This window comes from Gracilibacillus pellucidus (assembly GCF_033949965.1).
Lineage (GTDB): Bacteria > Bacillota > Bacilli > Bacillales > Amphibacillaceae > Gracilibacillus > Gracilibacillus pellucidus.
The window spans coordinates 57,672-115,342 of record NZ_JAWZSR010000001.1 but is presented as its reverse complement, the minus strand read 5'-3'; the positions used below and the strand labels follow the sequence as shown (position 1 = coordinate 115,342).

Genomic DNA, 57,671 nt, shown 5'->3' with positions numbered 1-57,671 from the left:
CACTTACATCAGCATTAGGTTATATTTTCCCATGGGGAGCGCCAGTACTACTCGGTTGGTCAACTATCAGCATGATGCAGGAAACATATGAATGGCTTCCTGTTGTATCACCAACTGCTGTATTCCCATTCGTATTCCAAGGTTGGTTCCTTGTGATCGTTATGTTAGTCGCTGCACTGACTGGCTGGGGCATTCGCTATCAAGGAAAAAATGGTGAGGAATTAAAAGAACCACCAAAATGAAATATATCTTAAGAGAAAAAAATAAGAAGGTGACCTGATGCACACAATTTACACTATCCTAGTTATTATTCATATTTTCTCTGCTATCGTTGGAGTAGGACCTGGATTTGTACTAACAACCATCGTTAAATCAGCAAAAACGTTACCAGAGATTAGACACGCTTTTGCGATAAAACGAAAGGTGCACATCTTTGTCATGATTGGCGGGGTACTTGTTTTAATAACGGGACTATTGATGGGTGCAATCAATACCTTTCTCTTTCAACAAGGTTGGTACATTGTCAGTATGGTTCTTTTCTTTATCGCTCTATCGTTAGGGCCAACTATTTTAAAGAAATATTCTACACCGATCAAAGAATTACTTGCTGATGATAATCTTGATTACGTTCCTGACGAGTACCATTACTACGTAAAAAAATTATTACGCACAGAGTATGTTGAGAACACATTACTCTTGGCGATCATATTATTGATGATCACGAAGCCATTTTAACAACAGATCAATCATCAACTTGATGGTTGATCTGTTTCTATTGCGATCAGTTTTTGGGGATTTACTATCAACTTGAAAAAGGGCTGCACTCAACCTAATCGGTTGAGGCAGCCCTTCTTCACATTTAATCAATCACACTATCTTTCATAAAATCTCTTAGCTTATCAGATGTTGTTTTTAATTCTTCTACTTGCGTAATGAAATCCTGTACAAGATTCATTTCTTTTTGTGAAGAGTCTGCTATTGTATCGTACTCAGCTTGAAGAGCTACTAAAGAATTCGTAATACTTTTAAGCGTATCTTCTATTCTGCCTGTGGCTTCTTTAGAATTACTAGATAGCTTTCTAATTTCTTCTGCTACTACTCCAAATCCTGCACCTGCAGCTCCTACTCTTGCAGCTTCTATCGATGCATTTAACCCTAATAGGTTCGTCTGATCACTAATATTTTTGATCGTTGCAGCGATATCTTGAATATTAGAGGAATATTCTACGGTACTTTGTGTTTGGTTTTGCATGTGTGTTGATTTTTCTGTTAAACTCTCTGCATTTAATGCAATTTCTTCTACACGCCCCTGCAATTCATTGGCGATACCTTCAACAGATGAAATAATCTCTATCAATGCATCTTTTTTTCTTGTGCTGACAGCAGCGTTGATAGCCCCAATCATTTCACCATTATCATCTTTTATCGGAATAGAAATGCTGTCAAAAGGTACGCCAAATTCATCAGCAGGTACATGAACAACCGTTGTTCCTTGTTGATTCACCATTGCATAATTCAAATAATTGTTAGGCAATGGATCACCAGGCTTATGACCAAAATTAAGCTCTTCACTAGGTGAATAATAAAGATATTTTTCATGATCGAATACCGTGATCATCATATCCTCACGCATTAAAGCCTTCATAAGAGGAACAGATGTAATAAATGCTTCTACTTTATTCATAAAAATCTCCTTGCGACATCCATTATTTCGTATTTGTAAAGCCACCATCAATACGAATTACTTCGCCATTGATATAATTTGCATTAGAAGTTAATAAGAAGGTAACTAATTCTGCTACTTCTTCTGGTGTTCCAAGACGTTTTTGTGGAATACCACTTGTTGCATTTTCTTTCATTTTAGGGTTTGCTTCATAAAATTCTTTTACCATTGGTGTTTCTGTTGGACCTGGTGCAATAGCATTTACACGTAAGCCATCTTTCGCATATTCTGCCACCATACTTTTCGTAATACCTACAATAGCATGTTTCGTAGCTGAATATGTTACTACAGAGTCTTGTCCAGTAACACCAGCACTTGATGAAGTGTTAACAATAGCTCCTCCACCATTTTTAAGCATTACTTCTGCAACATAACGAACACCATATAACGCACCAAATAAGTTAATTTCTACAATTTTTTCAATTTCTTCTATATCTGTATCTAAAAAGAATTTTCCGCTACCAGAAATCCCAGCGTTGTTAAAGAAATAATCAATTGTTCCAAAATGTTCTACTGTTTTATCTACATAATTTTTTACATCTGCAGATTTCGAAACGTCCGCTTTAACAAAAATTGCGTCAACACCTTGACCTTTTAATTGTTCTACAGCTTTAGCTCCTGCTTCTTCATTGACGTCTACGACAGAAATATTCACGCCTTCTTGAGCTAATCTACTTGCTGTTGCCAATCCAAGACCACTTGCTCCACCTGTAATAATTGCTATTTTACTCATTTTTCATACCTCCATCGTATTAGGTTATATTTACTAACTATCTTACTTATTAATGATAACTCTATCTGCCATTGAATGAAAATAATTCGACTTCAAATCCAAAAAAATGTCGAAAATTCGCATGCAAACAATATTTACTCAATAGCATGAATAAATGTTACACTTTTATTGTCGAATATGATACAATCACAAAAAGTGAGTCGATCGCACTATTATATATTCATATGGCGCACCTATTGAACACTAAACTCTAGTGACTCAACTGTATACATAAGACGTTTTCAGCTAAATAGGTACATATATTTAAATATAACTCTTTATTAATACATAATATAATCACAGCAAACGAAAGGAGTTGCCATTATTGCAAGCAAAGAATAAAGTTGGACTCATATTCGCATTTTGCGTACTATTTGCTTCAGGTTGCATTCACTTATTACACCGGTTTTTTCATATTTCTGACAGGTGGCACATGCATCACGGTGCACTTGCGCCACAGTTAGCCCTTGTGCTGAACATCCTTCTTATTGTGCCAGTAATTCTCTTTTTTATAACCATTATGTTATATATTCGGCAAAAGGACCACCCATTCATACCCGTATTAGTTACTTTAACGATTACATTCAGTAGTATTTCGATGATTGCAGGTGGTGAAGGAATGGTCGAGTACCACTTCTCCATTTTTATGGTTGTAGCCATGATAGGCTATTATGAGCGAGTCAGTTTAATTGGCATTATGACGACTATCTTCGCATTACAACATATCTTAGGCTATTTTCTCTTTACTAACTATGTATTTGGAACAGAGACATATTCCTTTTCTATGTTATTGATCCATGCCTTATTCCTGCTCGCAACATCATCGGCAGTTGGTTGGCAGGTCATTCTGAGAAACCGTCTATCAGACAACTTGAATAAAAAAGAAGAGCATGAGCGTATGCTCCAAGAAATGCTAAATAAGCTAAGTAAAACAACAGAAAAGCTAACAGATACTTCTCAAAAAGTACAGAATGTTGACGAAAAAAATCAAATATTAATGTCACAAACTGTGGAACATACTAATAAGATTGCAGAAGATGCCACTAATCAACATGTTAAAATAAATGATAATGTACAAAATATGAATAGTATCACGAATAAGATGAAAGAGATTGATCAAGAATCCGTAAATGTCGCACAAATTACGATAAATGCTGAAAACGAAGTGCAACTAGGAAATGATACATTAGAGCAAACAATTGAACAAATGAATACGTTGCGCAGCTCTGTTAGTAACACAACAGACACATTCCAATCATTAACAAGTAGATCGAATGAAATCAGCAAAATTATTCAGCTAATAACAGACATCTCTGCTCAAACCAATTTATTAGCGTTAAATGCTGCAATTGAAGCCGCCAGAGCTGGTGAACATGGAAAAGGTTTTTCAGTAGTAGCAGAGCAAGTACGAAAATTATCAGAAGAAACAGCAGATGCTGCTAAACAAGTAACAACATTGATTACAGCCATACAACAGGATACATCATCCTCCGAAGCATCGTTACAAGAAACGATGAAAGAAGTAGAAGCAAGTGAACAAAGTATGCAACAAACAAATAAAGTTTTCCAGCGTATTTTCGAATCGGTTATAGAAACAAAAAATCGATTAGAATTAATATCTAAGTCTACTAATGAAGCAAACAACACAACAAACCAAGCGATGCAGTCGATGTATGAGATACAAGCAATTGCAACAGAAACCGCATCACATGCGCAAGTTTCTGTGAAAAACTCTGAAGAACAGAAAGCCGAAGTTGAATACCTATCGACATTTATTCATACATTAAATGAAATTACGATAGAATTGAAAGAACTTATGCAAAAAATTAAAGAAGCAAACTAATTAACAAGCATCTCAATGTTGAGATGCTTGTTGTTTATACAGAATATAAATGTGGTACTCTACTATCGAACACAGGAATATTTTTACGTATCTCAGCAACTTCAGCTAAATCAATGCTTGTTCTGACTGTCGATTCTTCCTCTTGTTTTCCTGCTACTAACAGTTCACCTGATGGATGGATGACAAGTGATTCACCAGCAAACGCTGTCCCGTTACATACTCCGCTACCATTAGCAGAAATAAGGTAACACTGATTTTCAATTGCTCGCGCATATTGCAACGCTGTCCAATGGTCTTTCCTCGAAGTTGGCCATTGTGCAACAACATGAATCACCTCAGCTCCTTGCAAAGCTAAATCTCTCATCAATTCTGGAAATCGAAGATCGTAACAAATAATAATTCCCATTTTTATCCTATCTAAGGCAAATACAGTCCCCTTCTCTTCCCCACCAATTAAATACTTCGGCTCATCAAGCATTGGCACAAGGTGGATTTTGTCATATTGATGGACAAGTTCACCATCACGATTAACTATATAACTAGTATTATAGATTCCCTTTGCTTTTTTATTTGCAATAGAGCCACCGATAATATTGATTTGATGTTGTTTAGCTAGTTCACTTAAGAAAGCAATGGTTATTTCCCCGTTACTATCTGCTAAATGGTCGAGTTGATCCAACGCGTAGCCCGCATTCCACATTTCCGGTAATACGATCGTATCTGGTTTATCTTCCTTTACTTGTTGTTCAATCCATCTTTTTATTTTATCTCTATTTGCTGCTGGATCTGCGACAATGACATCCATTTGATAAATAGCATATTTCATCTAATACACCTACTTTTATAAATTTCTAATCTGTTCTCTTTCCTTCAGCATCACTTGTTGCTTTTCAAATTTAGCAATATATCTCGCTATTGTTGCTATTCCTTGTTCTATCTGCTCCTTTATAAGCATCTACAGCCTGATTCATACAGTCTTGAAAGTCTTTATACGGCATTGCTTCATGATCAGGTCCAGCAGTTGAACTACCCCCACTTAATCTCCTTTCAGGATGTTTGAAGTGGGGGATTCTTGGGAACAGAGCGTACTTGTTAGTATATTTCTTAACTAGCAGAGGTTTCTCTTCTTTACCAAGCTATCCCCGTAGTCCCTACGGTTTAATCCTATCTACTCTAAGCAGAAGCGTGTATTCTCAGACCTTCTGCTAAGATATTTTTACTCGCATTGACATCTCGGTCATGATGCGTATGACAAGCTGGACAAGTCCATTCCCTTATATCTAGCGACTTCTTGCCATCGTAATGTCCACAAGCAGAACATAGTTGACTCGACGGAAACCATCTACTTATTTTCACGATCTTTTTGCCATACCATTTTGCTTTGTATGTTAGTTTGGATACAAAGCTAGACCATGATACATCAGAAATGGATTTTGCTAGTTTATGATTTCGTAACATTCCTTTTGTATTCAAGTCTTCGATACAGATCACATCGTGGTTTTGGATGATGTCTGTGCTTAACTTATTCAGGAAGTCGTCACGTTGATTCATGACTTGTTCATGTAATCTTGCAACTACACGTTTTTGTTTTTGATAGTTTTTGGCATCTAGTAGGTTGATTCCGTTGTTTTTCGCACAGAGAGCACGTCTGGATAGTTTGCGTTGTTCTCGTTTTAATTTCTTTTCCATCTTAGCAGTGAAGCGATGATTGCCTTTCTTTTGACCATCAGAAAGAATCGCAAAGTCTGTGATACCTAAGTCGATTCCGATAGCTGATGCTGTTTTTTCTAATGGTTGTACGTCTGTTTCTGCAAGAATAGAGATGAAATATTTGCCGCTTGGATTGCGTCTAATAGTGGTACTTAGTATCCGACCTTCAACTTCACGACTTCTCGCAAAGCGAACGAGCCCTAATTTAGGTAGTTTGATTTTGTTCCCTTCCATGGCGATATTTCCGTTTATCTGCTTCGTTGTATAGGATTGAACAGTATGTTTTTTGGACTTGAATCGTGGGACTTTGTTTTGCTTTTTAAAGAATCTAGAAAAGGCATCTGAGAGGTTTTTCAAAGAGGATTGAAGGGCAATGCTGTCTACTTCTTTTAGCCAGCTTAATTGCTTTTTCAACTTGGGTAGTTGAGCAGAACAAGCGTTATACGTCAGTCCTTTTTCTGTTTGTTTGTAGGTGTCGTTCCACTTAGCTAAAAAATGATTGAAGACAAAACGAGAACAGCCAATGGTTTTCGCAATCTGTCTTTTCTGTTCATTTGTTGGATAGATACGGAATTGATAGGCCTTTTTGATGAGCATTGCTTTCACCTCTTTCTGTATCATGATACATCTATTATACCATATTTTACATCGCGGATAGGTCATTTCAAAGAAGAATAGTCGAACCATCGAGTGGGCGATTCATCTCCCACCTACTATTTCTCATTCCTTAAGGTGGGAGATGAATCGCCTATTGATGATAAAAAACAACCATTATTCCCCAAAAATCATTTATTCTTTGGTATAATATAGAAAATCTTTTTGCAAAAGGGGGAATTTTTGCATGAAAGCCATCAGCGGTTATGTAAAATTTCAATTAGTTTTCTTTATCATCATCTTATTTACTGCTTTAGGGATAGTTTATTCTTCTGTCATGGACTCCGTTAACCTGCTACATTTGATAGTCGGAACTGGGCTCGTAGTCAGTAGTATTTTCCGTCTTTATCACCTAATCAATAATATAAAGAAAGCAACGAAAGAAGAAACAACACAACATTCTTTGTAAGATAATAAACCCCATGACAGAGGAGCGAAAAAATGAAAGCAATATGTATGGGAATTTTATCAGCGATGTTTTTCTCGGTTACCTTTATACTGAATCGCTCCATGGAACTTGATGGAGGAAGCTGGGCTTGGAGTGCATCACTTAGATTTCTCTTTATGTTGCCATTACTCCTTCTAATCGTTGGCTATCAACGAAAGGTAAAACCTGTCATACTACATATGAAGCAACATCCAACAGCATGGTTAACATGAAGTACTGTTGGATTCGGATTTTTTTATGCACCACTTGCTTTTGCGACTATTTATGGACCCGGTTGGCTCGTTGCTGCTACATTTCAATTAACCATTATTAATAAGCCAAAATGGCATAGAAGCAATCGTCATTCCTAAAATTCGTTGGAACGTATTCAATTCACTGTTTACTACTTGCATCATTTTGCGGTTTCCTAACGGATAGGCGATGGCTGATAGTAAAAGTGGTAGAATGCAAAGTAATACACTTGTAATTGGTACTGCATTGGCATGCTCTACTTGCGTGAGAAAAACCCCTGCTAAAATAATCAGAGAGATGAATATTGCTTGGATAGGGATGCGTTGCTGTTTACTTTTATCTAGAATAGGAACTAGAAATGATCCAGAACTCCCTAGCATCCTATCTTTTATTGGCATTTCACTCGTCATCATTGGCATGATCCTCCATAGTCTTGTCACTATTTGGAGTAATAGGAAACAACAAGCTCTGAGGAAAGCGCAATAACAAACTGTTAGCGTTCGTGTTCAAACAGTTTGTCCAATCATCTACCAATATTCTGTTCATCTAGTAAACAATGCACTATAATAGTTAGAATAGTCGAACTATTTAAAGGAGGATTTTAGATGACTACGACAAAAGAATTACGCCTCAAACGATCTGAGGTACCGACTGAACACACATGGGATTTAACAGACTTATTCCCGACTGACGAAGCTTGGGAACAAGAATTAGAAGCACTCCAAGAAGATGTTTCACAAGTAACAGCATTCAAAGGGAAGCTAGTAAATGATGCTACTACATTACTTAATGGATTAACTACATATGAGAACTTTATGAAACGTGTAATCAGTGCTGCTACTTATGCTAATTTGCGTAACAGTGCAGATGGTAGTGATCCTGCTAATCAACGAGACGCTTCCAAGGTCGATGCTACATTAGCAAGCATCCAAGCAAAACTATCTTTTATTCAATCAGAACTTTTAGCATTATCTGAAGAACAAGTGGAACAATTTTTGCAAAAAGAACCAAAGCTTACTCCCTTCCAAAAAACATTAACAGACACATTAGAAAAGAAAGAACATACACTTGCTCCTGAAATCGAAGAAACATTAGCTGCCTTAGGTCAAGTTCATGATGCGCCATACATGATTTATCAGCGAAGTAAATCGTCTGATATGACATTTGAATCGATTCAAGATGATGATGGTGCTCCATTGCCAATGTCTGCTGCATTGTATGAAGATCGTTATGAAGAGGAAACAAATACGAGAATTCGTCGAGAAGCATACCAATCATTTACGAAAACATTAAATCAATATAAGCATACATATTCTGCTACATATGCAACAGAAGTAACCAAACAAGTAACACTATCACGTCTACGAAACTATGAATCTGTAACAGATATGCTACTTGCGCCACAACAAGTAACGAAGGAAATGTATCATAATCAATTAGATGTAAGTCAAAAAGAACTCGCTCCACATATGCGTCGATACGCTAAATTATTGAAAGAAAAACTTGGATTAGACGAACTGCACTATGCTGATTTAAAAGCACCGTTAGACCCTGATTTTAATCCGCCTACTACCTACGAAGAGGCATCAGCTGTTATTCTTGATGCACTCAAAGTAATGGGACCTGAATATAGTGACATTATGAAACGAGGATTAAATGAACGTTGGGTAGATTTAGCCGATAACATCGGGAAGCAAACAGGGGCATTTTGCTCTACCCCTTATGGTGTGCACCCATATATTTTAATTACTTGGACAGATAAGATGCGTGGTGCGTTTGTGTTAGCACATGAGCTAGGTCATGCTGGACACTTCTATTTAGCAGGGCAAAATCAAAATCTGCTGAATACACGTACTTCCACTTATTTTGTAGAAGCGCCATCCACGATTAATGAATTATTATTAGCAAACCATTTATTAAGTAAAACAAATGATAAACGAATGAAACGTTGGGTTATTACCCAATTAATCGGAACCTATTATCATAATTTTGTTACACATCTGTTAGAAGGGGAATTTCAACGTCGTGTTTATGCACTTGCTGAAGCAGGTACACCATTAACAGCTGACGTGCTCTCACAACAAAAATTAGAAGCATTACAAAACTTCTGGGGTGATACGGTGAGCTTTGATGAAGGAGCTGGCTTAACATGGATGCGTCAACCACATTATTATATGGGATTATATCCATATACATATTCAGCGGGCTTAACAGTAGCAACAGCCGTCGCACAAAAAATCCAAACAGAAGGAAAACCTGCTGCTGACAACTGGCTAGAAGTACTAAAATCTGGTGGTTCACTAAAACCACTTGAGCTGATAAAGAAAGCTGGAGTTGATATGACAAAGCCAGATGCTATTAAAGATGCCGTTGCCTATGTAGGTTCACTAGTTGATGAACTAGAAAAAAGTTATGCATAATAAAGCTTAAAGAAACAAATATTCAACGATTAATCAAAAAGACCAAATCAACAACGATTTGGTCTTTTCATCACTTTTCTCTATTCCCTTTTGGCACGAACAATACATCAAACGAGTCTAGTGTATCCATACCTTCTGACTCCATTTTCTCTTTGGCTGCTGTTACGAGTATTCGCATCCCTTTTTCGACTGCTTCTTGTTCTTCTGGTTGCAATTGTTGCAAAGCCTCTCTAAGTAGTTTATTTAATGGCTCCAAGTCACCTTTATTTACCTGTTCCAAGAATGTATCTGTCACAGTAATATCAACAGACCGCTTATCATTTGGATTTGGTGTTTTCATTAGAATCCCTTTTGCTGTAAGTCGATCGACAATATCTGAAACAGTACTTTGTGTCATACGTAATCTTTCTGTTAATTGTTTAATACTGATCGGTTTATTTACCCACACTTCAAATATAACCCGAAGCTGTGGAGCCGTAACACCATAATTTTCTGCGTGTTTCTGAATACTTTTAATAATAAAATCGTGCAGAAATTCAATGGATTCTCGAACAAAATCTACTCTATCTAACATTCTTCCCCACCTTTTTTCTTTTACGTATTGATGTTAGGTTTTCTACAAATCGATATATCTACACCTTGAGTACGTAACATCTTCACTAGTTTTGTTAATTGTTCATAAAAAAGCTCTTTACTATTAGACAATAATTTCACCTCATACTACATCATTTTAGATCGACACGTCTTACTTAAGAAACGTCTTCAAATTGACTATTATACAAATCTGCATAGAAGCCTTGTTTGTCTAGCAATTCTTGGTGTGTCCCCGTTTCCATAACATCTCCATCCTTCATAACGAGAATTAGGTCTGCATTTTTAATCGTTGATAATCGATGTGCAATAACAAAGGATGTTTTATTTTCCGTCAATTTATCCATTGCTTGTTGGATCAATACTTCTGTTCTAGTATCAACAGAGCTTGTTGCTTCATCCAAAATAACTAATGGGGCAATTTTAATCATCGCTCGCGCAATTGTCATTAATTGTTTTTGTCCTGTTGAAAGGGTCACCGTATCATCAAGTACCGTATCATATCCTTCAGGCATTGCTTCAATAAAATGATGTAAACCGACTGCCTGACACACTTCTTTTACTCGCTCATCTGTAACCCCTTCTTGCGTATAAACAATATTATCACGCACAGTTCCTTCAAATAACCACGTATCTTGCAGGACCATGGAAAAAAGGTCATGAACTTGTTCTCTCGTTAATTTTCTTATTGGTACATCATCGATCAAAATGGCTCCACTACTCACTTCATAAAATCGCATAAGCAAGTTTATTAAGGTTGTTTTACCAGCTCCAGTTGGTCCAACAATTGCCACCTTTTGCCCAGCTTCTATCGATATATTAAAATCTTTTATGATGGTTTTTTCTTCTGTATAACCAAACGCAACATGTTGGAAGTCTACTTTCCCTTTTACCTGGTCCATATTGATTAATTTATCGTCTTCAGCTTCTAGTTCGTCTTCGGTTAAAAATTCAAATACCCGGCCACTAGCCGCTGCTGTTGATTGTAAACTTGTTGCCGCCTGTGCCATCTGCTGTAATGGTTGGGTAAATAGACGAACATATAACATAAAGGCAACAATAACACCGAAGGAAATCGAACCATTCATCGTCAGAACAGCACCGACAAGACAGACAACGACATAACCAAAGTTACCAATAAACATCATAAGTGGCATCATTAGCCCAGAGATAAATTGTGATTTCCATGCACTATCATATAACCTTGTATTAATTTCATCAAAATCTTTTTTAGCAATTTGCTCACCGTTATATGCTTTAACCACATCGTGACCTGTGTATATCTCTTCAATATGACCATTCAATTGCCCAAGTGAGCGCTGTTGTTCAGCAAAATAACCTTGTGATTTGGAAATAATGAAAGTCATTAAACCAAAACCGATAAACGTTGATAAAATAGCAGAAAGCGCCATAACCCAATTCGTATAAAACATCATAATTAACGAACCGATAAACATCGTCACAGCTGTCACTAACGTACTTAAACTTTGATTCAATGTTTGACCAAGTATATCGACATCATTCGTCACACGACTTAATACATCTCCTGTTGTCGTTGAATCAAAGTATCTTAGTGGTAATCGATTGATTTTCTTCGAGATATCTTTTCTTAACTTTTTCGAAACTCGTTGTGTGACAGTTGCCATGATAAAGCCTTCGACAAAGTTAAAAAGGAAACTTAATCCATATAGCAATACAAGGAGCAAGCCAATTCTTACTACTGCATCAAGATTAATGCTTGCCATTAATCCTTCTGTAATTAAATCGGTCATTTGACTAAGTAAATCAGGTGCCACAATACTAAATATCGCTCCAGCCATCGCAAGCACCAATGAAATAATAATCAATGGATAGTATGGCTTACAGAAAGCAAGCAAATCTTTTAAGCTACTAAAATCTGTCGCTGGACGTTCTGGTGCTAGCTGTTTATCTGTTTGTTTAGCCATTACTTAATTCCTCCTTCGATAACTGAGAATAAGCGATTTCCTGATATACTTCGCAGTCATTCATTAATTCAGCATGTGTACCGATACCAACAACTTCCCCTTTATCAAGCACGATAATTCGGTCTGCATCAATAATCGTACCAATTCGCTGTGCAACAATTAAGGTCGTTGCATCTTTAATTTGCTTTTTCAGTTCTGAGCGAAGCATTCGATCTGTTCGATAATCTAACGCTGAAAAAGAATCATCAAATAAATAAATTTCTGGATTTTTGTAAATCGCACGAGCAATCGATAATCGTTGCTTCTGTCCTCCAGAAAGATTCGTACCACTCTGCGCAACATCTGATTGATACGTTTCTTCCATCTTTTCAACAAATTCTGTACCTTGCGCAATCGAAACGGCTCGCTCCACCTCTTTATCTAACGCTTCTTCTTGCGCACCAAATTGAACATTAGAAGCAACGGTACCTTTAAACATCACAGGTTTTTGTGACACATAGCCAAGCTTATCTCGTAAAGTAGCTAAATTATAGTTACGAACATTGATACCATCTATTAGCACTTCACCTTCTGTTGCTTCCATAAAACGTGGAATTAGATTAAATAGTGTGCTTTTCCCACTACCTGTCGCGCCAATAATGGCAACCGTTTCTCCTTTAGTAGCAGTGAAGTTAATATCTTTCAAAAAGTATTCATCTGCACCAGGGTATTTAAAGCTGACATGACGAAATTCTACTTTACCAGTGACATTGGATTCTTGCCCATTACCATCTGTTATCTTCACCTCTGTATCCAATACTTCATTTACCCTTCTCGCTGAAACGAGCGCACGTGGAAGCATAATAAAGACAACAGAAATCATCATAAATGCCATGATGACTTGCATTGCATAGGAAGAAAATACAACCATATCAGAAAACAATGGTAAACGCGCTTCTTGTACACTATCATTAATTAAGAAAGCACCTATCCAATAGATTGCTAGAGTCATTCCTGACATAATAAGTGAAATGGCTGGCATTAAAATAGCCATTGTTCTCGATGTAAAGAGGTTTGTTCTCGTTAAATCATCATTTGCCTTTTCAAACTTCTGTTCATGATGACCTGTCGCATTATAGGCACGTACAACTCTAATCCCAGATAAATTCTCTCTCGTTACAAGATTTAAATTATCTGTTAAACGTTGAATAATTCTAAACTTAGGAAGTGTGATGGAAATAACAATCGCAATTAAAACAAGCAATATTACAACTGCAACACCTGTGGTAAACGTCCACTCCCAGCTTTTCCCCATGATTTTAAAGACTGCCCAAATAGCTAATATCGGTGCCTTCAGCACAATTTCCAACCCTAAAATAAGTAACATTTGAATTTGGATAATATCATTCGTAGAACGGGTGATAAGACTTGCCGTTGAAAAACCACTAATCTCTTCCATATTAAATGATAATGTTTTATCAAATACTTTTCCGCGCAACCGTTTAGAGAAACCGGCTGCTAATCTAGCTGCAAAGAACGCAACAAGCATAGCAGAAATCATACTGCCAATAGCACTTAATACCATGAAGGAACCTTGTTTTAATACTTCACTAATCTCACTTCCATCTGTCTGTACGAGGGTGGTGATATCATGCATAAAATCAGGTATTTTCAAATCAAACCATACTTGAATCACAATAAACAGCAAACCACAAGCAACTAATAGCCATTCTTTTTTCTGAAAATATTTAAGTATTTTTAGCATTCCCTACTTCCCTCTCCATCTATATCTAATTATATTAGAAGTATTTTCCGCCTATTTAGCAATCTCGTTATAATACATCGAATCCGATATATCGTATAAGATATATTTTATCTGATACATTTTATTTGTCAATTTTTTATACTTATCACGTTACTACGAATGATGCTTTCTTTTTAAATAAAAAACCTAAGTATAGAACTCTTTTATTAACCGATTTACGTGAGTACTATTACTTAGATTTCCTTCTTATCATTCTATATTTTTTATTTCTATTTTTATATATGCTCCACCTTCTGGTCGATTGCTTGCAATGATATACCCTCCATGTTTTTCAACGATCGTCTTCGCAATAAACAAGCCTAATCCAGAATGATCACTTTTACTTCTTGATGGATCCTCTTGATAAAATTTTTCAAAGATTCTTGTTGTGTTATTATCGGCGAATCCAGGACCATTATCTAATACTTCAAAAACAATATCCTCTTTTGTTATATTAATCTGCCAATTGATTTTTCCTTGCTTCGGTGTAAATCGCAGGCTGTTTATCAACACATTATCTAATACTTGATTAATACGAAATAGATCGATCAAGACGGTTTCTTTTTCCAAATTTTTTATATTATATTGGAAAGTAATTTGCTTCTCTTCACATAACAGCATGTATTCTGTCGCTTTTGACTCCAGCCACTCTTTTATGTTGACAGAAGTAAATTCTAATCGGAAATCCACTTGTTCAATTGTGGAGACTTCATTCAAGTCTTTCATTAATTGAATAGAGCGTTCAGCACTTGCTTGGATCGTTTTTAAATATCGTTCCATACGTTCAGGGTTCGTTTGTCTCGATTCAAGCAATCCCTCAACATGACCGAGAATAATCGTCAAAGGAGTTTTTAAATCATGGGCAATCGCTGCTATCATATCCTTACGTTCCTGTTCTAAATCCCATTGCTTATACAAAGATGCTTTTAGCGCTTCCTTCATTTTCTCAAAGGCATCTACTAAGTGATTTAACTCTACCGTACTGTCGATATGTGACAAGGAGAAATCCAAATCATTATGCTGGATCCTGTGAGCACCTTCAATAATATCGTTGAATGGCTTTTCAATATTCTTGCTAAAACGTTTTCCAAACAAATAAGAAAAAAGATAAAAATAGCCAAACGGTGATAAAAACATAAGTCCGCCAAATATCGCTATTAATAGAGTCATTTTAGGATTACTAGATTGTAATTTAACTTGATAGCGAAAGCCTACCGCACCGTTCATCACCTGCTCATCATTATAAATAGGATAATAATATATAATGCCCTGTTTATCGTATATATTCGTATTTATTTGATTCTCTAACCGTTCAGTAGTCGAGATATATTGCTCTGCCATACTACCATATACAACCTCTCCGTCTAAATTAACTATTTGATAATCTAGACCATCAAGAGGAATCATATCATCTAAGTCAACTTTATGTTCTTCAGAAAGTACATCTCCTTTTTCTTGTATCCATGCTGCTAATTCTGGAATCATCTCCTCATAATAATTAGCAGGATTTATTTTATCAGTATTAATTAACCATAAAAAGGCCACAAATGCTATTCCCCACGTAATCAACGTTGCAAGGATACTTAATAAAAGAGTAAGATGAAAATAGGAAATAAGCTGACCACGTAACGTCCGCTTTCTAAACCGGCTTAGCTTTCCCATTTGTATCCTACTCCCCAAACGGTTGAAATGTAGGTAGTATCAGGGTCAAATTGCTGCAACTTAGATCTGATTTTTTTAATATGTTCTGTAACCGTTGTAGAGTCGCCCATAGCGTCTATACCCCATACTTGTTCATAAATCTGTTCTCTTGATAACACCTGATTGGGATGCAAAACAAAATATTGCACGATCTCAAATTCACGATATGTGAAGGGAATTTGCACATCATTACAGTACAGCTCATATGCTTCCATATCGATAACAAGATTTTTTTGAAATAAGCGACGCTGTGTTTTGCCATGCATCCGCTGTTCCCTTCTTAAATGAGCATAGATCCTTATTTTTAATTCCTTCATGCTAAAAGGCTTTTCTATGTAGTCATCTCCACCGACCATTAAGCCTTTTATTCTATCTTGTTCCGTCTTTTTAGCACTAACAAAAATAATAGGAGCAGAAACGCTTTTTCTAATATGATCACACAGTTCAAAGCCATCCATTTCCGGCATCATTACATCAAGAATGATTAAATCTGGATGACAGGATAATGCTCGCAATGCTTCTGTACTACTATATGCACAATACACAAGATATCCTTCATCAGCTAAAGAATCTTGCATAAATGAGACAATATCTTTCTCATCATCCACTACCAATATCTTTTCATTCATTTCTTATCCCATCCAATCACGCTTTTTCCAAACAGTTATGTTTATTATAAAGCTAATTACCATAATAAGGAACACTAATATAAGCAATGAATGATTTTCTCCACCTAGTACGTCAAAAATAGAATCAGACAATGAAAAATAAAAAATAAAGTGATCTGACAAATAGATAGCCCCAACTAGCATTCCAATAATAGCTAAATAGGATATGATCGTATTCGGCATGATGGTACTAATTACACCGCCCAATGCAATAACAGACAAAAGTACTAACGCTGCAATTACGTAAAACAAGAGACTATACCCATATGCCTGAAGCACCTGCAAACCTTCTATTTGATAGAAAGGTGTCTCTGTAACGGTAGGAAATAATAGATTCCCAAATAACGTTGTGACCACCCATGTTACTGCTAATAAAGCTAAAATAATGACTGCTTGAACTGCCCATTTTACTATAAATAATTTCGCGCGATCTTGCGGCCGTGTTAAGATTAATTGATATGCTCCAGATGAACATTCCCCATTAAAACTATCTACCACAAACATCGGTATTAAAATAAAAATGAGAAAAATCCCAAGCTCTCTCAAAAAGAACGGTGCTGCATTCAGGTTATTTAGATATACCGCCTCTTCTGCATTATAGAAGCCAACACCAAAACTCCACAGAAACAAACATTGGAATCCAACTAACAAAAGATAGATGATAATACCAACAATCGTTTTCTTTCTTTTAAATACTCGTTCAAGCTCACTTATCCAAATATTTTTCACCTTTTCCCACCACCTATATAAAATAATCTTTCTTATTCATTGCAATAAATGTAGAGACAGTAAATAACGAAATGTATATAGCTATCACACTATAATTCCAGCCTGCTTCATTACCGCTTTCTCCTAGTATTCTAGTAATACCTTCAAACTGAATCATCGTAATAGAGGTAAAGTATAACTTGACAAATAGCTCATTCCCAAATAATTCATGAAAATAAGAAAGCATTGTAGGGTATCCTAACGTAAATATTATAAATCCAATACTAACTCCAATAGCCGCTGTTGTAGTTCGACATACAACAGCGATAAAAAACATAACGGAGATGATAGCTATTGCAGTTAAACATGCTATTCCATAAAATCTTACATTATACATAAGGCCTACTATTGGTGTAGCTAACTCTTGATGATAAAATAACGAGAACTTATCAACCATTGGAAAGAAAATAATGCCTACTATATGACTTCCAATAAAGTAAACCGTAAAAAATAATAATATAACACCAATGATAACTATATACTTAGCAAATAGGATTTCTGTATAGGAATAAGACCGTAACAATACCATTCGAATTTGCCCTGTTCTTATTTCTTCTGTTACACTAAACACAACAATCAGGATAATGATCCCTTGAAAAACTGTAATGAGCATTTCCGCAAGTCCCATTACAGGAAAGTTCCATGCTACGGTATACTGTGGTAACTTTGTAGAAACTACATTATTTTGGGAAACTAGGTACTTGGCAGCTGCAATTAAGATAAGCGGAATACTTAAAAATGCGATCCATGTTGTTTTGCGTTTCCATAATCTAATCCATTCACTTAGTAACAGCTGCTTCATTGTGATACCAGCTCCAAAAAAGCTTCCTCCAAGCTTTGATCTTCTCTTGCTAGTTGGTCTTTGCTACCAGTCCAAAGCAGTTTACCATCACGAATAACAACAATTTTATTACAAATTTTCTGCAATTCATCTAGTAAATGACTTGAAACTAATATAGTAATGCCATATTGCTGATTGAGCGTGCGAATAAGCTCCCTTAAATCTCTAATCCCCATAGGATCTAATCCGTTTACTGGTTCATCAAGGATCAAAAAAGACGGTTTTCCTAATAATGCTTGCGCTATTCCTAACCGTTGTTTCATCCCTAATGAATATGTTTTCACTTTATCATCTGCTCGATTTTCAAGACTGACAATGTGCAACACCTCTTCAATCCTTTGCTTTTGTTCTTCATTAGACAGGTTGGGATGTAGGCGTACTAAATTTCTCAAATTCTCCCTCCCTGACATATATGGAAAGAAGATAGGTGATTCTACTATCGCTCCTGTATGCAACATCACTTCTTTTCGATTTGTTTTCATACTATTTCCATCGATGTAAATATCCCCTTGTGTCGGTCGAATAAGTCCTGTTAATAGACGAATTAGCGTCGTTTTACCGGCACCATTCGGACCTAACAAACCACAAATCGCTCCTTTCTCTACATCAAAACTCACCGAATCTATTAAATGACGACCTCTTACTTTTTTTGAAACTCCTTTTACTGATAAAATATGTTTTTCCATTTTAATCCCTCCTCGTAACTATTGTAGGAGACAATTATAAAGAATTTATAAAGTGCATCGTTGAAACATTTTTTACTAAAAAGAAAATACCTTATGAAGAGTAACGGATGAATCCATTCTCCACATAAGGTATTGTTTCAAGATAGCCTCAGCTCATTAATGTTAGGTAACCTTAATGTTCAACAACTACTTCTAAATCAAATGCTAGACTAGCCATTTCTTCTAAGATTTTTCTAGCCTCATTGCTTTGTTCCGTTAATGGTTTCCCATCACAAAGCGGAACTTTGCTATATATTTTTCTGATATTAATTGGATAACCCTTTCCGTGATTAGCTTCCTGCACGCTAATTCTTTCAGGTTGATACAGAATGGTGTTTATTAGTTCTTTTGCTTTACTAGATGATGAATGCTGTAACATCCAGATGACATCCGCGTCAATAAGCCGAGCAAAATCTGATTTATTCATTGCATTTGTTTGCCAATGCTCTTTAATCGCTTCTGCTAGTAAACGATCAACCGCAACCATAAAAGGCGATAAAAAAAGACGATGGTCATCCTTGATTAACTTCATTAAATAATTACCTGTCTCTCTATCTGTCTCAATTCCAGCTGGTCCACATGTGAGTTTCGCAAGAACTTCGGCAGGAAGGAATTCTATATTACCAGACATATATGTATCTCTTAAAAAACTATCCAAATGGTCGATTCCTAAAATAGTATCTTTCCCCGTTATACTTGTAGGTTCATTTAATAGTTTAATAATTTGTTTAGGTTTGATATTAGCTTTCGCTAAAATAGTAGATATTTCGTCTTCTAATATATACTGTTCTGTTAATTGATGGTGATTAAAACCTAGCGTATCTTCTACTGCATGTGAAAATGGTAAGTGACCAACATCATGAAGTAATGCAGCAACTCGCAATTCAACATCTTCCGGGAAAAATAATGCGGTCAATTTCCATACACCTACTGTATGCTCAAAGCGACTATGTACAACCGGCGAAACGAATGAACCACCACCAAAATGTGCTAGTTGTTTTAGCCTTCGAAGAGGTTTACTGCTAAACAATTCTATCTCCCATGCAAATGGTTGAACAGATGGATATAATGGTTCAGATAAAGCTAGTTTCTGATTCATGTTATCACCTACCCTTTATCGTTTATCAAAGCTTGACTCACTGCTGCTTGTGCATGAATAAGAGCTGTATCAAATAGTGGGACATCTGCATCTGCTGGCTTGATTAATAAACCGATTTCTGTACAGCCTAAAATAATCCCCTCAGCCCCATCATCAACTAGTTTTTTTATCACTTGTTGATAGTATTCTTTCGAGGTACTATTGATTTTCCCAAGGCACAGCTCTTCAAAAATAATACTATTGATTTGTTCCCTCTCCGTTTCATTCGGGACCATTACTTGTAAGCCATTTGCTTCTAATCTCGCTTTATAAAAGTCTTGTTCCATTGTATATTTCGTGCCTAGCAAACCGATTTTTTGTATATTTGATCCATTGATTTTAGCTGCTGTTGCATCACCAATATGTAAAACAGGGATATTTACTTTTTCTTCAATATATGTGATGACTTTGTGCATCGTATTTGTGCAAAGAACAAGAAAATCAGCTCCAGCCCTTTCTAATGAGGAGGCAACTTCGGCTAACTGTTTTCCAGCACTATCCCAATCTCCCTCTGATTGATAACGTTCAATCTCTTCAAAATTGACGCTATACAATAAACATTTTGCAGAGTGTAAGCCTCCTAAATGATTTTTCACTTCTTCATTCATGATTCGATAGTATTCGACCGTCGACTCCCAGCTCATTCCACCAATTAACCCTATTGTTTTCATATATTTGTTCCCCTCAAAGTAAGTTTTTGAATCGCTTTAAAATGTGAAGAAAAATCTGTTCATTAACTGCTGTTGCCCATGCACCATCACTAAAACGCTACTGCTGTTATACATCAATTCTCATTGCTATGCTTCCTTTCCTCCAGCTTCTTAACCTATATATCTATCAACAAATCCCCAGACGGTTGACCAATATAAGTTTGGATCAACTTGGACTGCTTCACCATGTCCAGCGCCAGGAATAATTAATTTTTCTTTGTCTACATCTGCCGCATTATACACCGTATCTAACATCTCAAACGGCACGAAACTATCATCTTCTCCATGAATAAATAGCATCGGAACGTTATTTTTCTTTACTTGATTAACAGCAGATGCTTTGTTCAAATCGAATCCAGCACGCAACTTTGTCACCGCATTTGCTGCATTAAGCACTGGGAATTTGGGTAAATTGAATAGATCGGCTAATTGATAGGTAAATATAGCATCAACAGAACTATATCCACAATCCTCCACAATAACTTTCACATTATCAGGTAATTCTTCCCCTGAAGTCATCATCACAGTCGCAGCTCCCATTGAAATACCGAATAGCGCGATTTCTGCATGCGGATTTTTCTCTGTGATTTCATCTATCCAAGCTAGTACGTCTAAACGATCATCCCAGCCCATTCCTATGTAATTCCCTTCACTCTCTCCATGTCCTCGAAGGTCTGGTGCAAGTACATTATATCCCTTCTCATAGAAGCCACGAATCCAACGGACCATTTCTGATGCTTGTCCACCATAACCATGGACAACAATCGCCCACTTTTCTTCTTGTTCGGCCTGTTCATAAACATTAGCATGTAATTGTAATTGATCGGTAGATGTCATCCATACATCAGATGATGAAACATGTTCGCGGAATTCGTTATCACTATTTTTTTCTTGTTGCGCAATATCAGCCATCACCGCTTCACTTTTTTCTAGATGTGGATTGTCTGCAATAAAACTCTTTTCTTGCTTTGCATTCAATGCGAAGTTATAAAAATAGTTACCTACTCCAAAATAAGCGCCCCCTAAAATTAAAACAACGACAATCATTATGATAGTTACTTTCATTTTCTCTATTACTCCTTTTACTGCTTTTCCTAATTCAATATGAGTCAATTATATCATTTTTCTTTGGTCATTTCCGTATATCAAGTATTCGTTAGGGAATAATGGAGATGACCAATTTAGTAGGAGGTTGGATAATGGATAATAAGAACAAAGCGAATCATGGCAAAGAAAAAATGACGAATCAACAAGGTCACCCGGTTACAGATAATCAAAATGTTCGAACAGTTGGCGATCGTGGTCCAACAACATTGGAGAACTATGATTTTTTAGAAAAAATTAGCCACTTTGATCGAGAAAAGATTCCGGAACGAATTGTACATGCTCGCGGAGCCGGCGCACACGGTTATTTTCAATCATACGGTACGGTAAATGGAGAACCAATTTCCAAGTATACGCGTGCAAAAGTTTTTACGAACACAGAAGCACAAACACCGGTTTTCGTCCGCTTTTCAACTGTTGTACATGGAAAACACTCCCCAGAGACATTACGTGATCCACGTGGATTTGCCGTGAAGTTTTATACGGAAGATGGGAACTGGGATCTTGTTGGAAATAACTTAAAAATATTCTTTATTCGCGATCCATTAAAGTTTCCAGATATGATCCATGCTTTCCGTCCTGATCCTGTGACGAATTATCAAGATCTTGAGCGCATGTTTGATTTTGTTAGTCAATCACCTGAAGCATTACATATGGTGACATTCGTATTTTCTCCTTGGGGAATTCCTGCTACTTATCGTCATATGCAAGGATCAGGTGTCCACACGTACAAATGGGTTAATGAAGAAGGAAAAGCAGTACTCGTTAAATATCATTGGGAACCTGTGCAAGGAATAAAAAACTTAACACAAGATGAGGCAACAAAAATTCAAGGAAAAAACTTTAATCATGCTACACAGGACCTTTATGAAGCAATTGAAGACGGGGATTATCCAGAATGGGAGCTCTATGTGCAAATTATGGAGGATGGAGAACATCCTGAATTAGATTATGATCCTTTAGATGCCACAAAACTTTGGTACAAAGAGGATTATCCATGGCACAAAGTTGGGAAAATGGTGCTAAATCGCAATCCTGAAAACTTCCATGCTGAAGTAGAGCAAGCCGCTTTTGGAACTGGCGTATTAGTTGATGGATTAGACTTCTCCGATGATAAATTGTTACAAGGTAGAACCTATTCTTATTCTGATACACAGCGTTATCGTGTTGGGGCAAATTATTTACAATTACCAATTAATCGACCTAACCACCGAGTTGCAACAAATCAAACTGGTGGACAAATGGACTTTCGTCAAGATTACGGAGAGTTTAAAAATCCACACGTTGACTATGAACCATCGATTACTGGCGGTTTAAAGGAAGATAAAAATCCTGGTACTGAACATGAACCATATATAGAAGGAAAATTACAGCGAAAAGCTATTTCACGTCCAAATAATTACGGTCAAGCTGGTGAAACTTACCGTCGATTAAGTGATTGGGAAAAAGATGAGCTCATAAAAAACTTAGTCTCTGCTTTATCAGGTTGTCGCAAAGAAATTCAAGAGCAAATGGTAGAGCATTTTCACCAATGTGATAGCGACTATGGCAAGCGCGTTGAAGAAGGCTTGAAAATGTCGATGGAAAGCAATAAAGAAATGATGGAAGATGCCGCACAAGCAGCAGACAAAATGGGCCATCCATCTGATCCATATTAAGCAAGAAAAGCGCAAAGCGCCCGATAAGAAACGTAGCGAATTCAGAATCAACTGAGATAAAGGAATCACGTTGAGTTGGCGAACCGATGATGACTTTCACCTAAAGGTATAAGTACGACTAAGCCTCTGATTTCGCCAATCGGCAAGTCTTCTTTATCGTAGGGCGATTCGTGAAGTCGCCTAGTTCCTGGGCGCTCAGAACTAGACAAATACTACTTACTTTACTTAAAGCGATGGAAACAAATGATTCCATCGCTTTTTGTTTGATTACTATCAACCTCGGTGCTTTTACTATCAACTTTTCAATTTATTGACAATACTTCACTACATCTTGATAGGCTAAATCTCCTCCGAAAATGTCAAGTGCACTACCAATTGTTACGTGCAGCTTCCCTTTTGTTAATTGTTGAAAATTCTCCAAGTCTTCTATTGAGCGGACTCCACCTGCATAAGTTGTCGGAATCGTGACATAGTCTGCAAGTTTGGCAACGAGTTTTTCATCTATTCCTCCACGTTTACCTTCTACATCGGCAGCATGGATCAACAATTCATCACAGTAGCTTTCTATTTCAGCTATTGTTTCTGCATTAATCTCAATGTTACTAAATTTCGTCCATTTATTTGTTACTACATACCACTTATCATCTTTTTGCTTACAACTTAAATCAATCACTAATCGCTCTTTGCCTATTTTTTCAACTAAGCTTTTGAGCCGATCCATTTTCAACTCACCATCTTGAAAAATATAAGAAGTGACAATCACATGTGAAGCACCAGCTTGCAAATACTTTTCCGCATTATCCGCATTAATACCACCACCGACCTGTAGTCCACCTGGGTATGCTTGTAATGCTTCAATGGCAGCTTGTTCATTACCTTCACCTAGCATAATTACATGTCCACCCGTTAATTGATCCTTTTGAAACATATTTGCATAATAACTACTGTCATATGTAGAAACATAATTTTCAATAACATCTTTGTTCTCTTCATTAAGGCTAGCACCTACAATTTGCTTTACCCTTCCTTGATGTAAATCGATGCAAGGTCTAAATTGCAAAATATTCACGTCCCTTTCTCCCTATCTCTCCATTCAACATTTTATTATAAGAAAAAAATGGAGATGAATTCTTTTAACCTATTCTAGAACATTACACACTAAAAGAAAAGACGCCACCCTAAAGTGACGTCTCATTCCTTATTTGAATCCACGTTCATATTGAACAGGGATGTCAATATCTTCTCCTAGCTCATGAGCAGCATGTATTGCCCAATACGGATCACGAAGCATACCTCTACCTACAGCAACAAGGTCTGCATCCTCATTACCTACAACAGAATCTGCAACATGTGCATCTTCTAATATACCAACGGCAATAACAGGTGTATCCTTAAGTGCCTCACGTACAGCTCTTGCAAAAGGAACCATATATCCAGAATGTCTACCTGGATTACGTGATGGTGCAATCGCTCCTTCTCCACCAGCACTAATGTGGAACATATCAACACCAGCTTCTTTATATGCTTTTGCCAATTCTACACCATCTTGTAATTGATAGCCTTCCTCTACAAATTCAGTAGCGGAAAGTCGCATAATCAATGGCATATCAGCAGGCATTTCACTTTTCGCTGCTTTTACTACTTCTGTACCAAAACGTGTTAACTCTGCATATTCATCATCACGTTTATTTGTATAGTTTGAGTGGAACTGATGAATTAAGTAACCATGTGCACCATGTAATTCAATCGCATCAAAACCAGCTTCTACAGCACGCCGTACAGATTGACGGAATTTTTCTACCATCTCTTTGACTTCATCTGTAGAAAGAGCACGTGGCTCATTATATCTTTCATTAAAACGAATAGCAGACGGTGCAACTGGAGTTTCTGCATCTTCTGCTTTTCGACCTGCATGAGCAATTTGAATAGCAATTTTAGACCCTTGTGCATGTACAGCATCTACGATTTTCTTATAAGCAGGAATTTGCTCATCTGACCATAACCCTAAACAATTGTTTGTGATACGACCGTCAGGCTCAATATTAGTCATTTCTACAATAACAAGACCTGTTCCACCGATAGCACGACTTACATAGTGGTGATAATGCCAATCATTTGGTGTTCCATCTTCTTTCGTAACAGAATATTGACACATCGGTGGCATCACAACACGATTTTTCAAGGCTAAATTTTTTATTTGAAAAGAACTGAATAATTGATCCACTTCTGATTCCCCTTTACTTACTTTTTATTACCATAAATAAGTATAGCAAGATTTACTTACTAGGTCACATGATTGAACTTGTACCTTTTTCATTCTATTTTGTCACATGTTGAGCGATTAATACATATCATATGGGCAGATACCTATTCTTAAAAAAGGATGTGTGCACATGTTTTATCATATTAAAGAGTTACAGTATCCAGCTAAACCAGATCGTCCTGACCCGCTTTTTGCTAAACAACTACAAGAAGTATTAGGTGGACAGTTCGGTGAGATTTCCGTTACGATGCAGTATTTATTCCAAGGCTGGAATGTTCGAATGGATGGAAAATATAAAGATTTATTAATGGATGTTGGTACAGAAGAAATTGCTCACGTCGAAATGTTAGCAACGATGATTGCTAGATTGTTGGATGACGCACCTATTGGTGATTTAGAAGAGGCAGCAAAGGATCCTGTGCTTGGCGCTATTATTGGTGGTATGAACCCCCAGCATGCAATTGTATCTGGTTTAGGTGCAATGCCTGCTGACAGTGTTGGTAACCGTTGGACAGCTGATTATATTATTGCCAGTGGAAATTTACTTGCAGATTTTCGTGCTAATTTGAATGCTGAATCTCAAGGACGTTTACAAGTAGCAAGGTTATATGAAATGACCTCAGATCGTGGTGTAAAAGATATGCTTTCATTTTTAATTGCTCGTGATACAATGCACCAGAATATGTGGCTAGCTGCAATTCAAGAGTTAGAAGAAAAAGAAGGTGTTGTTGTACCTTCTACTTTCCCACGTAATCTTGAAAAACAACAAGTTGCTTATGATTTTTATAATTTCTCTCAAGGTGATGAAAGTGCAGAAGGAAGATGGGCGCACGGACCTTCCATTGACGGCTGTTCATATTTTCGCTATGTACAAAATCCACCTGCATATGGTGGCATTCCATCATTAAAACCAGCACCAGCCTATACATTTAACACAAACTTTCATATTCCACCATGTATATGTTAACAATGAAAAGCGTAGTTCTTTCTTGAATTACGCTTTTTTCCTTTTCAAAAAGCTATGACTTGTTTTCCAGTTTCAAATATGTTTGAATGAACAAATAACGAGCTTTTTGGAGGGTTTTACGTAATGAAAAAAATAATGATGCTTTTCGTAATGATTAGCTTGTCTATTGTTATTGTAGCGTGCGGAAATAATGCTAACGATGATGATGCAGAACAGCAACCACCTAAAGATATAGTAAGTGATGAAGAACGAGTAGATGAAAATGAAGCAGTTGCAACGATTAATGGCGAAGAAATTAGTGGTTCAGCTTATAACACGATGTATATGCTTGTAAAAACAACATTACAACAATATGAACAAGATATTGATGACACAGACACAGTAAAAGAACAAACATTACAAGAGTTAATTACACAAGAATTAATTCGCCAAGATGCACAAGCAGAAGGAATTACTGTAGATGAAACAGAGATTGATCAAGAATTGAATAATGTGAAAGAACATTATGGCGACAATTACACTACTATTTTAGAAAATAGTGGGTTTACTGAGGAGACATATAAAAAACAAGTTGAACAAGAACTGCTTTCTACTAAATATCTCCAAACCGTTTTTGATATTCATGTAACGGATGAAGAAATTGATGAATTTTATCAAGCATTATCAGAAGAAACAGAGGATTCAGAGGAAGAGCTTCCTGCTCTAGAAGATGTTAAAACAAATATTGAACAACAATTATTAGCAGAAAAGCAACAAGAGAAACAAGAAGATATCCAAGCAAAACTTGATGAACTTAGAGAAGATGCCGATATTGAAGAATTAATATAACACAAACGATCCCCAGCAAGGAAAGCTGGGGATTGTTTTATTTTCTCCATAAAATAATATTTGCTAAGATTAATAAAACAATAAAAATAGTATGATACATGTCTGAAAATATAATCAAGTAGTGAATAAGCGCAAACAATCCCATCCCAATCATCAGGATTATTGCTTTAACAGATTCTAGACTCTGACTACCTTTGTACTCCTCTGAAAAAGGGAACGCACCTTGAAAATACACGATACTACTTATCTTTATCCAGAAAAGGGTAGCAAGTAGAACTGCTACTAAAAACAATGCAATCCTCATAGAAAATATGTAACAAAAAGCTCCACCTACCAACAGATATACAGGCAAAAATAATCGAACAAAATATGCTTTCAACACAGATCGTTCTACGATTTTTTTATTTGTCATAGGTGATGCTCGAAAAATCCAAACCGCTCGATGATTTTCTGAGAATTTTAGCATTAACACACTTGTAGGAATCGAAAGCAAACTAAAATAAAACCAAAAATAGTTATTGCTTGCCCCTAATTCTCCTTCTGTCTGAAAAGAAACAGAATTCAACAAGAAAATAAACGGAAAAACAAAGGACATTGCAACTAAAGGATACACTTTCAATTTGAAATCACGTTCATTCTTCAACATACTTACGGCAAATCGATAGACAACCTTCTCCTCATGATTCCAAATAACTACTTTCTCCCATAAGCGACTCCACCAATAAGAAGCTCGTTTATTTTGCCCATTATTAGACATCAACTTTTCTAAATTACGTTCAAAAGTAGGAATTAATTGAATATAGATAAGTAACGCAATGATAGGTACAATCACGCCTAAACTAGCTAATAAGATAATCTGACTAGAAAACGGTCCATCCGCTAGTACTAATTGATAGATTGCACCATACCAAAACGGTGGGAGAAATAATTGCCACCACTCAAACGAAAATGTTGTACTAAATTCCACATGATTATATGAACGTATGACAAGTTGATAACCAACAATCATCGACACACTTAATAGAATCTGCATATAGTTAATGATATCTTTTAGCTTTTCCCCATCAAAATAGCGTAATATGAATATATAAGAGAAAGCTACCATAATTAAAATTAGTAAATTAACAAACACTAATATCAAAAGGCTTAACAAAAAGAAAACTATTCCGTGCTGAACAAGTCCTACTACTAATGAGATAGCAGTAAAAGCTATCGTTAATTGAACTAAATAAAAAGTAATATGTAATACTTTTGCACAATTAATGGTTCTTTCATTCACTGGTTTCGTATGTAAAATCATCTTATCTCTGACATCTAACAAGACGCTGGAAAAATCAGAGATAACAGATGTCATCAAAATAAACATCACTACTGCATAATAAATACTCATTTGCATCAAGTAGTTATCTCCAAAAATAAATAGGAGCAACATTAATCCCATTAACGCATAAACAGCAAGTGATTTTAAAAATTGATTACCCGATTTATTATTAGAGTCATTAAAAATCGTCGGAACTCTTCTTGTATCCATCGTTAATTTCAATTGGAGTATTTGCCGCATCACAGGGTAATCGATATCCATTTTGGTAAATAATGGCTGTAGTTTATCTAACACTTTCAACAACATAAACTCATTCATTCGTATCACCATTTTCGACTACTGAAACGATTGAGCAAGCAATTTCCTTATGTTTATCAAAACCTGTTAACTGATTAAAAATCTCTTCTAGCGTTCCCTCTTTATTTTGTTGCTGTAATTGCTCAAAAGTTCCATCCGCTACAATTTTCCCATTTGCCAACAACACAATACGGTTACTAATTTTCTCGACTACATCCATAATATGCGATGAATAAAATATCGTTTTGCCTTGGCTTGCTAATTGATCCATTACTTCTTTAACGATCATCACACTATTTGCATCAAGCCCACTTAATGGTTCATCTAAGAAAAGTAAATCTGGGTTGTGTATCATACTTGCGATCAACAGTAACTTTTGTTTCATTCCTTTAGAAAAAGCAGAAATTCTTGTATGTAACACACCGTCCAATTCGAATAAACGCATTAGTTCTTTTGCTTTCTTTTCAATTGTTACTTGTTCCATTCCATATAAGCCACCGACAAACGATAAATATTCCATTGGTGTTAAATTATCATAAATCTCACCATTCTCCGGAACATATCCGATACGCTTTTTAAATGCTGGCCCACTTTCCTTTATGTTTTCTCCAAATATTTCGATTTCACCTTCGAAGGATGAAATCAATCCTAGCATTAGTTTAACAGTCGTACTTTTTCCAGCACCATTCGGCCCTATGTATCCAATAATTTGTCCGCCATATACGTCTAAATTAATCGATTTTAGGACAGGAGTACCACCAAACGTCTTTTGTACATTCTTTAATGATAAAACGATTTCTTTTGTCATTTTTTCACCTCCCCATCACGATAACATAATTTTACTTTTATCGCAGTAAAAGCAAATATAAGCACGCAAAAATCCCCCTACGCTATAATAGCGAGGAGGATTTTGAAAAAAATATTATTCTACGCCTTCTGTCCACTCAGCAACTTTATCTGCGTTTTCTTCTACCCAGCTAGCTGCTGCATCTTCTGGATCTGCACCTTCATTAATTTCAAGCATCACACTTTCCATATCTGAGATATCCCAGTGGAAGTTGTCTAATACTTTATATGCATTTGGTAAATCTTCTTCTAGTCCTTCGCGAACCATTGTGTTAATTGTTTCTTCTTCACCGAATGCACCTTGTGGATCCTCTAAATATTTTAGGTCATATTCAGAGAATTTCCAGTGTGGAGACCAACCTGTTACAATCACATCTTCTTCGTTACCGATTGCTTCACCTAGTTGTGTCGTCATCGCACCACTTGAAGAAGTTGATAACGTCCAATCACTTAAGTTATCGTACTCTTCAAGCGCTGTTTCTGTTGCAGCTACAACACCAGCACCAGGTTCGATACCAGTAATTGTTTGACCTGCCTCATCAGCTAGGTCCTCAATTGAATCAACATCCATATAAGATGGAACGACAAGACCTGTTTTGGCACCTTCTAAGTTTGGACCTAGGTCCACTACTTGCTCTCCAAATTCATCAAATTGTGAAGCATGTGTGTTTGGTAACCATGCAGCTACCATACCATCCGCTTCATCGTTAGCTACTGCTTGCCACATTGCAGCATTTTCAAGAGATGTAAGTTTCACATCATAACCTAAATCTTCTAATACTTTACCGACAACATTTGTAGAGGCAATTTCTGAATCCCAGTTTACATATACTAACTCAATATCTTTACCATCGCCTACTGAAGCTGACTCACTATTTCCGGTATCTCCACTATCTTCGTTATCGCCTTCATCATTAGTACCACAAGCAGCAAGTACAGCTACAACTAAAGCTAATACTGCTACTAAACCAAACGACTTCCATGTTTTAAACATGAATAATTCTCCCCTTTTCTAACTTTTTATTTATTTAAACTGTCCAGAATAAACCTGGACAAGTTTATCACATTAAGCTTTATTGAATTTCTGAGAGACTCTATCGATAATAATAGCTAAAATGACAATCGCAAAACCGGAAACAAATCCAGGACCTTCTTGCGAGCGCTGTAGTGCTGTTAATACTTTATCACCAAGACCTGGCGCACCAATCATTGAGGCAATTACAACCATTGATAATGAAAGCATAATTGTCTGGTTTACACCTGCCATGATTGTCTTTCTTGCCATCGGTAATTCTACTTTAAATAATTTTTGTGGACCTGTTGTACCAAACGCATCAGCAGCTTCTACTAATTCATTTGATACTTGGCGAATACCAAGATTAGTAAAACGAACTACTGGTGGTGTCGCGAATACAACAGAAGCAAAAATACCTGGCACCATTCCGATACCGAAAAATACAACGGCCGGAATTAAATATACGAATGCTGGCATTGTCTGCATAAAATCTAATATTGGTGTAATAATGGTTTGTGCCCATTTACTCTTCGACATCCAAATACCTACAGGGACACCAATAATAATCGAAATTAAACTAGCAAATAGCACTAACGTAAATGTATACATCAATTCTTCCCATAATCCTTGGTTATAGATAAACCATAGACCAACAAGCGAGAAGGCTGCTAATCCAATTTTTTTACCTGTTATAAAGAAAGCAAGAACTGCCACTAATAAAATGATAATGATTGGCGGGATAGCACTAAGGCCATCTGCCGTCATTTCAACAAAATTACCAAAATCTTCTTTTATCGGATCGAATATAAATTGAAATGTATCTTTCATCCAACCTGTCAATGAGTTGATCCAATCAGCTACTGGAATTCGAGGTGCAAAATCAAGCATCTTCATTCACCCCATCTCCATTAGCTAACGCTGCAATAACTGCTCCACGAACAATAATACCTTTCAACTTCCCTTCATCTACCACAGCAACCGGTACAGGCGCATCATGGATAATTTCGAAAATATCATGAATTGCCGCATCAATTTCTGCAGTTCGCATATCTGTACGTAAAATGCTATGTAAATCTTTCATTTCTTTATCTCGAGCATCTTTTACATCATCAGCTGTTACATAGCCTTTCAATTGTCTTGAACGATCAACGACATAAATACTCGATAACCCTTGTTCACGAATTCGTTCTAGGGCAACTCGCGGTCCATGCTTATCAATATCAACTGTTTCTGGACGTTTCATAATATGATTTGCAGTTAAAACTTTAGAACGATCAACATCCTCTACAAATCGCTCTACATAATCATTGGCTGGATGCACTAAAATTTCTTCTGGCGTACCAATTTGTACAATGGAACCATCTTTCATTAACGCAATGCGGTCACCAATTCGTAGCGCCTCATCCAAATCATGCGTAATAAAAATGATTGTTTTCTTCATTGTTTGTTGGAGATCTAACAACTCATCTTGCATATCTTTACGAATTAATGGGTCTAATGCAGAGAACGCTTCATCCATCAGTAACACTTCTGGATCATTTGCTAATGCACGTGCTAAACCAACACGTTGCTGCATACCACCTGATAATTGATCAGGATATTGGTGAATAAAACTTCCCAATCCTACTAATTCTAAAGCTTCTTTTGCTTTTTTTGATCGTTCTTCTTTACTTACTCCTTGAATCTCAAGGCCAAATTCTGTGTTTTCTAATACGGTACGAAAAGGAAATAAACCGAATTTTTGAAATACCATACTCATTTTTTCGCGTCGAACTTTTCGTAATGTTTCCTTCCCAACCGTAGCTAGATTTTCTCCACCTACTTCTACATCACCTTCAGTAGGATCAATTAACCGATTTAACAAGCGAACTAATGTAGATTTACCACTACCAGAAAGTCCCATGATAACGAAAACTTCTCCTTCTTCCACATCAAAAGTAGCGCGGTTAACACCTACAGTAGACCCCGTCTTTTCTAAAATTTCTTTTTTTGATTTGCCCTCGTCTAATAAAGCGAGTGCTTCTTTTGTCTTTTTGCCGAATACCTTCGACAGATTTCTTACACTAATAACAGACATGTATTAATACCACCTCAATAAAATTCTTCTTTTTATCGCTATCGTTATTACATGTATTACTTTTACTATGCTAAAGGTTTTTTTTATTAATTTCAAGCGTTTTACACTTTTTTATCCGAATATTACGTTTGTAAAGTTAAAACTTTACAAAAAAATGTTATAATTATGGTATATTCTTAATAAAAATTTTGAATTTTTTATTATGTAGTTGTAAAGTAATAATATTAAGATACAAAGGAGGTTAGCTGCTGACTATGGGCGAAGCAAATGAAACTAACTTAGAGCGAATTAACAACCAAATTATCTCCGAATTTTCGAAAACATTGGAAATGTTTTCTTTAAATAAAACTGAAGCACAATTATTTGTTACTCTTTATTTACATGAAAAACCAATGACATTAGATGAAATGAAGGATTCTCTAGGAAAAAGCAAAACAGCAATGAGCTATGCCATTCGTCGCCTGCAAGAATTCAACCTTGTTGAGCGTGTTTGGCAAAAAGGGGTTAGGAAAGATTTATATGAAACGCGTGAAGAACTATATAGAAAATTCATGAAAACTTATGTAAATCGCTGGCTTAGTGCACTAAATAAACAAATTAATAATTTGGATGATATTCAAGATAACTTAACTCGTTATCCTGATGAACATCAAGAAGCACTGAAGCATAAAATCCATGAAGCTATTACATTTCACCATTCGCTTGAAGAGATTTTTACAAACATAAAGACAAATGATTTTCTAAGAAAAGATGTCTAACTTCAGCGACAATCAACAAATAAAACAAGGGCTATACCTGTCATAAGGTAGTAAGCCCTTGTTTTATATTACATATCAAACTACATTTCTTTAACAGATCCATCATTTTTTTCTACAATATACCAACCCATTGTTGCTGTATGACTACTACTGCCATCTGATACTACTTCAAATACTCGCACAACAAAGTTGCCGTTATCGTCGGTATGATCTGCTTCAACATTCACATCATTACTTTGTGATAGATTCAAATGATTTCTAACTAAATCCTCTGCAATACTTTCATCAATCTCACTTACCTCTGAGTTCGTTTCCGTATTATTAGCAGAATTTGACTCATTGTCTGATTCTGAAGATTCCTTACCTTCATCTACCTCTTCTTTTTCTTCATCAGCATCTGACTGTTCAGTAGAGGAATCAGTAGTCTCACTATCTTTCTTCTCGTCATTTTCTGATTCTACTATTTCTTCATCACTAGTATCTTCAGATGGTTCCCCTTCTTCCGCATCCGTGTTTTCTACTACGTCATTATCCGATTCTTCTGATTCATTTTCAGTTGTATCATCGTTAGTACAAGCTGCAAGTAAAGCTAATAATGAAATAAGTAGAACAAATAATATTTTCTTTTTCATGATGTTTCCCCCTCATTTTTTTCTGTTCTTATGTATCTATTTTACCATATTATAATTAATCATGGTTTGTTTATTCATTCTTGAACATTTCATATAGTAATCTCTCACGATTACGGACGAATTGATAGGTAATTTTGTAGTGATCTGTATCTTCGTAAGTAATCTCTTGAATAGGATAAACATTACCACATCAATAACGAATATCGTAAATCCAATGCCTGTTCCCCACACAATAATGCCAATTATTTTACTTTTCATAGAAATCATTTCATAATATAAATATATCAAATATTACCAAAAAACAAAAAGTTCATCTTTTTGGGTAGAATCAGGAGTGGTATAGATGACAAATGCAATTCCGAGCATTACACTACGTGATGGTTTAAGAATTCCTAGTATTGGATTTGGAACCGTTTATTTAAAGGGAAATCAAGGGGTTAAGAGCATTACCAATGCCATTTCAAATGGTTATCATTTGATTGATACAGCTTATAACTATGAAAATGAAGGAACTGTTGGTGAAGCTATCCGTAGGTCCAATGTTTCGAGACAAGAATTAATTGTCACCTCAAAATTACCTGGTCGTTTTCATCAATATGATAAAGCTGTAGAAGCAATTCAAGAGTCGCTACTACGTGCCAATCTAGATTACTTTGATCTATACTTGATCCATTGGCCAAATCCAAAAGAAGATCAATATGTTGAAGCATGGCAAGCTTTAATTGATGCCCAAAAATGGGGATTAATTCGTTCTATCGGAGTCAGCAACTTCTTACCAGATCACCTAGAACGATTGGATAAAGAAACAGGTGTATTACCATCTATTAATCAAATTGAGTTACACCCTTTCTTTAATCAACAAGAACAAAGAGAATGGCATGAGGAACATGGCGTTATAACGGAATCATGGAGTCCATTATTTAGGGGAACTGATTTACTCGATCATGAAGTAATCCTACCAATTGCTCAAAAGCATAATAAATCAGTAGCACAAATTATTCTGCGCTGGCATTATCAATTAGGAGCTGTATCTATTCCACGCTCTTCTTCTCCAGTTAGACAAGCTGAAAACTTAGCTATCTTTGATTTCAGCTTAGATAATAAGGACATGAAGGCAATTAGTAACCTTACAAAGCCAGATGGTAGAATTCAAAATCAAGATCCTGCTGAATATCAAGAATTTTAATTTATATAAGAAAAGCGCCCGGTAAGAAATGTAGCGACTGGAGCGATTCGTGAAGCAGCCTTGTTTCTGATCCTTTGGAGGTAGACAGATACACAAATTTTATACTTTCTTTCCTAACAAAAAGATGTCACAGATATATTTTCTGTAACATCTTTTTGTTGTTAGCTACTCGTTTAGTAAGTTGGCCAGCCTTGACTATCCCAATATAGATCGTTGATTAATAGTCGTGGAAGCCCATTACTGTCCGCATCATATGCATGACGAACAAAAATATTATTATTATAAATATCAGAATGACCTGGTCCAATCCATTTATCATTACCACTATCTAGAAGGGTTCCTCCGCCATTCATCATTGGTTGTCCTAATTTATCAACATAAGGACCAGTTATATTCGTTGAGCGACCAACCATAACTTTATAGTTACTATCTAAACCGCTACAACATTTATCAAATGACACAAACATATAATAGTAACCATCTCTATAAGTGATATTTGCTGCCTCGATAGATCCTTCTGGATGATTTGGCCTTGCTGCAATAGAATGAATTGGACCTGTTGGTTTCATTGTATTTGCATCAATTCTTGTTAGCTTTATTCCACTCCAGTAAGAACCAAATGCTAGCCACGGATTACCATATTCATCAATAACAAGGTCACCATCGATTGCATTATAATTATCTGACGTTGTCGTATGAAGAACTAAACCATCATCACGCCAATTACCAGATGCTATACTATCTGTTGAAAGTAAACCGATTAATGATTGATTAGAACCAAAAGATGATACCGAATAATATAACCAATACCTTCCATTAAAATAATGAATATCTGGTGCCCATTGTGCTGTTGTATGGTTCGGCACATAATTTTTCCACCAGCCTAAAGGTTCAGGAAAAATGACAGGCGCTTCATTCCAATTTCGCCCATCTTGCGAATATAAAACTCTAATACCATTTCTATCTTCTTCCCCCGTTCCAAACACCCACCATGTATCCCCTTCTTTAATAATAGAAGGATCGTGAATCATTGGATGTTCATTCATATCCCAAAATGCTGCTGAAACAGATACACCCGAAATACCAAACAATACGAAAGCAAATAATAGCACTTTCCAATAACTTATTGACTTCATCCACTTCACTCCTTAATATCTTTATTAAGTATACGATTACATAAACCTACGAATGTAACCGTATACTTATTACCAAATAGTATACCACTCTTTGGTAACAATGTTAATAAATATACATAACTTCTCTAGTTATAATCTTTATTTTCACATTAAATAGTGTACTATATAGTAAGAACATAACTACTAAAAAAGGAGCATTACTATGAATCTTATATTAGCTTCATCCTCACCACGTAGACAAGAATTGTTAAAACAAGTTCATATCCCATTTACTATACGCAAGCCTGATGTTGACGAATCACAGATCACCATAACCGATCCAGCAGAAAAGGTGAAACAGCTTGCATTACGAAAAGGAAGGCAAGTACCGATTCAAAATAACAATGAAGTAATTCTAGCTGCAGATACAATTGTGGCTTTCGAAAATAATATCTTCGAAAAGCCTAAGTCTAAGCTAGACGCTTACCAAATGCTCCAAAAATTAAGCGGAAATACACATGAAGTATATACAGGTGTAATGTTACGCTCTACAAATAAAGAACTACTATTTACCGAATGCACAACTGTTCATTTTTGGACTTTAACAGATGAAGAAATCGATGCTTATCTAGCAACAAATGATGCATATGACAAAGCTGGTGGATACGGAATTCAAAGTGTAGGTGCTATGTTTGTCAAAGGTATCAACGGTGATTATTATAATGTAGTTGGATTACCACTTTCCACTGTCGTAAGACAACTCCGTGACTTCGGAATCTCACACTAAAGATCATGTAAATTTTTTATTAAATTCCAACAAACCGATAGCCCTAAAGGTAACATATATGTTAAGTTATTAATGTACCTAATAGGTAATATAACCTAATTCTTTTAACTTAATAATGAGGTGCATGGAGGTTAATAATGAAAAAATGGACTTTTATACTACTTATATTATTACTGACGTTTATTATTAGTGGCTGTTCAAGGGAATCAAATGCTTCCGCAGTTGCTAATAAAACAAAAATCGGCATTATGTTGTCTGATAATGGGCTTGGTGATCAATCATATAGTGATGCCGGATTCACAGGTTTAGAACGGGCACGTGATGAATTAGGCATTATCTTTGATTATCGCGAAATAGGTGATGAAGAAAACTATTTAACCGGATTACAAGAACTAGTTAATCAAAATAATGAGTTAATCATCGGCCTAGGTTATACAATTGAGAATGATTTGGCACAAATTGCTGAAGAAAATCCGGAACAACAATTTGTTATTATTGATGGTTCTGTCGACTTACCTAACGTAGTAAATGTGAACTTCAAAGAAGAAGAAGGAAGTTTCTTAATTGGGGCACTTGCAGGTTTAAAGACTGAATCAGATATTGTAGCTTTCGTTGGTGGCGATGATACACCGCTCATACATAAATTTGAAAAAGGATTTACGCAAGGTGTAGAAGCTACTAATCCAGAAGCAAAAGTACTTACACGCTATGCAGGAACATTTGGGGATGATCAAATTGGTGCAGATATCGCCGCGGATTTAATCGAAGATGGCGCGGATTTAATCTTCCCATCTGCTGGTTTTACTGGGGTAGGTGTGATTCAGCAAGCAGAAAAAGCAGGCATCTATTCATTCGGTGTTGATTCCGACCAATTTTATCTTGGAGAGGATACAGTTATTACTTCCATGATGAAAAATATTGATACTGCCGTTTATAATTTGGTGGCAAATTTAGTAGAAGATGGAGCAATAACAAATGATGATATAGAGCTTGGATTAAGTGAAGAAGGCGTCGGTTTGGCACCTATTCGTATCATCAACCTTGTTTCAGATGAAAAGGAACAACTACACGATCTAACAGAAGCGATCAAAAACAATGAGCTTACTGTAGATAAGTAAAGGAAGGTGCCAAATGAAATTAAAACAGAAATTAATGCTAAATTCTCTTTTACCATTAATAATTGCTTGTGTTATTATCGCCTTTATAGGTTATCAAATGACACAAATTCAATCCTCTAATAGTGATCATGTCGATCAGCTAGTTAATGTGGAAAAACTAAATAGTACACTCGTTTCGATTGAACAGCAATTGAATAGTTATTCTACGAACCAAACAGAAAGTGCTGCAGAATCAATTCGTACAACGCTCTCTACTTTTTACGAAACTTTAGAGCAAGTACCTAACGCAAAAAGCACAGAAGATGTATTACATACGATTGACGAAAAGATGCAGCAACTTGAAAGTGATATAGGTCTAGCATTGGCCGACCAAAACGAAAGTGAAGCGAAAAGACAGTCAATTAGAACTAATGGGATTCAGAATGATATTCACTTATTACAACTAATTGCTAATGAAAACTATCAAGCAGATCAACAAACACTTGATAAGAACATTCAGTTTATCCTTATTTTCATCATAGTATCTGGTATTATTCTATTACTCGGAAATATCTTCTTTTCACTTTTGATGACGAACAAGCTTACTAAACCTATTTATACGCTGATTGATCATGCAGACGCTATTTCTAACGGAGACCTTACGCAAACGATCAACGAAACAACTAGAAAAGATGAAATCGGTCACTTACATAATAGTTTTGCCCGTATGAATAATGACTTAAAGGATGTTATAACAAATGTACATGAAACAGCTGAAAGTGTAGCTGCTTCTGCTGAACAGTTAAGTGCTAACGCAGATGAAACATCAACTGCCACTGAACAAATTGCCTCTTCGATCCAAGAGGTATCTGATGGATCGGAGATCCAGATAGAAAACGTCGATCAATCTAGTAAAAATGTGGAACAAATTTCTAATGATATTGAAACTATTTCGTCCCGCATTACACGTGCGACAGAATCTTCCAAAGATGCTACAAGTCAAGCAAAACAAGGGATGGACACTGTTCAACGTGTAAGTGAACAAATGACCATTATTACTCAAAATACAGAAGAAACAACAGACGTAATCAAAGGTGTCTATCAACATTCTAAAGAGATTAATAAAATTGTCGATATGATCACCGCTATCGCAGAACAAACAAACTTACTAGCACTTAATGCTGCAATCGAAGCTGCTCGAGCTGGTGAACATGGGCAAGGGTTTGCTGTTGTAGCTGATGAAGTTCGTAAGTTAGCAGAAGAATCTGGACAATCAGCTCGCCAGATTAGCGAGTTAATCGCAGTAATGCAACAAATGACGAATAAAGCTGTCGAATCAACAGAAATAGGGATGCAAACAGTTAATGAAGGCTCGGTGCTCGCGGACAAAACACGTGATTCATTTGATAGTATTACAACTGTCGTAACAGATGTACAAGATCGAATGACAGAAGTAATTACTTCTCTTAATCAAATGAAAAATAGTAACCAAACATTAATCACATCGATGGGGCAAGTGTCTGCCATTACAGAGCAAACATCCCATCACTCGCAAGAAGTCGCTAGTTCTACAGAGGAACAAACCGCCTCCATTCAAGAAATGACTGCTTCAACTAAAGCATTAGCAGAACTAGCGCAAGAATTACAAGATAAAGTCAGTCGATTTAAAATTTAATATGTGAAAGGAATGAGGCTAACGAGTTAACATCAATCAATAGTTAGCCTCTTTTTTACATATTATTATATAAAGTGAGACTTCAATCAGTGGGAGTTTTTTACTCCCACTGATTGTTAGTGAAACTTATCAGGGAGTTAGTGTCCGTTTATCCTCCATCTTCGCTTCCACGTTTTCACTCGAACCTTGAAGTGGATGTTTTACGGACTCGTGCACCGTGATAAAAAAAGTGTCAATAGCATCTCATCTACTATTAACACTTATCAATATCGTTATTCTGATAGGTTTTCAAAAGCCCTTTTATAGTATTGTCGCAAACTTTCGGCATTTTCTTTCCATTCTATTTGTTCACCTTTGACAAGCTGCTCAAACACTTCCAAACAGCGGTGCCATCCGGCTGCCATAGATATTGCCATAGAAGCATCATCAAACGTATTCTGAAAACGAAATAGACAACCGTTATCCTGCTCCGTAACTCTTATATCCAACAAGTCATCCACTTCCTTAAACACAAAAGTGTATGGCGCTTCTAACTCGATGATCTCCCCTTCGTAAATGTTTCCTTCTCCATCATCAAATTTCAGTTTGCCACCAACTTTTACATCCATCTCTTCGGTAGCGAAAGGATACCATTGTGTAAAAGTTACTGGATTTGTTATTCTTTCAAATACTTGCTGTGGAGAAACAAGAAACTCTTGTTCAAATTGTAACGTGTATCGTTCATTCTTTTGGATTAACTTACCTGCATTCATTGTGCACTCTCCTTTTTAAATGGCCTTTTATGATATCGACAACCAAGTGACTCCATATATTTAAATATTAAAATCCTTTTTCCACATCTACTTTATTTTCTAATGGGAGTCCTTTTTCGATATTTTGCAGTGTATCTACAAAACATGCAACTGCTTCTTTAGCTGTTGTAACAGCAGAGATATGTGGGGTAATCCATACATTAGGATGGTTCCACCATGGACTATCTTCAGATAATGGTTCCTCTTGAAATACATCAAGCACCGCAAATCTTACCTTTTTATCTTCAAGCGCTTGAAGCAAATCTGCATCATGAACAGACTCCCCTCTACCAACATTAATAAACCCGATATTGGAAACATGCTGAAAAATAGTATGATTAAATAATTGTTCCGTCTGATCTGTTAATGGTAACGTATTAATCACATACTCCACTTCATTTAATAAATTCTTCGGAACTTCTGCTTGCTTATATACTTTGTTAAAATAATCTTTGTCCTTACCACTTAATGAGACTCCATACACTTCCATTCCAAAAAAGGCAAGAGTTTGCGCAACCTTTTGTCCTATCTCGCCCGTTCCGTAGATTACTGCTTTTGTCTCCTGAAGCATAGCAGGTGTATGAGACTTCCACGATTTACTCCTTTTTTGCTCGGCAAATTGATCATGTTTTTGTATATCTTTTAACAAATAGCTTAAAACATATTCACCGATTCTCTCTCCAAACGACGTAATCGTTCTTGTTAGTAACACCGCTTCATCCCAGCTCTTATTATGTACAAAGTGGTCCACACCTGCTCCTAAAGAATGAACCCATTGTACCTTTTGATAATCATAACTAGCATCAGTCTTAAAGGACACAAAGGCATCTGCCCATTTCAAATCTTCCTCTGTTATATTTTCTTCTGTCACATAACAAATGTTTTTGTCCAGCTTATACCCGTTGATCAGCTCAGCTATTTGATGATTTAACTTGCTTAGAAATAATATATTCTCTATTTGCATACAAACTTCTCCCTTTGTGTTTTAATGGAAGCTTCGCTAGTTTTTCTATCAACTTTTGTAATTTACTATCAACTTCCAGCTCTTTTCTATCAACTTTTATGATTTTATTATCAACTACGGAAAAAGAGGCTTGTTAAACAGCCTCTTTCCTCTTTACTTATCTAATTTTGGTGCTTTGCGATGTTTCGTTGCTTGTTCATATCCATAGGCTAACTTGATTAGTGTTGGCTCTCGATATGCTAGAGCTGTAAATGTCACACCAAATGGTTTACCATCTTTCGTATATCCGCCAGGGACGGTGATTGATGGATATCCTGCTTTAGCTGGCATTGCTGCGCCCAAATTATTCGGGAATAAAATCGCGTCCAACTGATGTTCTTCCATCACGACATCGATTCCTCGTTCACTGGAGTGTACCAAATCTAAGCGTCTATCTTCTAGATAGTCTGGATCTTCCGGATCATCACTCATCGTTTGGGCATGCTCTAGTATTGTTTGTCCATACGGAATTGCTGTTTCTGCATGTTCTTTATTATATGCAATGATATCTGCTAAATTTTTAACTGGTACATCATCAGACACACCTTCTAAATATGCATTCAGATCATGCTTGAATTCATGGTATAGTACACGGGACTCATGTTCATGTGTTGGAATTTCAATTGGATCTACCATAACAGCACCTTTACGCTTCATTTCTTGAATAGCTTTTTCCATCAACTTCTGCTCTTCTGCCGTTAACCTATTTATCGTTGTTCGATCAACACCTATTCGTGCACCCTTCAACCCATTCTTTACTAGATATTCCGTATAATCGATCACAGACTTATCAACTTTTGTATTCGTCGCTTCATCCTTCTCATCATAGCCCGCAATAGCTGTTAATAGAATGGCCGCATCACTTACTGTACGTGCCATTGGTCCAGCAGTATCCTGACTATGTGCAAGTGGAATGATACCAGAACGACTAACAAGGCCTAATGTCGGCTTAATTCCAACGAGTGAATTACTGCTTGCTGGACTTAAAATGGATCCGGAAGTTTCTGTACCAATACCGACGACTGCTAAATTCGCTGCAATACCGGCTCCTGTCCCTGAGCTAGAACCACCAACATCAAATGTTCCTGGTCCATATGGATTAAGTACTTGTCCTCCACGCGAACTAAATCCATTCGGTAAATTTTCCGTAATAAAGTTAGCAAACTCCGACATGTTAGCTTTTCCTATGATAATTGCCCCTGCTTCACGAAGCTTTTTTGCTAAAAATGCATCTTCACTAGCAATATTATTCGCTAATGTGACAGCCCCTGCACTAGTATGCATATTATCGGCTGTGTCTACATTATCCTTCACAAGAACTGGGATACCATATAATAACCCTGCATTTTCTGGTCTATTGCGATCAAGCTCTTCTGCTATTTGTAGCGCATCAGGATTAATTTCAATGATAGATTTTAGTGTTGGTCCTGCTTGATCATATTGTTCTATACGATCTATGTACATCTGTGTTAATTCTTTAGACGAGATTTTTCTTGCAGTTAACGCTTTTTGTATTTCTTCTAATGTTGCTTCTTCTAAAACAAACGATTTGTTTGATTTCACTTTAGATGCAATTCCAATAGCAGCCGCTGCACCTGCTAATGACCCAAGAACAATTGCTACATTTTTCTTATTCGCTTTTGGCAACTTCCATCTCCTCCAATATGTATGTTCTATATTTTGGTATTTAAACAATAGTATACTATAAAATTAACACTATTCTAAATAATTGATTCTTTTATCACGGTGTAAACATCCGTAAAACCCCCACTTCAAGGTTCGAGTTAAAACAAAGAAGCTAAGTGAGAGATAAACGGACGCTAACTCCCTGATAAGTTTCGCTAACAATCAGCGGGAGTCAAAAACTTCCACTGATTGAAGTCTCACTTTATAAAACAACAAAAAAAGCAGGTATCAGCCCTGCTTCTTTCATCACTTATGCACTTTTGCCACAACATTTTTTATACTTTTTACCACTGCCACATGGACATGGTTCATTTCTACCGACTTTTACTACCGTTCTAGTTACAGAGCGCTTATTGTTCGTTGATGCAATTTGCTTTAATTCTTTAGATGTATATCCTTTTAATGTCCATTTTCTCGTATTATTCATTAAATCTAATACGATATCTGTTAATGGACGAACAATGTTCATATCTGTTAATTCGAACATATAAGACAATATCGTCATCACATCGTTAAGCCCTTGATCATTTCTAATAGCAAAAACCGTTTCACTTGCTACTGCATCTGCCTCTTCTTTTGTTACATCAAAAGTTGTCATCAAGTAGTTTACTAAATCATGATAATGTTTGTTTCGGTCGATAAACTTCGATTCTGCCGCTAATACTAGTTGCTGTCTATCGAACGGATAAAATGGAACATCTACTTTAGCTTTATGCGCTTGTAATACTTTCTCACTATCCATCACTCGACTATTAAACAGCGTATCTTCTTCTATTCTTACTTCATCAAGGTACATATTCAAGTCAGCAATAAGACTCATACATTCAGTATATGAAGGAGTATAGCTCGCATACTTTCCAATCTGTTTTACTAATTGTTCTGTTGTTAATGCACCATAATAATACAACAGACCTTTTGTTAGCTTCACTAATTCCGTATTTCGTTTAATGGCTTCTTGCACCTTTGGTTCTGTTTGTAGTGCTTGGATCGTTTCTGCTAACTCAGCCGGAATCGCAACTATTTGTTCCCCTTCATTTGTCCCCGTATAAATTAATCCATTGCGTCGGAAATAATCCAATTGGCTTGTACTTAAACGAGGCGCAGTCATGTGACCACCATTTTCCACGATAGTTGTTAATAGCATGAATCGTTCTTCATCCCATGAAAGAGCAAGTTGTTCGACAAAGTGAGGTATTTGTTGTGCTAGTACATCTATAAGGTCAGCTTTTTTCAAGCCACTTGCGTTTTTAACCTTTAAGTATTTTCTGATATCCTCTAACTCACTTTTCGTATACTTACTTAACCCGTCTTGGAATGTAAGTGGTACACTGATTGTGCTCCAATATTTCTTGAACTCTTTATCCTCTAGTTCCTTTCTGGAATCATTCACAGCATTCACTGTTTGATCCAGAAGTTTTCTATCCTTTATTTGATCACTCATTTTTACACCTACACTTTTGCTTTTTTCATGATGAACTAGCATTATTCACCAAAAAATGTGAGTGCAAGAACGACAACATGCTCTTACACTCACACTCTATTGTAACGCCATTTTGCTTTTTGAACAACCTTGATATTATGACAATCGTATTCTTCGGTAAACTAGTACCCCTAAACCAATGATTAACGCGATTCCACCTACCAAAAGATAAGTGAATGTATTCGTCGCCGTATTCGGAAGAACGTTATTTTCTTGCGTATCTTTATTAGTGGATACTTCTTTTGGTTCTTTCTTTTCTGTTTTCACACCTGGCTCATTATCTGTTGGTTCTTCATTATTTCCTTTTGTATGATGGTTATCATCATTGTTGTCATCTTTATCATCTGTTTTCGGATTATTTGCTTCATCACCATCATTATTATCCGTATCATCATTCACTTGCTCGTTATTTCCTTCCGGTGCTTCGTCTTCTGGATTGTCATTACCTGTTTCTTCCTCGTTCGAACTATCATCATCTTCTTCATCCTGATTCTCTGGCTGACCATATTCTTGGCCACGCAGATCCACTATTCTACCTTCTACTTCTGGCTCTACCACACCATTCAAATCATCTACCATATACTTACGTAGTTGATCCCAATCAATTTCACCGATATCTTTTACACGACCTTCATCATATGCTCGTGCAAATAAATCGTAACCGTCCCCACCTTTACCAGTGAAATTATTTGTCGTAATGAGATATGTTTGGTCTAATTTCATTTCTTCATATTCTCCATCTCTTTCTACTTCTATTGCCATCACTCGCGATCCAGGTTCTTTCGTACTATCATAATAATACTTCATTCCAGCAACTTGTAAGAAACCACCACTTTCTTGTGGAGCTTGACGGACACTGTGTTCTAATGCTTCTTTTATTTCTGATCCTGCCAATTCTGCTACAACTGGATCGTTACCAAACGGTAATACAGCAATCACTTCACCGACTGTAATAGGTCCTTGTTCAATCGCAGCTCGGATACCGCCACCATTCTGCAAAGCTATTACAACGTCTGGATATTTTTCTTTTGCTTTCGCTAACATCGCATCTGTTACTAAGTTTCCTAATGCCGTTTCATTCGCACGAACACTAACATCACTATCACTAAGTCGTGGATTAGGAATTTCTTTCACAGCTACAGCTCCTGTCTCCTGATTAGAGAGCTCTTCCACTTCTGCCTTATATGGCTCAAGTATTGCAGCAGCTTCAGGATCTGCTTCTTTTTCATTAACATCAATTAGTTGACCAGCAAAACGCTGAACGATACCATTTTCGTCAAATACAACGTCCACTTTACCTAATAATTGTGCGTACTGATGTGCTTGAACAATAACAGTAGGATCTTTCTCTTCACCAGATGCATCTGTTGTAACGACAACAGGCTCGTCCAATTTTGTATGTGAATGCCCACCAACAATTACATCAATACCGTCTACATTTGCGGCCAACTGCAAATCATTACCGATATCTGGCGTGCTGTCATAACCTAGATGATTAACAGCGATAATTTTGTTTACACCTTGCTCTTCGAATGCTGCAACCGCTCGTTTTGCTTCTTCGATATAATTTAAAAATTTCACACTTACAGGACTTGAGACATTAATCGTATCTTCCGTCGTCAAACCAAAGATACCAACTCGCTCACCATTGACTTCTTTAATAATCCCGTCATACACGGCGCCATCTTCTGCTACATCTGAAAATAAATCATTACTTACGTATGGAGCCATATATGGATCGCTTGAAAAATCTAAATTTGTCCCTAGTAGTGGAAAATGTGCAGCATCTACAAATTTTGCTAAAGATTGATGTCCGTTCTCATTAGAACCTAAATCAAACTCATGGTTCCCAAATACCATCGCATCAAAATCCATCAAATTTAAGATTGCTAAATCTGCCATTCCATTAAATTGATTAAAATATAATGTACCTGAAAATACATCACCTGCATGAAATAATAATGCATCAGGATTTTCTGCTCGTACTTCCTTGACTGCCGTTAACATGTTAGGTAATGGTTCCACATGTGCATGCGTATCGTTCATATGCATAATCGTTAAAGAAAAATCTTCTTGCTCCTCTTCTTCAGCAAAAACATGAACAGGTAACATCAAGGCAAAAACAAAAACAATACTCGCTATCACACTTAAAGGGAAACGAAAAGCAGGATGATTAGCCACTATACCGAACCTCCATTTTTTAAATTATTGTAAATAACCGATTATGTGTCATCTAGTGAAGTATGTAGTCGAAACCTAGCCTCCTTTCTTCAACATATACTGTCATTGTAAAAATGAACTATTAACCTGTAATTACAGGCTTGTTAAGAGAATGTAAAAATGGAATACCCATCCTCTTGAAAAAGAAAACGGGTATTCCACTTATGTCATATACTGATATTCCAATAATTGCTTCAACATATCAATCTCTTTCACTAGCCTATGACCCACATTTGTTTCACGGACTTTCTTCCGTTCTAGTTCCTTATCTACTACTCGTTTAACAGATAACACATCTGCGCCATTTAGTAGTACTGCTTTTTTTGAATTAAAATGTTGATGGGAAACAAGCTGCATGCCAAAGGAATTGTATAGTAGTGTATACCCAGCAATTCCTGTTGTTGATTGATATGCTTTCGAAAATCCTCCATCAATTACGATCATTTTACCATTTGCTTTAATTGGATTTTCCCCTTCTATTTCTTTGACAGGTGTATGTCCGTTAATAATATGACCATGATCCGGATCTAAACCAAATTCTTCAAGCATATTACGACATGCTTGTTCATTCTCTCTTAAATAAAAGTATGGATTTTTTTGTTCCTTATGTGCTTCTTTATCTTGAATAAAATAACGTTCGAATGTTGTCATAGCTCTTTTTCCAAACAAGGATGAATATTCACCTGTCCATAAGTACCAGACCATATCTGTCGCTAAATCATCTGTTTTGTCAATATCAGTAAAAGCTTGACGCAAATATTGCTCAAATTTATCTAGTAGTTCTCGTCCTTTATATGACTCTCCTTCAATTTCCATCTGCTCCATATTTCCTTCTTCATCAACCGGAATACAGCCATGAATCAATAAATTACCATTGTATCGTAAATATAAATTTCCTTTTTTCAATAAAAACTTCATATGTCTGGCGAGTTTTTCAGAATGTTGTACAGATAATAATAATTTATCGATTATCTCTTGCTCTTCAGGTAATAGCGCAGCAGGGTCTTCTGGATTTATTGTTGCAAAGCACGTATTTTCTAACGAATACGTCTTACCATAAACCGTTACTTCATTACTTTCATAATCTATCTTTTCTAGTAAAAGTCTTTCCGACATATTAAAAAATGGACGACGCTTAATAATCGGACTTTCCAACTTAAATTGGATGATCGCTATTGCTTGATGAATTTTGGTGATTTGTAATGCTTCATCTTCCGACAACGGATTATCTGGTCGCATTTTTGGACGAAAGGCAGGATTATCTTCATAATATTTCTCTGCTACATTCAGTAGCGGTCTTAAATTGATACCATATACATCTTCAATAATATCGAGATTATTATAACGAGCACAAATCCGAATAATATTGGCAAGACATACTTTAGAACCTGCATAAGCACCCATCCATAATACGTCATGATTCCCCCACTGAATATCCACTGAGTGATAATCAATTAATGTATCGACAATTTTATCTGGGTCAGGACCCCGATCATAAATATCTCCTACTACATGGAGATGATCAACTACTAATTGTTGAATGGTATAGGCAAGACCAGTAATCAGTTTGTCTGCTTGTCCTAATAAAATGATTTCCTGCACAATTTTTTCATAATAAGTTGTTTTGTTCGAGTATTTATCTGATTTATATAGTAATTCTTCAATAATATAAACAAATTGTTTTGGCAATGCTTTGCGCAATTTAGATCGTGTATATTTAGAAGAAGCGTATGGAATCAGTTGTACCATATTACAAATCGTTTCCTCATACCAATCATAGAGCGCCTGTTTATTGTTTACATTATTTTTGATTAATGTTAATTTCTCTTCTGGATAATAAACTAATGTAGCAAACTCTGTTATTTCTTCTTTCGTTAACTTGTCTTTAAAAATATCTGTTATCTTTTCCTTCACTTTACCAGACCCATTTCTTAACACATGTTGAAATGCATGATACTCACCGTGCAAATCACTGACAAAGTGCTCGGTTCCTTTAGGTAAATTTAGAATGGCTTCTAAATTAATAATTTCCGTGACTACTTTTTCTTCACTATCATATTTTTCAGCTAGTAAATCCAGATATTTTGTGTTCAACGTAACGATATCCCCTCTCTGCAATCAATCACACTACATATATAATGCTATTTTAACAATTAATACATCATATTTCTAGATTTTTCTACATTTAATGCAACACTTTAAATATATTTTACTTATGCTAACGATTAATTATTTCTCGGGAAATATCGTCATAACTTTACATCTATTTCGTTACATGACAAATTTACGCTATAATAGTTGTAGGAGGGATTACATGTCAACATTTACTGTCATCGGCGGAGGTATTGCCGGTGCATCTATTGCCTATCATCTAGCCAAAAAGGGGCATGCGGTAACCATTTATGATCGTACAGACTCTGGGCAAGCAACTACTGCCTCAGCAGGAATTATCTGTCCATGGGTTAGCCAGCGTCGAAATAAAAAATGGTATAAACTTGTCCAAGAAGGCGCTAAATATTATCCACGTTTCATCAAAGAATTAGAGGCAACAACAGAACATTCTACAGGATTTCAGCAAAATGGGGCGATTTGTCTTTTTAAAGATGAACGTGTTCAACAACTAGCATATGAACGAATTTCGTCTAAACAGGAAGGTTCTCCAGAAATGAGAGCTGTATATAAATTGACGAAAGAAGAGGTAAAACAAATGCATCCACACCTAACAGATGCCTATCCAGCAGTGTTTGTTGAAGGTGGCGGTCAAATAAATGGAAAGCAACTTCTTGCTGCATTTAAAGAAGGAATTAAACAACATGGTGGAAACTGGATACAACAGCATATAGAACCTTCTAAAGCGGAGGGAACTGTAATCTATACTGCTGGAGCATGGTCAGGGGAATTTACATCAAAACCAGAGGTACACCATCAAAGAGCGGAGTTACTTCACTTCCAACTACAAGAAGAAAAGGTGAACACCTCAACTCCAGTTGTAATGGGACTTGGTCCAATGTACATTGTCCCTACAGGAGAAAATCAATTCGCCATTGGGACAACACATGAAGATACGAAGGAATTCTCTATCACACCATCTGAGGAGAATTTACAATATTTACACGGTGAAGCAGAACGGTATTTTCCCCAAACAGAGCTTAACGCTCAACATATAGCAGTTGGTTTACGTCCATTTACTAGAGATTCTTTACCTTTTATTGGCTATGTTGAGGAAAACACGTTTGTTGTCAACGGACTTGGTTCTACCGGATTAACAGCAGGGCCTGTAATCGGTAGAGAAGTCGCGGATTACCTATCTGGCGAGGAAACCGTGTTAGAATTGAGTGATTACGCTTATTTTTAAATAGTGTTTGAGAATGAGACTTTCACACACAGAAGGGACTGAACTATGCACAGCGATCAATATTGCCAACTAGACTATTCTTAAAAATATTGGAGGTATAATATTGATTCAACATTTACACACAAACAGATTAGCTTTAAAGCAAATTAGTAAGGCGGATGCCGAAAGTTTATTTGAAATTTGGTCAGATCCTGAAGTAACGCAGTTTATGAATATCGATAACTTTACAACCGTAAATCAAGCAGAAGAAATGATTGTGTTCCTCAATCAATTAACTGAAGAATGTAAAGCTATTCGTTATTCCATAATCGATCGTGAGTCAAACAAAATAATAGGTTCTTGTGGATTTAATACCCTCGATTTTGAAAATAAAAAAGCGGAGATAGGTTATGATATCGCCAAAAAGTATTGGGGAAAAGGTTATGCACCAGAAGCTATTACAGCTCTCGTCGATCATGCCTTTCAAACATTAAAACTCCATCGCATAGAGGCAAAGATAGAACCTGCGAACACGAACTCTATTAAAGTCGTGGAAAAGCTAATGTTTACCTATGAAGGAACACTGAGACAAAGTGAGAAATCAAAAGGACGATTTATTGATTTACACATGTACGCAAGATTAAATAGGTAGATTCTTAAAAACCCAGGAGTGTCATAACCCCTGGGCTTTTATGCCTTTTCAATCACTTGCATAAGCTGCTCTTTTGTATAATGACCTATTATTCCTGGTTTCGTAAGTAAATAATGAAAAATTTGCTGATTACTAAGTACAATAGTCGTTTTTAACCCATGAATAATCATGCTCAAATATTCTTTAGACGGTTGCTTCATCGGAACATCTAAATCCCAATCAGAAGTAAAAGTTAGAATTGGATAGCCCTCCTTTTCCCCTAAATATAGTACTGTACCATACCAAGAATCTCTAAATTTCATTGCACCTTGCTTTATTACTTTTGTTAAATCAAGGTTGACCTCGCTACCATCGTTCTCTTGTTTCACTACATCCTTGAACTGCTCAACTGTAATTAAATATTGTCTACTATATGTATAATTGGATTGATCTTTATTAAGTCCAATAAATGCAACACCTTGGTTTTGCCAGCGTGTGGATTCTTTTGCGAAATATAAAGGATAGCGCATAATATACGTTTCTTCTGCAATCGGTAATGATTGATCTCGACACCCTACTTCTATCTTCTCGGATCCTTTAGGACGCCCTCCTTTTATATAGCATAAAAATCTATCTTTACTTAAATTAGAACCATAACTTGCATACCAAACATAGTTTTTTTGCTTATTAGCTGTAATCATCGTTACGCTCTCCCCATTTATAAAGTAAGACTTACAAGGACGTTAGTGTCTATTTCCCCCACTTAGCTTGCTTGTTTTCCGTTGAAGATTGAATTGGAGTTTTACTGACTCGTACACCGTGATAAATTATCTAATGGTTAACTGATAGTTCGGTAAAGCAACTTGTTTAGCTGTTTCGTCTATTAATGGTTTAATGATAGACTGTTCACTTAACTGAAAATCAATTTTCTTAAAGCCAGATCGTTTGAACAATTCAAAAGAACAAGCTAATTTCTGGTTTAACTGAGGATTGACGGTCTTTATCTCTCTACAATCTATCTCTAATACATAACTAAATGTCGAAATAGAGCCAATCTGCTTTTGATAGTCTATATGAAATTGATCCGCTAGTTCGGGAGTAAACCTTCCTCGTACATTCATATAAACAGATTTCAATCTTGGTTGTACATTTATAATGTAACCACCATCTTCTGTCATGTTTTCAATTTTTACCATCCTATAACTTCCTTTCACTATTGCCTATCAGGACAAAAGTGACACATATCCATTCCTGTTGCCACTATATTCCTTTGTGAATACCTATTTTACAACACATGTTAAGTATCCACAATATTCTTTTATTACTTTTTACCTATTAAATATATCTCACAAAAAAAGAATCCTAAAATCGTTGCATCATCGTCTTTGTAAACAAAACAACTACCACTTCTCTAATAGTCATATGCACACCTTACATAAATTCTGCTACAATACTCGGATTCTCTCAGTAACTATTTTTTATCACGGTATAAACGCACTGATAAGTTTCGCTAACAATCAGCGGGAGTCAAAAACTCCCACTGATTGAAGCCTCGCTTTATAGCTTATTCCAAATCTAATGATTCATCTAATGCATCTGGAAAAACAATTGTATCGAATTCTTCACCTGATTCATCATCAGCTAATTTGATAACAACCTCATAGTTGTCAGCACTTGCACCATCTATTAATTGATAGAGCATGCCAGAATACGCTAAAGAGAATAAAATGAAACTATCCATACTGTTTTCGTATGCTTCCTTATCTACCGCTACCTCAAATTCTGAGTAATTCTTATTCACATCAATGTTTTCAATTGAACCAAAATCCTCATCATTTGCCAGTTCTTCCATAGACTCCTCAATTCCGTTTGCTGTTTGTTCTAACCAATCTTTATGGGCAGCTTTCGACATTTTATACGTCACTGTTCCATCATCATTTTGCGTAACCTCACTAATACCTTCTTCTGTGTTTTCATCCTTTATTTGCTCCAAATCCTCTCCTTCAAAAAATGAAGCAGGTAACGTAACTTCTACATTTAACAATCCTTTATTAACTTCCATTCCACCCTCTTCTTCCTCCAACTCTACCTCTTTCTCCTCATCACTAATCGTTTCACTAGCGGCTTCATTCTCTGACTCTTGCACATCACCATCTACCTCTTCTTTTGCTCCACAAGCTACAATAAACAACAAACAAATGAATAAAATCCATAATTTCTTCATTTTTCTTCCTCCTCTGTTTTTATCATCTGAAATACCATCAATTATCCATGTATTTCTTACCTATTTTATAGTTAATCAGAACTGAAATCTATCAAATTCCAAAAATCTAGACTATTGGCATAGATTTTAAGTCTATCGTTTTTTTATATTACCTTTACCCTTATTTAACCGTTTATTAACACTACATTAGTATTGTAGAGATATACAAATAACAAAGGAGTGAATAGTAAATGTTCAAGAAGATTGGTGCTGCTCTACTAAGTGCAGGAATTATTTTCTCTGCGATAAGTACCCCAGTTTTTGCCGAAAAACCGGATTCACCTGGAAAAAGTAATAGCAAAGGTGGAAAGAAGATAGAAAATGTTATTTACTTGATTCCAGATGGATTTAGTGCAAATTATGCTGCTAATTATCGAGTATTTAAAGGGGAAGATGCTGTTTGGGACAATCACCTGAAAGGAATGTTTAGTACTTATTCAGCTAACTCTGCTATTACCGATTCAGCAGCTGCTGGTACAGCAATGGCAACAGGTGTAAAAACAAATAATGGGGTTATTGGACTGGATACAGAAGGAAATGAATTAACGACGATTCTAGAAGCATCTGAACAAGCTGGGAAAGCATCAGGATTAGTCGCTACATCAACGATTACACATGCAACACCAGCTGTTTTTGCATCCCATGTCGATAATCGAAATAATCAAACAGAAATTGCGAGACAATATATTGCAAGTGATGTCGATGTTTTTTTAGGTGGAGGTAAAGACATGTTTTTACCTAAATCTGAAGGTGGTAATCAAGAAGAGTTAGATCTAATTGAACAAGCACAAGAGGTTGGATTTACATTAGTAGAAACACAAGATGAATTGCTAAACACTTCTATCAACCTTAAAAAAGGGGAAAGACTACTTGGACTGTTTGCTGATGATGCACTCTCGCCAGAATTGCATCGTGATGAAACAACAGAACCTAGTATAGCTGAAATGACACAAGTAGCTATTGACACATTAGACAAGAATAAAAAAGGGTTTTTCTTAATGGTAGAAGGTAGCCAAATTGATTGGGCTGGTCATGCTAATGACGCAGCATGGGCTATGACGGATGTAGAAGCATTTGAACAAGCTGTTGAGGTAGCAATCGATTATGCGAAAAAGGATAAGAAGACCTTAGTGGTGGTTGCGGGTGACCATGATACTGGTGGTATGACAACAGGTGCAAATGGTTCATTGAAATTAAATGCAAATATTCTTCAAAATGTTACAGCAACAGGTGAATATATGGCAGCTCAACTCAATGAAGAGCGTTCTAATGTGAAAGACATCGTTGAACAGTACACATCATTAAATGTAACGGATCAAGAGATAGAATATATTCGACAGGCAACAAATGTAGAGCTTGCTATCAATAAAATAGTAAGCGACTATGCATCTGTCGGCTGGACAAGCACTAATCATACAGGTGCTGATATCCCTGTTTACGCATTTGGTCCACAATCTGAAAAGTTTGTTGGTTTTCATGATAATACTGATTTACCAAAAATTATCGCCAATATTTTAAAAGTAAATTTAGGTAACTGATGTAATCTTCCCCTTTTCATTAAATATAGACAAAAGGAGCCTATCGACTAGTTCGCTAGGCTCTTCATTTTAATCATAACATATGATCAATTTTGTTTATTGAGCAGTATAACCACCATCAAGCGTCAATGTATTTCCAGTCATATAAGATGAATCTTCACTTGCGAGGAAGAGCACTGCTTTTGCCATCTCCTCTGGTTTTCCAAGTCGTTTCATCGGTGTACTATCACTTAACATTTGACGATCTGTTTCACCTAATATTGGTGTATCGATAAATCCAGGACAAAGCGCATTGACACGAATATTTCGCTCTGCATACTCCAATGCAAGTGAACGTGTTAAATTAATGACACCGCCTTTCGCTGCATTATAAGCAGCACTTCCTGGTGAACCCACTAGGCCATACATAGAAGCAGTATTAACAATAACACCACCATCTGCTTGTAAAAATTGTTTGATTGCTTTTTGTGCAACTAAAAATACCCCATCCAAGTCGACACCAACTGTTTTACGCCATTCTGAAAAATCAAGTTGCTCAGATGGTTTAACCGCACCAATTCCCGCATTATTAAATAAGATATCTACTTTACCAAACTCAGAGATTGTCTTTGAGAAAACATCATTGACTTGCACTTCATTCAATACATCAGCAGTGACAAAGATAGCATCAGCTCCTTGTGATGACAACTCAGACGCTAAAGCATTTCCTTTTGCCTCATCCATATCAACAAGTACTACTTTTGCCCCTTCTTGAACAAATAATTTTGCTGTTTCTGCTCCGATCCCAGAAGCTCCACCTGTAATTATTGCAACTTGTCCATCTAGTTTCGCCATGTTAAGACCCTCCTAAAATTAATGGTATTACACCTTGTACAAGTAAGTAATCTTACCTATTTACATTATATCAGACATATGACCATTTACCTGTGAGATCTATCACAATTCACAAATTCATTATTACAAAATAATTGAATTAACTTCTATTTACTTGAAATGGTTTGAGGAGTTAATCCTCACCAACCTTCCTAGTTACAGCTCGAACGTTGAAGTGGAAGTTATTCGGACATTTGCACCAAAAAATGAAGATCAGATCCCTGTTGTCTCCATTCAGAATCTGATCTTCCCTATACTAATTATGCACTTTTACGCTTCTTAAACTCGCGATTTTCCTCTTTTTCTTGTAGCTTCCGATAAATCGTCGCTATAATTGGTCCCGATATATTGTGCCATACACTGAAAATCGCACTAGGAACTGCTGATAATGGATTAAAATGTGTAGCTGCTAATGATGCACCAAGCCCTGAATTCTGCATTCCCACTTCAATCGATACAGCTTTTTGTTGCTTCGGATCCATTTTCATTATTTTTCCTAAACCATAGCCTACTAAATAGCCTAGACTATTATGAAGAATGACAATGACAGAAATTAACAAGCCTGTCTTAGCAATTTGTTCTTGGTTACTACTTACTACGGCAGCAACAATGGCAACAATACCAATAACGGATACTAATGGAATAGCCTTTACTCCAGCTTCTACTTTATCCTTCAATAATGCTTTAACAAGTAAGCCTAACAAAATTGGTACTAAAACTATTTGTACAATCGATACAAATAACGAACCAGCTGACACTTCTAGCCACTGACTAGCAAACAGATAAATAAGTGCAGGTGTTAAAATTGGTGCTAAAACAGTTGAAACAGCTGTAATGGAGACAGATAATGCGGTATCTCCTTTAGATAAATAGGTCATCACATTTGATGAAGTACCACCAGGACAACAACCAACTAAAATAACGCCAATCGCTATCTCTTTAGAAACTGGTAAAATAGTTACAAGTGTAAAAGCAAGTAATGGCATAATCAAGAACTGACCTGCTACACCAACCGCTACCTCTTTTGGACGTTTAAACGCTTCTTTAAAATCACTAGCTGAAAGTGTAAGTCCCATACCGAACATAATAATACCTAATAATGGCGTGATAAATGCTGACAGCCATGTAAACCCTGAAGGTATGAGAAAAGATACAATAGCAAACAATACTACCCAAATTGCAAACGTACTCCCTACAAAACTACTAACTCTCTCTAATGTTTTCATGTTACTCCCCCTCATGTTGTCTGTTTAGAAATTATATAATATATTCTGAAAATTTCAACTAATAAAACAAAAAGATTATTACTATCTTTGTAGATAATATGTTATCAACATATGAACAGAACATCATTATCTTATTTTAGCGTTCTTTATACCAAATCTTTGTAAAGTCAGTCCATCCTAGAGAATTAAAATAAACTCCTTTTACATAACGAGGGTAAAATGCAAATTGGTTTATTCTGTACAAATGAATAGAACCATAATCTAGAATCAGTTTCTTTTCCACTTGTTTTAAAAAAGCGACTGCCTCTTCTTCTCTTTCACCAATTGC

The 57,671-nt window shown here is 36.2% G+C and carries 53 protein-coding genes and 1 pseudogene (2 of these 54 cut by a window edge); 17 read left to right on the top strand and 37 right to left on the bottom strand.

All coding sequences use genetic code 11. The annotated features are described in order from the left end of the window. Window positions 1-242, top strand: partial view of a Na+/H+ antiporter NhaC family protein gene (locus SH601_RS00525; protein ID WP_319956258.1) — the end only. 1,216 nt of this gene lie to the left of the window's left edge; the window shows 242 of its 1,458 coding nt (coding positions 1,217-1,458); the start codon falls outside the window, past its left edge; it ends in the stop codon at window positions 240-242. 37 nt (window positions 243-279) lie between these two features. Continuing rightward, window positions 280-735, top strand: coding sequence for a DUF2269 family protein (locus SH601_RS00520; RefSeq protein ID WP_319956257.1), 456 nt, complete (start codon window positions 280-282; stop codon window positions 733-735). Window positions 736-859: 124 nt separating this feature from the next. Here SH601_RS00520 and SH601_RS00515 read toward each other — a convergent pair whose 3' ends face one another. Continuing rightward, window positions 860-1,684, bottom strand: a complete 825-nt coding sequence (locus SH601_RS00515) for a methyl-accepting chemotaxis protein (RefSeq protein WP_319956256.1) — start codon at window positions 1,682-1,684, stop codon at window positions 860-862. 22 nt (window positions 1,685-1,706) lie between these two features. Then, window positions 1,707-2,456, bottom strand: coding sequence for an SDR family NAD(P)-dependent oxidoreductase (locus tag SH601_RS00510; protein ID WP_319956255.1), 750 nt, complete (start codon window positions 2,454-2,456; stop codon window positions 1,707-1,709). 364 nt (window positions 2,457-2,820) lie between these two features. On the opposite strand from SH601_RS00510, the gene SH601_RS00505 reads away from it, so the two are divergent. After that, entirely contained in the window at window positions 2,821-4,338 is a 1,518-nt protein-coding gene (locus SH601_RS00505; RefSeq protein ID WP_319956254.1) for a methyl-accepting chemotaxis protein, read from the top strand. A gap of 34 nt (window positions 4,339-4,372) precedes the next feature. Here the strand turns inward: SH601_RS00505 and SH601_RS00500 are convergent, their stop codons facing one another. After that, window positions 4,373-5,164: a carbon-nitrogen family hydrolase gene (locus tag SH601_RS00500; protein ID WP_319956253.1), complete on the bottom strand. Its 792-nt coding sequence runs from the start codon at window positions 5,162-5,164 to the stop codon at window positions 4,373-4,375. Window positions 5,165-5,511: 347 nt separating this feature from the next. Then, window positions 5,512-6,645 (bottom strand): IS200/IS605 family element RNA-guided endonuclease TnpB, encoded by a 1,134-nt coding sequence (gene tnpB / locus SH601_RS00495; protein WP_319956252.1) that lies wholly within the window; start codon window positions 6,643-6,645, stop codon window positions 5,512-5,514. 244 nt (window positions 6,646-6,889) lie between these two features. Between tnpB and SH601_RS00490 the strand changes: the two genes are divergently transcribed. Next, window positions 6,890-7,111 (top strand): hypothetical protein, encoded by a 222-nt coding sequence (locus SH601_RS00490; protein ID WP_319956251.1) that lies wholly within the window; start codon window positions 6,890-6,892, stop codon window positions 7,109-7,111. 32 nt (window positions 7,112-7,143) lie between these two features. Next, a pseudogene (locus tag SH601_RS00485) lies at window positions 7,144-7,461 on the top strand (multidrug resistance efflux transporter family protein); the annotation flags it as partial. On the opposite strand, the gene SH601_RS00480 reads toward SH601_RS00485, so the two are convergent. Then, complete coding sequence (locus SH601_RS00480) at window positions 7,450-7,761, bottom strand: multidrug resistance efflux transporter family protein (protein ID WP_319956830.1); 312 nt, start codon at window positions 7,759-7,761, stop codon at window positions 7,450-7,452. The pseudogene SH601_RS00485 and the gene SH601_RS00480 overlap by 12 nt on opposite strands. Before the next feature lie 225 nt (window positions 7,762-7,986). On the opposite strand from SH601_RS00480, the gene pepF reads away from it, so the two are divergent. Further along, window positions 7,987-9,801 carry an oligoendopeptidase F gene (pepF, locus tag SH601_RS00475; RefSeq protein ID WP_319956250.1) on the top strand — a complete coding sequence of 605 codons (1,815 nt, stop codon included), beginning with the start codon at window positions 7,987-7,989 and terminating at the stop codon, window positions 9,799-9,801. 70 nt (window positions 9,802-9,871) lie between these two features. On the opposite strand, the gene SH601_RS00470 is transcribed toward pepF, so the two are convergent. From SH601_RS00470 to SH601_RS00420, 11 genes are all read right to left on the bottom strand, one after another. Then, window positions 9,872-10,375, bottom strand: coding sequence for a MarR family winged helix-turn-helix transcriptional regulator (locus SH601_RS00470; protein WP_319956249.1), 504 nt, complete (start codon window positions 10,373-10,375; stop codon window positions 9,872-9,874). A gap of 175 nt (window positions 10,376-10,550) precedes the next feature. Then, a complete protein-coding gene (locus tag SH601_RS00465) occupies window positions 10,551-12,338 on the bottom strand; it encodes an ABC transporter ATP-binding protein (RefSeq protein WP_319956248.1) in 1,788 nt (595 codons plus the stop codon). Continuing rightward, complete coding sequence (locus SH601_RS00460) at window positions 12,331-14,082, bottom strand: ABC transporter ATP-binding protein (RefSeq protein WP_319956247.1); 1,752 nt, start codon at window positions 14,080-14,082, stop codon at window positions 12,331-12,333. Before SH601_RS00460 ends, SH601_RS00465 begins: the two co-directional genes overlap by 8 nt. Before the next feature lie 249 nt (window positions 14,083-14,331). After that, window positions 14,332-15,783: a sensor histidine kinase gene (locus tag SH601_RS00455; protein WP_319956246.1), complete on the bottom strand. Its 1,452-nt coding sequence runs from the start codon at window positions 15,781-15,783 to the stop codon at window positions 14,332-14,334. Next, window positions 15,771-16,451, bottom strand: a complete 681-nt coding sequence (locus SH601_RS00450) for a response regulator transcription factor (protein ID WP_319956245.1) — start codon at window positions 16,449-16,451, stop codon at window positions 15,771-15,773. Before SH601_RS00450 ends, SH601_RS00455 begins: the two co-directional genes overlap by 13 nt. 3 nt (window positions 16,452-16,454) lie before the next feature. Continuing rightward, a complete protein-coding gene (locus tag SH601_RS00445; protein WP_319956244.1) occupies window positions 16,455-17,219 on the bottom strand; it encodes an ABC transporter permease in 765 nt (254 codons plus the stop codon). Between the two features lie 13 nt (window positions 17,220-17,232). Next, a complete protein-coding gene (locus tag SH601_RS00440) occupies window positions 17,233-18,060 on the bottom strand; it encodes an ABC transporter permease (RefSeq protein WP_319956243.1) in 828 nt (275 codons plus the stop codon). Next, window positions 18,057-18,785 (bottom strand): ABC transporter ATP-binding protein, encoded by a 729-nt coding sequence (locus SH601_RS00435; protein WP_319956242.1) that lies wholly within the window; start codon window positions 18,783-18,785, stop codon window positions 18,057-18,059. The genes SH601_RS00440 and SH601_RS00435 overlap by 4 nt, the downstream gene beginning before the upstream one ends. A gap of 172 nt (window positions 18,786-18,957) precedes the next feature. Continuing rightward, the gene (locus tag SH601_RS00430; RefSeq protein ID WP_319956241.1) at window positions 18,958-19,923 is read right to left on the bottom strand and encodes an HD domain-containing protein; all 966 of its coding nucleotides are present in this window, start codon (window positions 19,921-19,923) and stop codon (window positions 18,958-18,960) included. A gap of 8 nt (window positions 19,924-19,931) precedes the next feature. Beyond that, window positions 19,932-20,633, bottom strand: coding sequence for an aspartate/glutamate racemase family protein (locus SH601_RS00425; protein WP_319956240.1), 702 nt, complete (start codon window positions 20,631-20,633; stop codon window positions 19,932-19,934). 150 nt (window positions 20,634-20,783) lie between these two features. Next, window positions 20,784-21,737: an alpha/beta hydrolase gene (locus tag SH601_RS00420; RefSeq protein ID WP_319956239.1), complete on the bottom strand. Its 954-nt coding sequence runs from the start codon at window positions 21,735-21,737 to the stop codon at window positions 20,784-20,786. Window positions 21,738-21,844: 107 nt separating this feature from the next. Between SH601_RS00420 and SH601_RS00415 the strand changes: the two genes are divergently transcribed. Beyond that, window positions 21,845-23,434 (top strand): catalase, encoded by a 1,590-nt coding sequence (locus SH601_RS00415; RefSeq protein ID WP_319956238.1) that lies wholly within the window; start codon window positions 21,845-21,847, stop codon window positions 23,432-23,434. Window positions 23,435-23,741: 307 nt separating this feature from the next. Here the strand turns inward: SH601_RS00415 and hisA are convergent, their stop codons facing one another. Next, the gene (hisA, locus tag SH601_RS00410) at window positions 23,742-24,494 is read right to left on the bottom strand and encodes a phosphoribosylformimino-5-aminoimidazole carboxamide ribotide isomerase (RefSeq protein WP_319956829.1); all 753 of its coding nucleotides are present in this window, start codon (window positions 24,492-24,494) and stop codon (window positions 23,742-23,744) included. A gap of 138 nt (window positions 24,495-24,632) precedes the next feature. Next, complete coding sequence (locus tag SH601_RS00405; RefSeq protein ID WP_319956237.1) at window positions 24,633-25,658, bottom strand: NADH:flavin oxidoreductase/NADH oxidase; 1,026 nt, start codon at window positions 25,656-25,658, stop codon at window positions 24,633-24,635. 169 nt (window positions 25,659-25,827) lie between these two features. On the opposite strand from SH601_RS00405, the gene SH601_RS00400 reads away from it, so the two are divergent. Continuing rightward, window positions 25,828-26,664 carry a manganese catalase gene (locus SH601_RS00400; protein ID WP_319956236.1) on the top strand — a complete coding sequence of 279 codons (837 nt, stop codon included), beginning with the start codon at window positions 25,828-25,830 and terminating at the stop codon, window positions 26,662-26,664. 123 nt (window positions 26,665-26,787) lie between these two features. Next, on the top strand, window positions 26,788-27,492 hold the full coding sequence (locus SH601_RS00395) for a SurA N-terminal domain-containing protein (RefSeq protein ID WP_319956234.1): 705 nt from the start codon (window positions 26,788-26,790) through the stop codon (window positions 27,490-27,492). A gap of 37 nt (window positions 27,493-27,529) precedes the next feature. Here SH601_RS00395 and SH601_RS00390 read toward each other — a convergent pair whose 3' ends face one another. The 5 genes from SH601_RS00390 to SH601_RS00370 all read right to left on the bottom strand — a co-directional run bounded on the left by SH601_RS00390 (window position 27,530) and on the right by SH601_RS00370 (window position 33,048). Next, window positions 27,530-29,131, bottom strand: a complete 1,602-nt coding sequence (locus SH601_RS00390) for a hypothetical protein (RefSeq protein ID WP_319956233.1) — start codon at window positions 29,129-29,131, stop codon at window positions 27,530-27,532. Next, window positions 29,124-29,918, bottom strand: a complete 795-nt coding sequence (locus tag SH601_RS00385; RefSeq protein WP_319956232.1) for an ABC transporter ATP-binding protein — start codon at window positions 29,916-29,918, stop codon at window positions 29,124-29,126. The genes SH601_RS00390 and SH601_RS00385 overlap by 8 nt, the downstream gene beginning before the upstream one ends. Before the next feature lie 114 nt (window positions 29,919-30,032). Continuing rightward, window positions 30,033-30,950, bottom strand: coding sequence for a glycine betaine ABC transporter substrate-binding protein (locus SH601_RS00380; protein WP_319956231.1), 918 nt, complete (start codon window positions 30,948-30,950; stop codon window positions 30,033-30,035). Between the two features lie 72 nt (window positions 30,951-31,022). Next, window positions 31,023-31,859, bottom strand: a complete 837-nt coding sequence (locus SH601_RS00375) for an ABC transporter permease (RefSeq protein WP_319956828.1) — start codon at window positions 31,857-31,859, stop codon at window positions 31,023-31,025. Next, entirely contained in the window at window positions 31,852-33,048 is a 1,197-nt protein-coding gene (locus SH601_RS00370) for a quaternary amine ABC transporter ATP-binding protein (protein WP_319956230.1), read from the bottom strand. The genes SH601_RS00375 and SH601_RS00370 overlap by 8 nt, the downstream gene beginning before the upstream one ends. Before the next feature lie 254 nt (window positions 33,049-33,302). On the opposite strand from SH601_RS00370, the gene SH601_RS00365 reads away from it, so the two are divergent. Next, on the top strand, window positions 33,303-33,806 hold the full coding sequence (locus tag SH601_RS00365) for a GbsR/MarR family transcriptional regulator (RefSeq protein WP_319956229.1): 504 nt from the start codon (window positions 33,303-33,305) through the stop codon (window positions 33,804-33,806). 80 nt (window positions 33,807-33,886) lie between these two features. On the opposite strand, the gene SH601_RS00360 is transcribed toward SH601_RS00365, so the two are convergent. Beyond that, window positions 33,887-34,438: a hypothetical protein gene (locus SH601_RS00360; RefSeq protein ID WP_319956228.1), complete on the bottom strand. Its 552-nt coding sequence runs from the start codon at window positions 34,436-34,438 to the stop codon at window positions 33,887-33,889. Window positions 34,439-34,781: 343 nt separating this feature from the next. Between SH601_RS00360 and SH601_RS00355 the strand changes: the two genes are divergently transcribed. Further along, window positions 34,782-35,624, top strand: coding sequence for an aldo/keto reductase (locus SH601_RS00355; RefSeq protein WP_319956227.1), 843 nt, complete (start codon window positions 34,782-34,784; stop codon window positions 35,622-35,624). Window positions 35,625-35,797: 173 nt separating this feature from the next. On the opposite strand, the gene abnA is transcribed toward SH601_RS00355, so the two are convergent. Next, the gene (abnA, locus tag SH601_RS00350; RefSeq protein WP_319956226.1) at window positions 35,798-36,760 is read right to left on the bottom strand and encodes an arabinan endo-1,5-alpha-L-arabinosidase AbnA; all 963 of its coding nucleotides are present in this window, start codon (window positions 36,758-36,760) and stop codon (window positions 35,798-35,800) included. A gap of 202 nt (window positions 36,761-36,962) precedes the next feature. Between abnA and SH601_RS00345 the strand changes: the two genes are divergently transcribed. The 3 genes from SH601_RS00345 (at window position 36,963) to SH601_RS00335 (ending at window position 40,298) form a co-directional block, all read left to right on the top strand. Continuing rightward, entirely contained in the window at window positions 36,963-37,526 is a 564-nt protein-coding gene (locus tag SH601_RS00345; protein ID WP_319956224.1) for a Maf family protein, read from the top strand. A gap of 137 nt (window positions 37,527-37,663) precedes the next feature. After that, window positions 37,664-38,644, top strand: coding sequence for a BMP family lipoprotein (locus SH601_RS00340; protein WP_319956223.1), 981 nt, complete (start codon window positions 37,664-37,666; stop codon window positions 38,642-38,644). A 13-nt stretch (window positions 38,645-38,657) separates the two neighbouring features. Continuing rightward, complete coding sequence (locus tag SH601_RS00335) at window positions 38,658-40,298, top strand: methyl-accepting chemotaxis protein (protein ID WP_319956222.1); 1,641 nt, start codon at window positions 38,658-38,660, stop codon at window positions 40,296-40,298. Window positions 40,299-40,570: 272 nt separating this feature from the next. Here the strand turns inward: SH601_RS00335 and SH601_RS00330 are convergent, their stop codons facing one another. From SH601_RS00330 to SH601_RS00305, 6 genes are all read right to left on the bottom strand, one after another. After that, the gene (locus SH601_RS00330; protein WP_319956221.1) at window positions 40,571-41,050 is read right to left on the bottom strand and encodes an SRPBCC domain-containing protein; all 480 of its coding nucleotides are present in this window, start codon (window positions 41,048-41,050) and stop codon (window positions 40,571-40,573) included. 67 nt (window positions 41,051-41,117) lie between these two features. Continuing rightward, window positions 41,118-42,053: a D-2-hydroxyacid dehydrogenase gene (locus SH601_RS00325; protein ID WP_319956220.1), complete on the bottom strand. Its 936-nt coding sequence runs from the start codon at window positions 42,051-42,053 to the stop codon at window positions 41,118-41,120. A 153-nt stretch (window positions 42,054-42,206) separates the two neighbouring features. Beyond that, window positions 42,207-43,739 carry an amidase family protein gene (locus tag SH601_RS00320; protein WP_319956219.1) on the bottom strand — a complete coding sequence of 511 codons (1,533 nt, stop codon included), beginning with the start codon at window positions 43,737-43,739 and terminating at the stop codon, window positions 42,207-42,209. 289 nt (window positions 43,740-44,028) lie between these two features. Continuing rightward, on the bottom strand, window positions 44,029-45,219 hold the full coding sequence (locus SH601_RS00315; RefSeq protein WP_319956218.1) for a YecA family protein: 1,191 nt from the start codon (window positions 45,217-45,219) through the stop codon (window positions 44,029-44,031). A gap of 135 nt (window positions 45,220-45,354) precedes the next feature. Continuing rightward, on the bottom strand, window positions 45,355-47,439 hold the full coding sequence (locus SH601_RS00310; RefSeq protein ID WP_319956217.1) for a 5'-nucleotidase C-terminal domain-containing protein: 2,085 nt from the start codon (window positions 47,437-47,439) through the stop codon (window positions 45,355-45,357). A gap of 201 nt (window positions 47,440-47,640) precedes the next feature. After that, window positions 47,641-49,572, bottom strand: a complete 1,932-nt coding sequence (locus tag SH601_RS00305) for a fructose-1,6-bisphosphatase (protein WP_319956216.1) — start codon at window positions 49,570-49,572, stop codon at window positions 47,641-47,643. A 220-nt stretch (window positions 49,573-49,792) separates the two neighbouring features. Between SH601_RS00305 and SH601_RS00300 the strand changes: the two genes are divergently transcribed. Then, on the top strand, window positions 49,793-50,833 hold the full coding sequence (locus SH601_RS00300; protein WP_319956215.1) for an NAD(P)/FAD-dependent oxidoreductase: 1,041 nt from the start codon (window positions 49,793-49,795) through the stop codon (window positions 50,831-50,833). 103 nt (window positions 50,834-50,936) lie between these two features. Continuing rightward, entirely contained in the window at window positions 50,937-51,464 is a 528-nt protein-coding gene (locus SH601_RS00295; protein WP_319956214.1) for a GNAT family N-acetyltransferase, read from the top strand. Between the two features lie 38 nt (window positions 51,465-51,502). Here SH601_RS00295 and SH601_RS00290 read toward each other — a convergent pair whose 3' ends face one another. The 3 genes from SH601_RS00290 to SH601_RS00280 form a co-directional block, all read right to left on the bottom strand. Further along, a complete protein-coding gene (locus SH601_RS00290) occupies window positions 51,503-52,144 on the bottom strand; it encodes a hypothetical protein (protein WP_319956213.1) in 642 nt (213 codons plus the stop codon). Between the two features lie 126 nt (window positions 52,145-52,270). Then, window positions 52,271-52,639: a hypothetical protein gene (locus SH601_RS00285; protein WP_319956212.1), complete on the bottom strand. Its 369-nt coding sequence runs from the start codon at window positions 52,637-52,639 to the stop codon at window positions 52,271-52,273. Window positions 52,640-53,007: 368 nt separating this feature from the next. Then, window positions 53,008-53,667: a hypothetical protein gene (locus tag SH601_RS00280; RefSeq protein ID WP_319956211.1), complete on the bottom strand. Its 660-nt coding sequence runs from the start codon at window positions 53,665-53,667 to the stop codon at window positions 53,008-53,010. 230 nt (window positions 53,668-53,897) lie between these two features. On the opposite strand from SH601_RS00280, the gene SH601_RS00275 reads away from it, so the two are divergent. After that, the gene (locus SH601_RS00275) at window positions 53,898-55,244 is read left to right on the top strand and encodes an alkaline phosphatase (protein ID WP_319956210.1); all 1,347 of its coding nucleotides are present in this window, start codon (window positions 53,898-53,900) and stop codon (window positions 55,242-55,244) included. A 96-nt stretch (window positions 55,245-55,340) separates the two neighbouring features. On the opposite strand, the gene SH601_RS00270 is transcribed toward SH601_RS00275, so the two are convergent. The 3 genes from SH601_RS00270 to SH601_RS00260 form a co-directional block, all read right to left on the bottom strand. After that, on the bottom strand, window positions 55,341-56,078 hold the full coding sequence (locus SH601_RS00270) for an SDR family NAD(P)-dependent oxidoreductase (RefSeq protein ID WP_319956209.1): 738 nt from the start codon (window positions 56,076-56,078) through the stop codon (window positions 55,341-55,343). A gap of 299 nt (window positions 56,079-56,377) precedes the next feature. After that, window positions 56,378-57,343, bottom strand: coding sequence for a bile acid:sodium symporter family protein (locus SH601_RS00265; protein WP_319956208.1), 966 nt, complete (start codon window positions 57,341-57,343; stop codon window positions 56,378-56,380). 136 nt (window positions 57,344-57,479) lie between these two features. Further along, window positions 57,480-57,671, bottom strand: partial view of an SgrR family transcriptional regulator gene (locus SH601_RS00260; protein WP_319956207.1) — the 3' portion only. The gene runs 1,575 nt beyond the window's last position; the window shows 192 of its 1,767 coding nt (coding positions 1,576-1,767); its start codon lies off the right edge, out of view — the gene reads right to left on this strand; it ends in the stop codon at window positions 57,480-57,482.

What these genes read in the sequence shown, in the direction of transcription:
- abnA (WP_319956226.1), bottom strand. Translation starts at nt 36,760, where the DNA reads ATGAAGTCAATAAGTTATTGGAAAGTGCTATTATTTGCTTTCGTATTG.
- tnpB (WP_319956252.1), bottom strand. Translation starts at nt 6,645, where the DNA reads ATGCTCATCAAAAAGGCCTATCAATTCCGTATCTATCCAACAAATGAA.
- SH601_RS00285 (WP_319956212.1), bottom strand. Translation starts at nt 52,639, where the DNA reads ATGGTAAAAATTGAAAACATGACAGAAGATGGTGGTTACATTATAAAT.
- SH601_RS00470 (WP_319956249.1), bottom strand. Translation starts at nt 10,375, where the DNA reads ATGTTAGATAGAGTAGATTTTGTTCGAGAATCCATTGAATTTCTGCAC.
- SH601_RS00510 (WP_319956255.1), bottom strand. Translation starts at nt 2,456, where the DNA reads ATGAGTAAAATAGCAATTATTACAGGTGGAGCAAGTGGTCTTGGATTG.
- SH601_RS00490 (WP_319956251.1), top strand. Translation starts at nt 6,890, where the DNA reads ATGAAAGCCATCAGCGGTTATGTAAAATTTCAATTAGTTTTCTTTATC.
- SH601_RS00360 (WP_319956228.1), bottom strand. Translation starts at nt 34,438, where the DNA reads ATGAAAAAGAAAATATTATTTGTTCTACTTATTTCATTATTAGCTTTA.
- SH601_RS00270 (WP_319956209.1), bottom strand. Translation starts at nt 56,078, where the DNA reads ATGGCGAAACTAGATGGACAAGTTGCAATAATTACAGGTGGAGCTTCT.
- SH601_RS00345 (WP_319956224.1), top strand. Translation starts at nt 36,963, where the DNA reads ATGAATCTTATATTAGCTTCATCCTCACCACGTAGACAAGAATTGTTA.
- SH601_RS00370 (WP_319956230.1), bottom strand. Translation starts at nt 33,048, where the DNA reads ATGTCTGTTATTAGTGTAAGAAATCTGTCGAAGGTATTCGGCAAAAAG.
- SH601_RS00450 (WP_319956245.1), bottom strand. Translation starts at nt 16,451, where the DNA reads ATGAATGAAAAGATATTGGTAGTGGATGATGAGAAAGATATTGTCTCA.
- SH601_RS00385 (WP_319956232.1), bottom strand. Translation starts at nt 29,918, where the DNA reads ATGACAAAAGAAATCGTTTTATCATTAAAGAATGTACAAAAGACGTTT.
- SH601_RS00390 (WP_319956233.1), bottom strand. Translation starts at nt 29,131, where the DNA reads ATGAATGAGTTTATGTTGTTGAAAGTGTTAGATAAACTACAGCCATTA.
- SH601_RS00515 (WP_319956256.1), bottom strand. Translation starts at nt 1,684, where the DNA reads ATGAATAAAGTAGAAGCATTTATTACATCTGTTCCTCTTATGAAGGCT.
- SH601_RS00325 (WP_319956220.1), bottom strand. Translation starts at nt 42,053, where the DNA reads ATGCAAATAGAGAATATATTATTTCTAAGCAAGTTAAATCATCAAATA.
- SH601_RS00355 (WP_319956227.1), top strand. Translation starts at nt 34,782, where the DNA reads ATGACAAATGCAATTCCGAGCATTACACTACGTGATGGTTTAAGAATT.
- SH601_RS00275 (WP_319956210.1), top strand. Translation starts at nt 53,898, where the DNA reads ATGTTCAAGAAGATTGGTGCTGCTCTACTAAGTGCAGGAATTATTTTC.
- pepF (WP_319956250.1), top strand. Translation starts at nt 7,987, where the DNA reads ATGACTACGACAAAAGAATTACGCCTCAAACGATCTGAGGTACCGACT.
- SH601_RS00375 (WP_319956828.1), bottom strand. Translation starts at nt 31,859, where the DNA reads ATGCTTGATTTTGCACCTCGAATTCCAGTAGCTGATTGGATCAACTCA.
- SH601_RS00415 (WP_319956238.1), top strand. Translation starts at nt 21,845, where the DNA reads ATGACCAATTTAGTAGGAGGTTGGATAATGGATAATAAGAACAAAGCG.
- SH601_RS00365 (WP_319956229.1), top strand. Translation starts at nt 33,303, where the DNA reads ATGGGCGAAGCAAATGAAACTAACTTAGAGCGAATTAACAACCAAATT.
- SH601_RS00500 (WP_319956253.1), bottom strand. Translation starts at nt 5,164, where the DNA reads ATGAAATATGCTATTTATCAAATGGATGTCATTGTCGCAGATCCAGCA.
- SH601_RS00280 (WP_319956211.1), bottom strand. Translation starts at nt 53,667, where the DNA reads ATGAAGAAATTATGGATTTTATTCATTTGTTTGTTGTTTATTGTAGCT.
- SH601_RS00300 (WP_319956215.1), top strand. Translation starts at nt 49,793, where the DNA reads ATGTCAACATTTACTGTCATCGGCGGAGGTATTGCCGGTGCATCTATT.
- SH601_RS00290 (WP_319956213.1), bottom strand. Translation starts at nt 52,144, where the DNA reads ATGATTACAGCTAATAAGCAAAAAAACTATGTTTGGTATGCAAGTTAT.
- SH601_RS00420 (WP_319956239.1), bottom strand. Translation starts at nt 21,737, where the DNA reads ATGAAAGTAACTATCATAATGATTGTCGTTGTTTTAATTTTAGGGGGC.
- SH601_RS00460 (WP_319956247.1), bottom strand. Translation starts at nt 14,082, where the DNA reads ATGCTAAAAATACTTAAATATTTTCAGAAAAAAGAATGGCTATTAGTT.
- SH601_RS00340 (WP_319956223.1), top strand. Translation starts at nt 37,664, where the DNA reads ATGAAAAAATGGACTTTTATACTACTTATATTATTACTGACGTTTATT.
- SH601_RS00315 (WP_319956218.1), bottom strand. Translation starts at nt 45,219, where the DNA reads ATGAGTGATCAAATAAAGGATAGAAAACTTCTGGATCAAACAGTGAAT.
- SH601_RS00465 (WP_319956248.1), bottom strand. Translation starts at nt 12,338, where the DNA reads ATGGCTAAACAAACAGATAAACAGCTAGCACCAGAACGTCCAGCGACA.
- SH601_RS00430 (WP_319956241.1), bottom strand. Translation starts at nt 19,923, where the DNA reads ATGAATCAGAAACTAGCTTTATCTGAACCATTATATCCATCTGTTCAA.
- SH601_RS00380 (WP_319956231.1), bottom strand. Translation starts at nt 30,950, where the DNA reads ATGTTTAAAACATGGAAGTCGTTTGGTTTAGTAGCAGTATTAGCTTTA.
- SH601_RS00265 (WP_319956208.1), bottom strand. Translation starts at nt 57,343, where the DNA reads ATGAAAACATTAGAGAGAGTTAGTAGTTTTGTAGGGAGTACGTTTGCA.
- SH601_RS00425 (WP_319956240.1), bottom strand. Translation starts at nt 20,633, where the DNA reads ATGAAAACAATAGGGTTAATTGGTGGAATGAGCTGGGAGTCGACGGTC.
- SH601_RS00480 (WP_319956830.1), bottom strand. Translation starts at nt 7,761, where the DNA reads ATGCTAGGGAGTTCTGGATCATTTCTAGTTCCTATTCTAGATAAAAGT.
- SH601_RS00440 (WP_319956243.1), bottom strand. Translation starts at nt 18,060, where the DNA reads ATGAAGCAGCTGTTACTAAGTGAATGGATTAGATTATGGAAACGCAAA.
- SH601_RS00335 (WP_319956222.1), top strand. Translation starts at nt 38,658, where the DNA reads ATGAAATTAAAACAGAAATTAATGCTAAATTCTCTTTTACCATTAATA.
- SH601_RS00455 (WP_319956246.1), bottom strand. Translation starts at nt 15,783, where the DNA reads ATGGGAAAGCTAAGCCGGTTTAGAAAGCGGACGTTACGTGGTCAGCTT.
- SH601_RS00400 (WP_319956236.1), top strand. Translation starts at nt 25,828, where the DNA reads ATGTTTTATCATATTAAAGAGTTACAGTATCCAGCTAAACCAGATCGT.
- SH601_RS00435 (WP_319956242.1), bottom strand. Translation starts at nt 18,785, where the DNA reads ATGGAAAAACATATTTTATCAGTAAAAGGAGTTTCAAAAAAAGTAAGA.
- SH601_RS00330 (WP_319956221.1), bottom strand. Translation starts at nt 41,050, where the DNA reads ATGAATGCAGGTAAGTTAATCCAAAAGAATGAACGATACACGTTACAA.
- SH601_RS00395 (WP_319956234.1), top strand. Translation starts at nt 26,788, where the DNA reads ATGAAAAAAATAATGATGCTTTTCGTAATGATTAGCTTGTCTATTGTT.
- SH601_RS00520 (WP_319956257.1), top strand. Translation starts at nt 280, where the DNA reads ATGCACACAATTTACACTATCCTAGTTATTATTCATATTTTCTCTGCT.